At 63.2% G+C, this 56,575-nt stretch carries 50 protein-coding genes and 1 CRISPR repeat array (1 of these 51 cut by a window edge); of the genes, 15 read left to right on the top strand and 35 right to left on the bottom strand.

Annotated features, from left to right (window positions below; all coding sequences use genetic code 11):
- On the top strand, nt 1-599 hold the 3' portion of the coding sequence (malQ, locus tag BR00_RS11065; protein WP_496477658.1) for a 4-alpha-glucanotransferase. The gene continues 922 nt to the left of window position 1, outside the view; only the last 599 of its 1,521 coding nucleotides appear in the window; the start codon falls outside the window, past its left edge; the stop codon is at nt 597-599.
- A gap of 64 nt (nt 600-663) precedes the next feature.
- Here the strand turns inward: malQ and BR00_RS11060 are convergent, their stop codons facing one another.
- The 4 genes from BR00_RS11060 to BR00_RS11045 all read right to left on the bottom strand — a co-directional run bounded on the left by BR00_RS11060 (nt 664) and on the right by BR00_RS11045 (nt 4,054).
- Nucleotides 664-981 (bottom strand): TusE/DsrC/DsvC family sulfur relay protein, encoded by a 318-nt coding sequence (locus BR00_RS11060; RefSeq protein WP_281751691.1) that lies wholly within the window; start codon nt 979-981, stop codon nt 664-666.
- Between the two features lie 325 nt (nt 982-1,306).
- The gene (locus BR00_RS11055; protein WP_496477657.1) at nt 1,307-1,492 is read right to left on the bottom strand and encodes a hypothetical protein; all 186 of its coding nucleotides are present in this window, start codon (nt 1,490-1,492) and stop codon (nt 1,307-1,309) included.
- A gap of 79 nt (nt 1,493-1,571) precedes the next feature.
- The gene (locus BR00_RS11050) at nt 1,572-2,990 is read right to left on the bottom strand and encodes a phospholipase D-like domain-containing protein (protein ID WP_496477656.1); all 1,419 of its coding nucleotides are present in this window, start codon (nt 2,988-2,990) and stop codon (nt 1,572-1,574) included.
- Nucleotides 2,963-4,054: a PAS domain-containing protein gene (locus BR00_RS11045; protein ID WP_496477655.1), complete on the bottom strand. Its 1,092-nt coding sequence runs from the start codon at nt 4,052-4,054 to the stop codon at nt 2,963-2,965. Before BR00_RS11045 ends, BR00_RS11050 begins: the two co-directional genes overlap by 28 nt.
- Nucleotides 4,055-4,233: 179 nt before the next feature.
- On the opposite strand from BR00_RS11045, the gene sat reads away from it, so the two are divergent.
- The 7 genes from sat (at nt 4,234) to BR00_RS11010 (ending at nt 13,801) form a co-directional block, all read left to right on the top strand.
- On the top strand, nt 4,234-5,505 hold the full coding sequence (gene sat / locus BR00_RS11040; protein WP_496477654.1) for a sulfate adenylyltransferase: 1,272 nt from the start codon (nt 4,234-4,236) through the stop codon (nt 5,503-5,505).
- A gap of 161 nt (nt 5,506-5,666) precedes the next feature.
- Nucleotides 5,667-6,155: an adenylyl-sulfate reductase subunit beta gene (aprB, locus tag BR00_RS11035; RefSeq protein WP_496477653.1), complete on the top strand. Its 489-nt coding sequence runs from the start codon at nt 5,667-5,669 to the stop codon at nt 6,153-6,155.
- Between the two features lie 42 nt (nt 6,156-6,197).
- On the top strand, nt 6,198-8,183 hold the full coding sequence (gene aprA / locus BR00_RS11030; RefSeq protein ID WP_496477652.1) for an adenylyl-sulfate reductase subunit alpha: 1,986 nt from the start codon (nt 6,198-6,200) through the stop codon (nt 8,181-8,183).
- Between the two features lie 164 nt (nt 8,184-8,347).
- Nucleotides 8,348-9,589 carry a CoB--CoM heterodisulfide reductase iron-sulfur subunit A family protein gene (locus BR00_RS11025; protein WP_496477651.1) on the top strand — a complete coding sequence of 414 codons (1,242 nt, stop codon included), beginning with the start codon at nt 8,348-8,350 and terminating at the stop codon, nt 9,587-9,589.
- A gap of 3 nt (nt 9,590-9,592) precedes the next feature.
- Nucleotides 9,593-11,881, top strand: coding sequence for an FAD-dependent oxidoreductase (locus BR00_RS11020; protein WP_496477650.1), 2,289 nt, complete (start codon nt 9,593-9,595; stop codon nt 11,879-11,881).
- A gap of 9 nt (nt 11,882-11,890) precedes the next feature.
- Nucleotides 11,891-13,117, top strand: coding sequence for a quinone-interacting membrane-bound oxidoreductase complex subunit QmoC (gene qmoC, locus BR00_RS11015; protein WP_496477649.1), 1,227 nt, complete (start codon nt 11,891-11,893; stop codon nt 13,115-13,117).
- 18 nt (nt 13,118-13,135) lie between these two features.
- A complete protein-coding gene (locus BR00_RS11010) occupies nt 13,136-13,801 on the top strand; it encodes a hypothetical protein (RefSeq protein WP_496477648.1) in 666 nt (221 codons plus the stop codon).
- A 75-nt stretch (nt 13,802-13,876) separates the two neighbouring features.
- On the opposite strand, the gene BR00_RS11005 is transcribed toward BR00_RS11010, so the two are convergent.
- From BR00_RS11005 to BR00_RS10960, 10 genes are all read right to left on the bottom strand, one after another.
- Nucleotides 13,877-14,353 (bottom strand): FeS-binding protein, encoded by a 477-nt coding sequence (locus BR00_RS11005; RefSeq protein WP_496477647.1) that lies wholly within the window; start codon nt 14,351-14,353, stop codon nt 13,877-13,879.
- The gene (locus BR00_RS11000; protein ID WP_496477646.1) at nt 14,340-15,296 is read right to left on the bottom strand and encodes a 4Fe-4S dicluster domain-containing protein; all 957 of its coding nucleotides are present in this window, start codon (nt 15,294-15,296) and stop codon (nt 14,340-14,342) included. The genes BR00_RS11005 and BR00_RS11000 overlap by 14 nt, the downstream gene beginning before the upstream one ends.
- A gap of 62 nt (nt 15,297-15,358) precedes the next feature.
- On the bottom strand, nt 15,359-15,997 hold the full coding sequence (locus tag BR00_RS10995; RefSeq protein WP_496477645.1) for a cytochrome b/b6 domain-containing protein: 639 nt from the start codon (nt 15,995-15,997) through the stop codon (nt 15,359-15,361).
- Nucleotides 15,998-16,006: 9 nt separating this feature from the next.
- Nucleotides 16,007-17,602: a tetrathionate reductase family octaheme c-type cytochrome gene (locus tag BR00_RS10990; protein ID WP_496477644.1), complete on the bottom strand. Its 1,596-nt coding sequence runs from the start codon at nt 17,600-17,602 to the stop codon at nt 16,007-16,009.
- A gap of 89 nt (nt 17,603-17,691) precedes the next feature.
- Nucleotides 17,692-19,218, bottom strand: a complete 1,527-nt coding sequence (locus BR00_RS10985) for a methyl-accepting chemotaxis protein (RefSeq protein ID WP_496477643.1) — start codon at nt 19,216-19,218, stop codon at nt 17,692-17,694.
- A 117-nt stretch (nt 19,219-19,335) separates the two neighbouring features.
- The gene (locus BR00_RS10980) at nt 19,336-20,061 is read right to left on the bottom strand and encodes an ABC transporter ATP-binding protein (protein ID WP_496477642.1); all 726 of its coding nucleotides are present in this window, start codon (nt 20,059-20,061) and stop codon (nt 19,336-19,338) included.
- Nucleotides 20,042-20,827, bottom strand: a complete 786-nt coding sequence (locus BR00_RS10975; RefSeq protein WP_496477641.1) for an ABC transporter ATP-binding protein — start codon at nt 20,825-20,827, stop codon at nt 20,042-20,044. The genes BR00_RS10980 and BR00_RS10975 overlap by 20 nt, the downstream gene beginning before the upstream one ends.
- Complete coding sequence (locus BR00_RS10970) at nt 20,824-21,771, bottom strand: branched-chain amino acid ABC transporter permease (RefSeq protein WP_496477640.1); 948 nt, start codon at nt 21,769-21,771, stop codon at nt 20,824-20,826. The genes BR00_RS10975 and BR00_RS10970 overlap by 4 nt, the downstream gene beginning before the upstream one ends.
- Nucleotides 21,768-22,673: a branched-chain amino acid ABC transporter permease gene (locus BR00_RS10965; protein WP_496477639.1), complete on the bottom strand. Its 906-nt coding sequence runs from the start codon at nt 22,671-22,673 to the stop codon at nt 21,768-21,770. The genes BR00_RS10970 and BR00_RS10965 overlap by 4 nt, the downstream gene beginning before the upstream one ends.
- A gap of 54 nt (nt 22,674-22,727) precedes the next feature.
- Entirely contained in the window at nt 22,728-23,852 is a 1,125-nt protein-coding gene (locus BR00_RS10960; protein WP_496477638.1) for a branched-chain amino acid ABC transporter substrate-binding protein, read from the bottom strand.
- Between the two features lie 70 nt (nt 23,853-23,922).
- On the opposite strand from BR00_RS10960, the gene BR00_RS10955 reads away from it, so the two are divergent.
- Complete coding sequence (locus BR00_RS10955; RefSeq protein ID WP_496477637.1) at nt 23,923-24,246, top strand: hypothetical protein; 324 nt, start codon at nt 23,923-23,925, stop codon at nt 24,244-24,246.
- A gap of 82 nt (nt 24,247-24,328) precedes the next feature.
- Entirely contained in the window at nt 24,329-25,261 is a 933-nt protein-coding gene (locus tag BR00_RS10950) for a bile acid:sodium symporter family protein (protein WP_496477636.1), read from the top strand.
- A gap of 145 nt (nt 25,262-25,406) precedes the next feature.
- On the opposite strand, the gene pruA is transcribed toward BR00_RS10950, so the two are convergent.
- From pruA to ahbC, 7 genes are all read right to left on the bottom strand, one after another.
- Nucleotides 25,407-28,409 (bottom strand): L-glutamate gamma-semialdehyde dehydrogenase, encoded by a 3,003-nt coding sequence (gene pruA, locus BR00_RS10945; RefSeq protein WP_496477635.1) that lies wholly within the window; start codon nt 28,407-28,409, stop codon nt 25,407-25,409.
- A 1-nt stretch (nt 28,410) separates the two neighbouring features.
- Nucleotides 28,411-28,905, bottom strand: coding sequence for an Lrp/AsnC family transcriptional regulator (locus tag BR00_RS10940; protein WP_496477634.1), 495 nt, complete (start codon nt 28,903-28,905; stop codon nt 28,411-28,413).
- Nucleotides 28,906-29,052: 147 nt separating this feature from the next.
- Nucleotides 29,053-29,718: a ribulose-phosphate 3-epimerase gene (gene rpe / locus BR00_RS10935; RefSeq protein ID WP_496477633.1), complete on the bottom strand. Its 666-nt coding sequence runs from the start codon at nt 29,716-29,718 to the stop codon at nt 29,053-29,055.
- Nucleotides 29,715-30,170: a siroheme decarboxylase subunit alpha gene (ahbA, locus tag BR00_RS10930; protein WP_496477632.1), complete on the bottom strand. Its 456-nt coding sequence runs from the start codon at nt 30,168-30,170 to the stop codon at nt 29,715-29,717. The genes rpe and ahbA overlap by 4 nt, the downstream gene beginning before the upstream one ends.
- 10 nt (nt 30,171-30,180) lie before the next feature.
- Nucleotides 30,181-31,284, bottom strand: coding sequence for a heme b synthase (ahbD, locus tag BR00_RS10925; protein WP_496477631.1), 1,104 nt, complete (start codon nt 31,282-31,284; stop codon nt 30,181-30,183).
- Complete coding sequence (gene hemB, locus BR00_RS10920) at nt 31,281-32,258, bottom strand: porphobilinogen synthase (protein ID WP_496477630.1); 978 nt, start codon at nt 32,256-32,258, stop codon at nt 31,281-31,283. The genes ahbD and hemB overlap by 4 nt, the downstream gene beginning before the upstream one ends.
- 30 nt (nt 32,259-32,288) lie before the next feature.
- Nucleotides 32,289-33,482, bottom strand: coding sequence for a 12,18-didecarboxysiroheme deacetylase (gene ahbC / locus BR00_RS10915; protein ID WP_281751742.1), 1,194 nt, complete (start codon nt 33,480-33,482; stop codon nt 32,289-32,291).
- Nucleotides 33,483-33,708: 226 nt separating this feature from the next.
- On the opposite strand from ahbC, the gene BR00_RS10910 reads away from it, so the two are divergent.
- From BR00_RS10910 to trmFO, 3 genes are read left to right on the top strand one after another with little or no spacing between them, the layout of a single operon-like run.
- A complete protein-coding gene (locus BR00_RS10910; protein WP_496477629.1) occupies nt 33,709-34,749 on the top strand; it encodes a tetratricopeptide repeat protein in 1,041 nt (346 codons plus the stop codon).
- Nucleotide 34,750: 1 nt separating this feature from the next.
- A complete protein-coding gene (locus BR00_RS10905; RefSeq protein ID WP_281751747.1) occupies nt 34,751-34,960 on the top strand; it encodes a hypothetical protein in 210 nt (69 codons plus the stop codon).
- Nucleotides 34,961-34,970: 10 nt separating this feature from the next.
- Nucleotides 34,971-36,272: a methylenetetrahydrofolate--tRNA-(uracil(54)-C(5))-methyltransferase (FADH(2)-oxidizing) TrmFO gene (trmFO, locus tag BR00_RS10900; protein ID WP_496477628.1), complete on the top strand. Its 1,302-nt coding sequence runs from the start codon at nt 34,971-34,973 to the stop codon at nt 36,270-36,272.
- A 1-nt stretch (nt 36,273) separates the two neighbouring features.
- Here trmFO and plsY read toward each other — a convergent pair whose 3' ends face one another.
- From plsY to BR00_RS10885, 3 genes are all read right to left on the bottom strand, one after another.
- A complete protein-coding gene (plsY, locus tag BR00_RS10895; RefSeq protein WP_496477627.1) occupies nt 36,274-36,867 on the bottom strand; it encodes a glycerol-3-phosphate 1-O-acyltransferase PlsY in 594 nt (197 codons plus the stop codon).
- Nucleotides 36,868-36,954: 87 nt separating this feature from the next.
- Nucleotides 36,955-38,991, bottom strand: a complete 2,037-nt coding sequence (locus BR00_RS10890) for an RNB domain-containing ribonuclease (protein WP_496477626.1) — start codon at nt 38,989-38,991, stop codon at nt 36,955-36,957.
- Between the two features lie 8 nt (nt 38,992-38,999).
- Complete coding sequence (locus tag BR00_RS10885) at nt 39,000-40,274, bottom strand: IMP cyclohydrolase (protein WP_496477625.1); 1,275 nt, start codon at nt 40,272-40,274, stop codon at nt 39,000-39,002.
- Between the two features lie 266 nt (nt 40,275-40,540).
- Between BR00_RS10885 and BR00_RS10880 the strand changes: the two genes are divergently transcribed.
- Both BR00_RS10880 and BR00_RS10875 read left to right on the top strand, forming a co-directional pair.
- Nucleotides 40,541-41,779, top strand: coding sequence for a methyl-accepting chemotaxis protein (locus BR00_RS10880; protein ID WP_496477731.1), 1,239 nt, complete (start codon nt 40,541-40,543; stop codon nt 41,777-41,779).
- Nucleotides 41,780-41,781: 2 nt separating this feature from the next.
- Nucleotides 41,782-43,029, top strand: coding sequence for an EAL domain-containing protein (locus BR00_RS10875; RefSeq protein WP_496477624.1), 1,248 nt, complete (start codon nt 41,782-41,784; stop codon nt 43,027-43,029).
- Here BR00_RS10875 and BR00_RS10870 read toward each other — a convergent pair.
- The 11 genes from BR00_RS10870 to BR00_RS10820 form a co-directional block, all read right to left on the bottom strand.
- A complete protein-coding gene (locus BR00_RS10870) occupies nt 43,026-44,126 on the bottom strand; it encodes a putative CRISPR-associated protein (protein ID WP_496477623.1) in 1,101 nt (366 codons plus the stop codon). The two genes, BR00_RS10875 and BR00_RS10870, sit on opposite strands and share 4 nt — an antisense overlap.
- 9 nt (nt 44,127-44,135) lie before the next feature.
- Complete coding sequence (locus BR00_RS10865) at nt 44,136-44,720, bottom strand: hypothetical protein (RefSeq protein ID WP_496477622.1); 585 nt, start codon at nt 44,718-44,720, stop codon at nt 44,136-44,138.
- Nucleotides 44,717-46,600: a CRISPR-associated ring nuclease gene (locus BR00_RS10860; RefSeq protein ID WP_496477621.1), complete on the bottom strand. Its 1,884-nt coding sequence runs from the start codon at nt 46,598-46,600 to the stop codon at nt 44,717-44,719. Before BR00_RS10860 ends, BR00_RS10865 begins: the two co-directional genes overlap by 4 nt.
- An 11-nt stretch (nt 46,601-46,611) precedes the next feature.
- Nucleotides 46,612-48,606 (bottom strand): hypothetical protein, encoded by a 1,995-nt coding sequence (locus BR00_RS10855; RefSeq protein ID WP_496477620.1) that lies wholly within the window; start codon nt 48,604-48,606, stop codon nt 46,612-46,614.
- Nucleotides 48,596-49,582: a hypothetical protein gene (locus BR00_RS10850; protein ID WP_496477619.1), complete on the bottom strand. Its 987-nt coding sequence runs from the start codon at nt 49,580-49,582 to the stop codon at nt 48,596-48,598. The genes BR00_RS10855 and BR00_RS10850 overlap by 11 nt, the downstream gene beginning before the upstream one ends.
- Nucleotides 49,583-49,591: 9 nt before the next feature.
- Complete coding sequence (locus BR00_RS10845) at nt 49,592-50,536, bottom strand: hypothetical protein (RefSeq protein ID WP_496477618.1); 945 nt, start codon at nt 50,534-50,536, stop codon at nt 49,592-49,594.
- A gap of 229 nt (nt 50,537-50,765) precedes the next feature.
- Nucleotides 50,766-51,246: direct repeats of the CRISPR family, unit length 36 nt; unit sequence ATCTTAATCCCCTCGAATCGGGTCATGCATTCAGAG.
- A 128-nt stretch (nt 51,247-51,374) separates the two neighbouring features.
- Complete coding sequence (gene csx16, locus BR00_RS10840; protein WP_496477617.1) at nt 51,375-52,979, bottom strand: CRISPR-associated protein Csx16; 1,605 nt, start codon at nt 52,977-52,979, stop codon at nt 51,375-51,377.
- A 38-nt stretch (nt 52,980-53,017) separates the two neighbouring features.
- Entirely contained in the window at nt 53,018-53,296 is a 279-nt protein-coding gene (cas2, locus tag BR00_RS10835; protein ID WP_496477616.1) for a CRISPR-associated endonuclease Cas2, read from the bottom strand.
- Nucleotides 53,296-54,345 (bottom strand): CRISPR-associated endonuclease Cas1, encoded by a 1,050-nt coding sequence (gene cas1, locus BR00_RS10830; RefSeq protein WP_496477615.1) that lies wholly within the window; start codon nt 54,343-54,345, stop codon nt 53,296-53,298. Before cas1 ends, cas2 begins: the two co-directional genes overlap by 1 nt.
- Before the next feature lie 9 nt (nt 54,346-54,354).
- Nucleotides 54,355-55,941 (bottom strand): CRISPR-associated primase-polymerase type A1, encoded by a 1,587-nt coding sequence (locus tag BR00_RS10825; protein WP_496477614.1) that lies wholly within the window; start codon nt 55,939-55,941, stop codon nt 54,355-54,357.
- Between the two features lie 109 nt (nt 55,942-56,050).
- Nucleotides 56,051-56,575, bottom strand: a 525-nt coding sequence (locus BR00_RS10820; protein WP_496477613.1) for a PD-(D/E)XK nuclease domain-containing protein, incomplete at its 5' end; no start/stop codon positions are given.

Raw genomic sequence — 56,575 nt, 5'->3', positions numbered from 1 at the left:
AGGTGCCGGCCGGTGAGCCCACGGCGGAAAACGGGGTCTGGGTGCCGGGGCCTGGGCGTCGGCTCTTTGATACCGTGCAGGCGCAGGTGCCGGACCTCTGGCTCGTGGCCGAGGACTTGGGCGTGATCACGGAAGACGTGCGCGAGCTCATGGAGAGTCTCGGGCTTCCGGGGATGCGCGTGCTCCAGTTCGCTTTTGGCGGTGGAGCGGAGAATCCGTATCTGCCGCACCAGATCCCCGAGCATGCCGTGGCCTATACCGGGACGCACGACAACAATACCGTGCGGGGATGGTGGGAGCACGAGGCCGGGCCAGAGGCGCGGGCCCATGTGGAGGCCTATTGGGGCCGGTCGCTGCAGGCGGAGACGGTGAGCGATGCCCTTATTCGCCTTGCCTTGCTGAGTCGGGCGCGCTGGGCGGTGGTGCCTTTGCAGGACTATCTCGGCCTGGGGAGTGCGGCGCGTTTCAATACCCCTGGAATGGCGTACGGCAATTGGGCGTGGTGCGCTCCGGCCGATGCGTGCTCACCCCGCTTGGCTTCCCGTATGCGCGAACTTGCGCAGCTCTACGGCCGCGTCGTGGAGGCGAGGGGGGCCTGAAGACGTCCCAAAAACAAACGCCCTGGGAAGACCAGGGCGTTTGCGGAGCGTCAAGCCAGAGTGCTTATACGCAGCCAGTGGGCTTGGGCAGGCCGGCCATTTTGCAGGCGCCTTTGCCCGGGCCAGAGGGGAACAGCTCGTAGATCTGTTTCAGCTTGTATCCCGTGGACTTGGACAGGATCCGCACCATGGGGGCAATGCCGTTCTTTTTGTAGTAGTCCTGCAGGAAGTCGATGATTTCCTGGTGAGCAGGGGTGAGCTCAGAAATACCTTCGCTCTCCTTCACGTACTCCACCCACTCCGGGCACCAGTCCTCGAACTTGAGCAGGAAGCCGTCCTCGTCAATTTCAAACGTTTTCCCTTTGAATTCCACAGTTGCCATAGCGATCCTCCTTGATATGTTGCGGATGGTTCCTTTGGAAAAGGACGTACTCACATCTTCCCTAGAGGGAAGGATTTTTCTTGTCAATGACGCAAAATAGCTGCGTCGCGTTCTTGTGTTGCGATGGCTTTCGCATGCCAGTTAGTCGTGAAAGTCCCGAACAATGATTTGTTCCTTGCGGAGCTTGCACCATGAAGGCCGATCGGTTTCTTCGGTGAGGATGGGACGCATGGGAGGCGTGGCAATGACACACATGCGTTCATTTCCGTCCTGACGCCAAAAAGGGCACTCCATACATTTCGTGACCACGAGAATCATGGCTGCGCTAGACCTCTGCAGGCAGGGGAGTTTCTTGACAGTATTGGTCCCATTGGGCGCAGGCCATATCTTCGGTGGCCTGGAACTGCGCCTGGCAGCGGCTGCAAATCATGGTGCGTTCGGCGTTGTTGTCCGGATGATTTTCGAATTCCTGCACATGGCCGCATTGCGGGCACGCGATGGAAGGGGTCATATGCGCCTCGCCGGGAGAATGATTCCGAAGGATGAGCTCTCCTAGAAGTTTTCGGGTGGGGGTGTCAACCTGCGGGCGTTTAGAGGTAGGGGCCAAAAAGCCAGAAAAGCGCGTCACGCATGCGTACCGGAAGGGGGCGGGTGCGGATGTCTTCCATGGTGATCCGGTGGCAGCGGCTGCGGATGGTATCGAGCTGGCAATGGAGGCGGGTGCAGACTTCGGGGTCGAAGATCTCCAGCCCCAATTCGAAGTTGAGCGCCAGACTGCGGCAGTCCCAATTGGCCGAGCCCACGTGGGCGTAATCGTCGTCGATGAGAAAGAGTTTGGCGTGGCAGAAGGGATCCGGGACCAGGTGGCACTGGATTCCGCGCATGAGCAGTCCTTCCAGGACATGGGCCGTTGCCCAGGCGACGAAGGGGATGTTGCAATGTTCGGGGAGAAAGATTTCTACCTCGACACCGCGCAAGCGGGCGGCGTGCAGTGCTCCGAAGATCTCCCGCGGGGGCAGGAAATATGGCGTCATGATGCGGATGCGCTTGCGCGCTGCGCACAAGAGACCGGCCCAGAGCTCGAGGAGGACGTCCATGATTTGGTCCGGGCCGGATGCCACTGCCCGGCAGACGCTGTCTCCCACCATGTCGGGGGTGGCCGGGGGAAGGGTGAGCTGTTCCTGGGTGGCAAGGAACCAGTCCTGGACAAAGGCGTGTCCCAGCTGGCGTGCCGCTGGTCCTTGGATGCGGAAGTGGACGTCGGTGATGGCGAGATGCCCGTCACGGCGCACGTTGCGCTCGCTGATGTTCATGCCGCCGGTGAAGGCGGTATGTCCGTCCACGAAGAGGATCTTGCGGTGATTGCGCAGATTGAGGTGGATTTCCGGTGGCAAGATCCGCGGAGGGAGGAAGCGGATCGCCGGGACTCCATGGCGTTGAAAAATAGGGAGGATGGAGGGCCAGCCGTAGAGTTCCCCGACACCGTCCACGATGATCCGGACGTCAACCCCGCGGTGGTGGGCGTCGAGGAGGGACTGCGCAAAACGGCGCCCAACGGTGTCTGCGGCAAAAATGTAGGAGGCAAGATACACGCAGCGTTCGGCCTGATCGATGGCTGCGAGCATGGTGGGGTAGGCCTCGTCGCCGTCGTGCAGGATCTGGACGCAATTGCCGCCGGCCAGCGGCGTATCGAGGAGGGCAGAGCCGATGCGGGCCAGGCGTAAGCGGCGGGGATGGAGCGCGGAGTCGGGAAGTCCGGCGCCATCGGTATGCGCCGGATAGGGAAAGAGGCCATGGGCGCGCGCTTGGCGCATACGCTGGGCGCTACGGCGGATGCGGTTGATGCCAAAGAGCAGGTAGAGCAGTGGGCCGGCAAGGGGAAAGGTGAGGCATACGGCGATCCAGCCCAGGGCAGAGCGGGAGTCGCGCTTAGTCAGGAGGGCGTGCCCCGCGGAGGCAAGGCTCGGGAGGGCAAAGAGCGCTAGGCTGAGGATTTGGGTGGCGGACATGCTGCCTCGGATTTGAGGGAGTCGAAAATGGCGATGATGGCATGGTCCAGGTAGGGTTCTTCTTTGTAGGTCAAAAAGGCGGAGTTGAAGGCCCGGGTGACGGCGGTGATCTTGGCGCAGGCTGCTTCTAAATCTTGGCAATACGCACGGATGGCCTGACGCAGTGCGGCCGGATCGGCTGCGGATTCGATCTCTTCCAGGATGCCGTCTTTGGCCGCGAGGATCTGCATGAGGTGAGTGTTGAGGTAGTGGCACACACTGCCCGCTGTCTGGCGAAGGACTTGGTTCCGCTGGTTTTCCAACAGCTCGGTAATATTGGTTATGATGCCTTCGTAGCTGACGATGACCCCCTGCGGGTTGCGTTTGGCGCGGGCGGTGAGGTCGACTTCGATGATGCGGCCATCGCGGGTCTTCATGCGCACATGGCGGCCATGCACGGCCCCGTGCGCCTGGATTTCCGCAAGGATGCGCTCCCGCTCTGCGGGGTCCTCGTAAAAGTCTCGGATGTTGGCGCCCAGGGCCTCGTCGCGGCTGCAGAATCCCAGCATGCGGGCTCCGGCTTCGTTGATGTCGAGAAAAACCCCATCCGGACGCACCGAGTAGGCCATGTCATGGGTGGAGTGGAAGAAGTCGCGGTAGCGCGCTTCGCTGCTGGCGAGCGCGTCCATGGCTTGGCGTCGAGCCGTGACATCCCGCAGGACGTGGTCGATGCGCTGCCCCATCTGGTCTGGACAATACGCAGTATGCCCCTCGTCGTGCACCCATTTGGTCTGGCCCGCAGGGGTGACGATGCGGTACTCCATCTCATCGAATTCGTTGTCCATGACAGCGGCATAGTAGTGCCGTACGGCCTCCCGATCCTCCGGGTGGACGAGGGCGAACAGATTCTCGATGGAGGTGACGTCGCGCATGGGGATACCGAAAAGCGCTTCCACCGCAGGAGTGACGTACCGGAGTTCTCCTTGCGGGGAGAGGGAGATGATGACCTCGCTCATGGCGTGGAGAATGCTGCGTAAGCGTTCCCTGATCTGCGCAAATTGGGCCAGATCGATACGGTTGGGCATGCGACCTCCTGGGAGAGGTGTGTAGGCCGGGAGCGCGTCTGGGGTCAATGCTCGGTGTTTTGGGGAGGTTGATAAAAAAAATCACAAAAGGGTTGACATCCCCCGCCTCCGGGAGCAAAGGTCCCCCCAGCAGTATTTTGTGAAAATCGAAACAAATTATCCGAGGAGGTAATCGCGTTATGGCTCTCGTACCCCCCCATGGTGGAAAGGGATTGGTGTGCTGCCTGCTTCAGGGCGCCGAGCTTCAGGCCGAGCTGGAAAAGGCCAAGACCCTCAAGAAGATCGAGATCAGCCCCCGCGCCAAGGGCGACCTCATCATGATGGGCATTGGCGGCTTCAGCCCCCTGAATGGTTTCATGACCCGCGCGGACTGGAAGTCGGTGTGTGAGAACTTCACCCTGGCGGACGGCACCTTCTGGCCGGTGCCCGTGACCCTGGACACCGATGAAGAGGTGAAGGTCGGCGAGGAGATCGCCCTGTTCGATCCCAAAAAGGGCGTGTACATGGCCACCATGAAGGTGACCGAAGTGTACGAAATGACCGAGGCCGACAAGAAGTGGGAATGCGAGAAGGTCTACAAGGGCCAGGGTCCGGATTCTGCGGACGACAAGTTCTGGTCCGTGGCGCTGGAAGATCATCCTGGCGTGCAGATGGTCATGGCCCAGAAGAAGTACAACATCGCTGGCCCGGTGAAGGTCCTCTCCGAGGGCGACTACCGCGAGCGTTTCCCCGGCTGCTACATGACCCCGGCCGAGTCCCGCGCCATCTTCGAAGAGCGCGGATGGAGCCGTGTGGCCGCCCTGCAGCTGCGCAACCCCATGCACCGTTCCCACGAGTACCTGGCCAAGATCGCCGTGGAAGTGTGCGACGGCGTGTTCATCCACTCCTTGGTGGGCAATCTCAAGCCTGGTGACATCCCGGCGGAAGTGCGCATCAAGTGCATCGACACCCTCATCGACAAGTACTTCGTGAAGGCCAATGTGGTGCAGGGCGGCTATCCGCTGGATATGCGCTACGCCGGTCCCCGCGAAGGTCTGCTCCATGCCACCTTCCGCCAGAACTACGGCGTGAGCGACATGCTCATCGGCCGTGACCATGCCGGCGTGGGCGACTTCTACGGCATGTTCGAGGCCCAGGAGATCTTCGACCGCATTCCCAAGAATCTCGGCCCGGGCAAGGACCTCATCACCCAGCCCATGAAGATCGACTGGACCTTCTACTGCTACAAGTGCGACGGCATGGCCTCCCTACGTACCTGCCCGCACACCAAGGAAGACCGCGTCATCTTGTCGGGCACCAAGCTGCGCAAGGCCCTGTCCGAAGGCGCTCCGGTTCCGGATCACTTCGGCCGCGACGAAGTCCTCGCCATCTTGCGCGAGTACTACGAAGGGCTCACCGAGAAGGTGGAAATCAAGATGCAGCGCGCTGCCGATGGCAGCATCATGAAATAAGCATTGTGGTTTTTGGGGCTCGGGATCTTGTCCCGAGCCCGTGAGAATTCCCAGTGCCTTGACAGCAAGCGCGGAACGTTGGTAAAAGATTCACAAGCGCAACGCGCCTGCCTGTGTGGTTTGGGTTTCTTTTCCAAACAAATCTAGTGACTGGAGGAATTATGCCAACCTTTGTTGATCCGGCAAAGTGTGATGGGTGCAAGGGCGGTGAAAAGACGGCTTGCATGTACATCTGTCCCAACGATCTCATGATCTTGGATCCGGTGGAAATGCGTGCCTACAACCAGGAGCCTGCGGCCTGCTGGGAGTGCTACTCCTGCGTGAAAATTTGTCCTCAGGGCGCCATTACGGCCCGTCCGTACGCGGACTTCGCCCCCATGGGCGGCACCTCGATCCCGCTGCGGAGCGCCGAAGACATCATGTGGACGGTGCAGTTCCGTTCGGGTGAGGTCAAGCGCTTCAAGTTCCCCATCCGTACCACTCCTGAAGGCTCCATTGATCCCTACGCTGGCAAGCCCGAGCCCGGCAATCTGGATGACGAGCTGCTGTTCACCGAGACCGCGCTGAAGAAGCCCCAGACCGCTCTGGGCAAGAAGTTCGAGGTGGCCGAGGCCGATCTGAAGCAGGTCTTCAAGTCTGCCGTTGCCTAAGTTTGGGCCTATTGACCAACGTACGATATTCAGGAGGAACATATGCCTCAGATTCCTGTGAAAGATCCTGTAAAAGGTTTGCCCCTGGCCGAGCCGGAGCTCGTGGAACTGGAAACCGATGCCCTTATCGTGGGCGGTGGTATGGGCGCCTGCGGCGTGGCTTATGAGGCCTGCCGCTGGGCGGACAAGCACGGCGTGCGCGTGCTTCTGGTCGACAAGGCTTCCCTGGAGCGCTCCGGTGCGGTGGCGCAGGGCCTGTCCGCCATCAACACCTACCTTGGCGAAAACGAGCCCGATGACTACGTGCGCATGGTGCGCACTGACCTCATGGGCCTGGTGCGCGAAGACCTGATCTTCGACCTGGGCCGCCACGTGGATGATTCCGTTCATCTGTTCGAAGAGTGGGGCCTGCCCTGCTGGATCAAGAAGGACGGCAAGAACCTGGACGGCGCCGAGGCCAAGAAGCAGGGTCTTTCTCTGCGCAATGGCGATGCGCCGGTGCGCTCCGGCCGTTGGCAGATCATGATCAACGGTGAGTCCTACAAGTGCATCGTGGCCGAGGCCGCCAAGAAGGCCCTGGGCGAAGAGCGCTACATGGAGCGTATTTTCATCGTGAAGCTGCTCTTGGACGCCAAGGAGGAGAACCGCATCGCCGGCGCCGTGGGCTTCTCGGTGCGCGAGAACAAAGTGTATGTCATCAAGGCCAACGCCATCTGCTGCGCCTGCGGTGGTGCGGTGAACGTCTACCGTCCCCGCTCCACGGGTGAGGGTATGGGCCGCGCCTGGTACCCGGTGTGGAACGCTGGCTCCACCTACACCATGTGTGCGCAGGTGGGCGCTGAGATGACCATGATGGAAAACCGTTTCGTCCCGGCTCGCTTCAAGGACGGTTACGGTCCCGTGGGCGCTTGGTTCTTGCTCTTCAAGGCCAAAGCCACCAACGCCAAGGGTGAGGACTACTGCGTCACCAACCGCGCCATGCTCAAGCCCTACGAGGATCGTGGTTACGCCAAGGGTCAGGTCATCCCCACCTGTCTGCGCAACCACATGATGCTGCGCGAGATGCGTGAAGGCCGTGGCCCTATCTACATGGACACCGCCACTGCCCTGCAGACCACCTTCAAAGAGCTGACTCCCAAGGAGCAGAAGCACCTGGAGTCCGAAGCGTGGGAAGACTTCCTCGACATGTGCGTGGGCCAGGCCAACCTGTGGGCTTGTATGAACATCAAGCCCGAGGAGCGCGGCTCCGAGATCATGCCCACCGAGCCCTATCTGCTGGGTTCCCACTCCGGCTGCTGCGGCATCTGGGTGTCGGGTCCGGACGAGGAATGGGTGCCGGAAGAGTACAAGGTCCGTGCGGACAACGGCAAGGTGTACAACCGTATGACCACGGTCAACGGCCTGTTCACCTGCGCTGACGGCGTGGGCGCTTCTGGTCACAAGTTCTCCTCGGGTTCGCACGCCGAGGGTCGTATCGTGGGCAAGCAGATGGTGCGCTGGTGCGTGGACCACAAGGACTTCAAGCCCACCCTGCAGATCGATGCCGAAGCCCTGAAGAAAGAGATCTACCAGCCCTGGTACACCTACGAGCAGTACAAGGGTGCTTCCACGGATCCGGTGGTCAACCCCCACTACATCACTCCGCACAACTTCATGATGCGCCTCATCAAGGCCACCGATGAATACGGCGGCGGTGTGGCCACCCTGTACACCACTTCCGAGAAGCTGCTCGACACCGGTTTCGCCCTGCTCGACATGCTCGAGGAAGACTCCAAGAAGCTGGCTGCTCGCGATCTGCACGAGCTTTTGCGCTGCTGGGAACAGTACCACCGTCTGTGGACCGTGCGCCTGCACATGCAGCACATCCGCTTCCGTCAGGAAAGCCGTTACCCCGGCTTCTACTATCGTGCCGACTTCATGGGCCTCGATGACTCCAAGTGGAAGTGCTTCGTCAACTCCAAGTACGATCCGAAGACCGGTGAGACCACTGTCTTCAAGAGACACTACTACCAGATCATCCCTGACTAGTTCATGGGCCACGAAAGGCTGCGGGGCTCGCCCCGCAGCCTTTTCTTTCGCGGCAATAGAATGGTCTCTGTATGATCTGTAACGGATCTTGAAGGTTGTTATAGATCATGCTTGGGCCATTCTATTCATTTTATGGCCTTCAACGTTGTCCTGGGAGGAATGTAATGGCGAATACCAGCATACTTGTCATCGGTGGCGGGTTCGCGGGGATGACCGCCGCCCTGGAAGCCGCGGAGCTGGGCCACGAGGTCTATATCGTGGAAAAGTCTCCGTACTTGGGCGGACGGGTCATGCAGCTCAATAAGTATTTTCCCAAGCTTTGTCCGCCATCTTGTGGTCTGGAGATCCAGTACCAGCGCATCAAAAACAATCCGCTGGTCAAATTTTTCACGTTGGCCGAAGTGGCCAAGGTCGAGGGCTCCAAAGGCAACTACACGGTCACAGTGCGAGTGCGTCCGCGCCATACGGCCCCGAATAGTGTGGATTTGAGCGCCGTGGCCAAGGGGCTTTCCGGCGAAACCGCAAGTGAATTTGAGTTCGGCCTGGCCCGCCGCAAGGGCCTGTATCTGGACGTGCCCTTTGCGTTCCCGCAGCGGTACGTGGTGGATACGGCGTGTCTGACGGACGCGGACAAGAGTGCGTTGTCGGCGTGCCCGCATGTGGACTTGGCGGAAGAGGAGCGCCTCATCCCGCTCCAGGTGGGCGCCATTGTGGTGGCCACAGGTTGGCAGCCCTACGATGTCACCCGGCTCACCAACCTCGGTGCCGGCGCAGTGAAGAACTGCATTTCCAATATGCAGATGGAGCGTCTGGCGTCCCCCTACGGGCCGACCCAAGGCAAGATTCTGCGCCCATCCGACGGGCGCGCGCCGAAGAAGGTCGCGTTCGTGCAGTGCGCTGGCTCCCGGGATGAAAACCATCTGTCGTTTTGCTCGTACATCTGCTGTATGGCCTCGCTCAAACAGGCCCAGTACGTCCGCGAGCAGTATCCGGATGCGGATGTCACCGTGTTTTACATCGATTTGCGTACCCCTGGGCGTTATGAGTCCTTTGCCGAAAAAGTCTTGGCGGATCCCAAGATTCACGCGGTCAAAGGCAAGGTGGCTGCCGTGGCTCAGGACAAGGCGGGGGACGATGTCTGGGTGACGGTGGAAGACGCCGTGACCGGCGCCAAGTCGGTGGAGCGTTTTGATTTGGTGGTCTTGGCCACGGGCATGCAGCCGAGCCTTGCCGCCCAGAAACTGCCTCTGGACGTGACGGTGGACGAGGAAGGGTTCATTGTGAACGGTGAGGACCAAGGGATTTTCGTGGCTGGCTGCGCCAAACAGCCGTTGGATGTCATGAAGACGGCCCAGTCCGCCACGGCCGCAGCCATGAAGGCGATCCAGACGGTGAGAGGGAGGTAGACCATGGCTGAAAAAATTGGTGTGTATTTTGATGAAGCCTCGCTGGGGGGAGCCCTGGATCTCGCCGCCCTCATGGATGGCGTGCGTGCCAAGTGGGGCGCCACCTGTCCTGTGGTGAAGTCGCACCCGCAGCTTGCCTCGGACGAAGGGCGGGCCATGATCCAGGCCGACATCGACGCCGGGACCGTGGATGGCGTGTGTATTTGTGGCTCTTCTCCGCGCGTGGATTGGGACATCTATCGCTTCTCTGGCGTGCTCGTGGAGCGGGTGAACCTGCGGGAGCAATGCGTTTTGTGCTATCAGGATCCCAAAGGGCAGCCCGTGGTTCCGGGCGCCACTCCGGAGCTCCTGCAGAAGATGGCCACCGACTATGTGAACATGGGCGTGGTCAAGCTCCAGAAGGCGGCCCAGCCGGGCGGCGGCGAGATCGACGTGGTGCGCCGCGTGCTGGTGGTGGGCGGTGGCTTTGCCGGCATGACGGCGGCCTTGGACGTCGCTGCGTTGGGCTACGAAGTGCTCCTGGTGGAAAAGAAGGATCACCTCGGCGGCGCGGCGGCGGAGATGTACAAGACCATCCCCATGACCCCCCCGTACACGCAGGCACAGCCTACCGGCGTGGAGAAGAAGATCGCAGCGGTGCAGGCAAGTGAGCACATCACGGTGCTGCTTGGTGCCCAGCTCAAGGCCTTGGCCGGTGCGCCGGGACAGTACACGGCCACCATCGCCGTGGACGGGGAGGAGCGTGCCGAGGAAGTGGGCTCCGTGGTCTTGGCCACGGGCTGGACGCCGCTGGATGCGAGCTACCTCAAGCCGCTTGGATATGGCAGCCTCAAGAACGTGGTCACGGCTTGGGAATTCGAGGCCATGGCCAAAGCGGGCGCCATTGTGCGCAAGTCCGACGGTGCCAAGCCCCAAAAAGTGCTCTTCCTCTTGGGCTTTGGCGAGACCCTGACGCCGTTTGCGGAAAAAGAGCGTGCCGAAGCGGAGGCGGCGGCCAAGAAGGCTGAAAGCAAGGAAGAAAGTGACGCGCCCAAGACCAACTTCGTCAAGCAGGTCACCTATAAGCACCTGCCGTTCACTTCGGAGTTGACTTCGCTCACGGCCCTCAAGCAGGCGGGATATGTGCGGGAGCTTTTGCCCGAGAGCATCGCCATGATCGCCTATGAGCACATGATGGTGCCGGGAGTGAACGAGCTGTACTACAAGGCCGCGCAGAATGATCCGGGTATCATGATGACCAAGGGCATCGTGCGTGAAGTGCGCGATGGCGGCGATGGCGATGTGGTGGTGGTCTTGGAGGACACCCTTTTGGGCGCCAAGGTGGAGATCGAGGCCGACCTGGTAGTGGTTCCCACAGGCATGGTGCCCACCACGGCCTTGGAGCCGGTGCTCAACCTCAAATACCGTCAGGGTCCGGCCTTCCCGGATCTGGAGCTCTTCAGCGGCTACGCCGACTCCAACTATATCTGTTTCCCGTACGAGACGCGGCGCACAGGTATCTATACTGCCGGCGCAGTGCGGCAGCCCATGACCTTGGTCCTGACCGAGACCGACGCCGCCGGTGCGGCCCTCAAGGCGGTGCAGTGCCTGGAGTCCGCCAATCGCGGCATGGCGGTGCACCCGCGTTCGGGTGACCTGTCCTTCCCCAAGTTCAACCTCCTGCGCTGCACCCAGTGTAAGCGCTGCACCGAAGAGTGCCCCTTCGGAGCCCTGGACGAGGACGAAAAGGGCAATCCCATGCCCAATACCTCCCGCTGTCGGCGTTGCGGCACCTGCATGGGTGCATGTCCCGAGCGCGTCATCTCCTTCGACAACTACAATATCGACCAGATCGGCTCCATGATCAAACAGGTGGAAGTGCCGGACGACATCGAGGTCGGCGGTCCGCGTTTCCTCATCCTGGCCTGCGAGAACGACGCCTACCCGGCCCTGGATATCGCTGCCCTGCAGGGGAAATCCTGGAGTCCGTACGTCCGCATCATCCCGGTGCGCTGTCTTGGTTCGGTCAACACCATCTGGATCGCGGACGCCATGTCCAAAGGCACCGACGGCTGCCTGCTTCTCGGCTGCAAGTACGGCGAGGACTATCAATGCCACTTCGTCAAGGGTTCGGAGCTGTGTAACCGCCGTATGGCCAACATCGGTGAGACCCTGGGCAAGTTGGGCATCGAGACCGAGCGCGTGCAGCAGCTTCAGGTGGCCATTGACGACTACGCCATCGTCCCCGAACTGATTGATAAGTTCGTGAAAGATATCATGAAGCTCGGTCCCAACCCGTTCAAGGGCTACTAGGAGGCTTGCATGTCCAAAACGGTACGCATCGAACCCAATGTGCAATTCGTCAAGGAATTGCAGGAGGTGGGAGGCGATGACCTCAAGAAGTGCTACCAGTGCGCCACGTGCTCGGTAGCCTGCCCCATGTCTCCTGCAGACAATCCCTACCCGCGCAAGGAGATGGTCTGGGCGCAGTGGGGGCTCAAAGACAAGCTCTTGAACGACATCGACATCTGGCTGTGCCACAACTGCGGCACCTGCTCGGATCTGTGTCCCCGTGGGGCCAAACCCGGTGACCTGCTCGCTGCCCTGCGCAACATGACCTACCGCAAGCTGGTGCCGCCGGCCATCATCGGGGAGTGGATGAGCTCGCCCAAGCATCTGCCGATCCTGGCAGGCATCCCGGCGGTCATCTTCGGCATCGTCTGGATGATCCGCGCCGCCATGGTGGGGAGCTTCTTCCCGGTGACGGAGGAAGGTAAGATCGTGTACGGGAACCTCTTCCCCGGCGATTTCACCATCGATCCCATCTTCGGCCTTACCGCCCTCTTCGTGGTCATTTGCTTTGCCGTGGGGGTCCGGAACCTCATCGAGGGGTTCAAAGGCACGGTGACGGATACCTTTGTCATCGGCTATAAAAAGCCCACCATCAAAGAGGCCATCATCGATGCCATCAAGTATGAGGTGCTCCAGCATACGCGCTTCAAGGATTGCATCGACGAGCCTGCGGATGAGGAGCGGGTCAAAGGCCATTTGCTCTTGTTCTACGGCTTTGTGGCCTGCTTCATCGTCACCTCCATCGTGGCCGTGGCCCATTGGGGCGGCAAGATCATTCCCTTCCTGGCACCCATTGGGCATACCCCCATGCCTTTGTGGAGCCCGGTGAAGATCCTGGCCAATGTGGGCGCAGTGCTGCTTTTGACCGGTCTCACCTTGCTTACCCGCCGTCGTCTCAACCTCGAGCGTCGCAAGAGCCGCTCCAATTACTATGATTGGTATCTCTTGGGGGTGATCTGGGCCGTGACGCTGACGGGTATTGGTTCGGAGGTGTTCCGCTTGGCCGCCGTGGCCCCGCTCGCCTTCTTCACCTACTACCTGCATCTGGTGAGCATCTTCATGCTCATTGCCTATCTGCCGTGGTCCAAGTTGGGCCACTTGGTGTACCGGACCACCGCGCTCATTTATGCGCGGTATGTGGGCCGTCTGCCCATTGGCGAAAAACTCATCGAGGACGAGAAAGTCTTTGTCATTTAATCAAGAGGAGGACGCATCATGTCGGAAGCCCGGAAGATTTTTCCCATGGAGACCTTTGTGGCCTACATCAAAGGTGAGGCCAATGATCAGGTGAACGAAATGCTGAGCTACCTCGTGCAGCGGGAGCTCGCTGACGAGTTCGCTCCGTTTGCCGCGGCCCTGGCCAAGGCGTGGATTTATGAGCAGCATCCGGAGCTCACCAAGATGTCCAAGGGCCAGATGGTGGAGCTCGGCCAGTCGGTGTCGGTGGCGCCCATGCCGGTGCGCGCCAAGGCCGAAGTGGACGCGGTGTTCGAGAAGCTGGAAGGCTTCGCCGCCAAGATCGCTGCTGCGGAGGCCAAGATTGCGGACCTGGAGTCCACGGTAGCCGCCAAGGACGCCGAGATCGCCAAGTTGCAGGCCAAGGTGAAGGAGTACGAGAGCGAGAAGCAGGGCGAGGCCGAGAAGCTGTTCGTCACCACTGAGGCGCGGGTTGCCGAGTTCACCGCCAAGCTGGAAGAGCTCCTCAAGCAGGTGGAAGAAGTGAAGAAGACCGGTGTGGTCGTGGCCGGCGTGGCGGGGGCGGCTGCTGCGGCTCCGGCTGCAGGCGGCGAGGCCGCGGGCGCTCCGGCCCAGGCCGAGGCTGGTTCGGACTTCGGCTTCTCCGGCGGTGCCTCGGATCCCTTCTCCGACACCAATTGGTAAAAAATGGGCTCCCTACCAACCGGCGCGGGAGCCTTGGAAAAAATCCGCACCCTTTTCCGAGGGTGCGGATTTTTTTTATTCCCTGTTTCGCCGAGCCAACAGTGCCACCGGCGCGAGGACAAAGGGCAGGGCGAGGTGGATCCAGTCCAGAAGCATCGTGGTCGTCGGCGAGAAAAAGAACCCCGGGGTGTTCTTGGCCACCCGGGCGAGTCCCGTGGCCGCGATGCCGAGCCAGAGGACGGCCTTGAGCACAGCGGCCCGGCGGGGCCGCCATCCGCGACGCCATGCCGCGATGCCCAGGGTAGCTCGGTAGCTCAACCAGAAGAGCAGCAGTGCGGCGAGCGCGTAGTGCATGCGGTGGGTGGCGTAAAAGTCCGCAGTCCAGGCAAAGCCCGGTACGTCCGCCAGGTAGTAGCGCTTGAAAATGGGCATCTGGGCAAGACCCGTGAAAAGGAGGCCGAAAATCACGGCCGCCACCAGGCGCCGTTGCCACGGGGGCGGCGTGGGCACGGCGGCCTGCGGCGCGGCCCCGCCGGGATTACTTGTCTTCATGGGAATTCTCCTTGGTGGCGCGCAGGATATGCAGGGCGCCTGCGGCAATCCCGGCCAGGGGGGCGGCAAGGATGGCGCGCGTCAGGCGTTCTTCCTCATGGAACGGGTCGGGCACGGCCTTCAAGTGGGGCCGTCCCGGTCCGGTGGCGATGGCGGCATTGAGCACGTCAAAGGGCACTGGAGAGACATAGATGGTATTGGTGCCGCCGTTTTCATGCTCGCCGTAGAGGAATCCATTCATGGACTCGGCCAATTGGTGCGCTTTTTCCACAATGGCCTGTCGGGGGCCGATGGTTTGCACGTCGTATGGGCAGGCCTCGATACAGGCCGGGAGCGCGCCTTCGGCAATGCGGTTCCAGCAGCGGTCGCATTTGTACATGACCCCGTTGCCGGCGTAGGAAGGAAGCAGGTCGAGGTAGAGTCCCACGCCGGTCTGGCGCTCCGGGATATGCCAGGGGCACACCGCTTTGCACTTGGAGCCGCCGAGGCAGATCTGATCGTTGATGCGCACGATGCCGTTGGTCTGCTTGAAGGCCGCGCCCCACGGGCACAGATTGGCGCAGGGGGGATTGGTGCAGTGCAGGCACCTGCGGGGGATGTGGATTTCAAAGGGCTGATCGTTATAGGTTCCGGTCGCGGTTTGGATGAAAAGCCAATTGTACGGCGTGAGCCGGTCGTCCACCAGGCGCCGCTCGGGCCAATCCGCTACCTGCACCCGTCCTTGGGGGTACATCTTCGGGAATGGTTTGGTGGGACGGGGATATTTGGCTTGATTGGCCTCCCGGCAGGCCTCCACGCAGGAGCCGCATCCCACGCACCGAGAGAGGTCGAGCATGGTGGCGAGTTCTTCTCCTGCTGCTGCGGCCTCGCTGGTCCCGGGGAGCACCGAGAGCGCAGCGCTCGCCCCCAGCCACTGAAAAAATGTCCGTCGGGAAATGCCCATAGAGTCCTCCAGAAAAAAATCAGGGCCACGGATAGCCATGGCCCTGGGGGTGTCAAGGATGCCTAGCGTCGGGCAGCCCGTTCCCAATCCGCGACTTCGTGTTCGTCCACCTCTTCCCAGCCGCTGATCATGGCCGCGATGTGGCTGGTGAGGGTGTGGCCGGTGGTGGTCATGTAGATGTGGATGATGACAAAGGCGAGGATGCCGAAGGCACAGGCCAGGTGGATGAGGGCAATGGTTCGCAAGCCGAGGAAGGTGAGCCCCCACACGGCCCAGTCGTTATAGAGATAGTAAAGAAGGCCGGTACCCATCTGCAGGGTGAGCAGTACTGCGGTGAGCGCCAGGTAGGTCAGCCGTTGCAGGGGGTTGTGTTTGGCTTCTTTGGTCTTCTGCACAGGGTGGGGTTTTCCCTGGAAGATACCGGAGGTGTAGTAACGCACCACTTCCCAGAGCTTTTTGCTGGTGGGAATGTACTGCTTCCATTCTCCGGTGGTGAAGACCCAGAAGATGATGAAGGCAAAGAGCACCACCCAGCCAAATCCAAAGGCGTTGTGAATCCGTACCACAGTATGGAAGCCGAGCAGGCTGTAGGTTCCATGGACTTCGAATCCGGTCAGGAGCAGGACGAAAATGATGATGGCCTGCAGCCAATGCCAGAAGCGTTCGAAGCGCGTGTAAAGATAGATTTTGGTTTTCGCCATGGGATCCTCCTAGCGCTTGAGAGAGGCGATGAAGCGGCCAAGACCGTGGAGTGCGACGCCGATCACCGAGATGACCACCAGTGCCCAACCGCCGGTATCCAAGGCCTGCACTCGGTCGCGGGCGGGCATGTACACCCCCTGGATATGGCGGAGGCGGCCTTGGGCGCTATGGCATTCGGTGCACGCAAGTACCTGCTCTTTGGGGGCGACCATGTGGGTGATGGGGAAGACGTATTCGGTATCCACGAAATCGTACTGTCCGCTGTAGGGGAGCCCGTTGTACTCCTGGCCAACAGCGATGGCCTTGCCCCAGTCGAAGTCCGCCCAATATGCTCCGGAGCCTTTGGGGCCAAAGAGTTTGGGAATGACCATGGTTTTGTTGACCTTGTCGTACGGAGTCCGGCCGGTGTGAATTTTGAAAGGGAAGATGCGGGATTTCGGGTCATTGGGACTGCCTTCCGGCCAGCTCAGGCGGACGGGCTTCGTGGGGTCGATGATGTCCTTGGCGGTCGTGCCTTGAATGGAGCCGTTGTACCAAGCATAATAGGGAGTGACGTTTTTGCGCCACACGAAGCTCCCTTTTTTGGGATCGTAGTCGGCCTTGCCGAATGCGTCCTTGTGGATGGGACGCTCCTTGTCGCCGGCCTGGGACCAATCCCAATGCATTTTGGTGGGAAGCGCCCGGGCAAAGGTGGGGATGTGGCAGCTTTGACAGGCTACCTTGTCCGTATGGTCGTTGGCCTTGGCATGGGCCTTGTGCGGCGTGTGTCCGTGGCAGGATTCGCAGCTGATCTTGGCGGCAAGGTCATCCTCGAGCAGACTTTTGCGCTCCGTAAAGGCCGGGGTGGCATACACCCGGCCTGCGATATGGTGGGCGCGGGTGGAATGACAGCGGCTGCAGCTAAAGTTTTGGCCGTCGATGCCCATGTGGACGTCAAGGGCCTTGTTGGGATTGGTCATGGAGGAATCGAGGTCGCCGTGTTTCACGCCGTCTCCGCCACCGCCGTAGAAGTGGCAGGTGCCGCAATTGCGGCGGGTGGGTTTCCCCACGGATTGGGCAACTTTGGTGTAGTCCGGCGGTAGGATCTCCTTACCCCCAAAGGGCGTCGGTTCGGTGGCGGGATAGCCGCCTTTGGTGGGGAACTTGACGTAGGTCCCGGTCTGTTCGTGGCAGACGAGGCAATCGATGGCCTCCACATTGGAGAAATCGAAGTTTTTGTTCATCCAGCCGTAACCGGCGTGGCAGGAGGTGCATCGCGGCTCGTTCGAACCCACGGCGATGCAGAAGTTGTTGACGGTCAAGCGGCCTTTGCCGGTGATGCCTCGGGGGTCCGCGGGATCGGCCCATGTCCAGTGGATTGTTTTATGAAATTGGATCCCGGCCTGGTTGTGGCAGGAGAGGCAGGCGCGGGTGACCTCCTCAGGCTTCGTGAACGGCTGTTTGAGGATGGGGTGTTGGGAGTGGTCCGCGGTGATCCAGGCTTTGGGATCCTCCCTGACGGCTTGGCGGGCCAGGATGCGGCCTGGGGCCTGCTCATCCGTTTCCGTCCCCCAGGCAGAAGCGGTCCATGCCAGGGTGAGAATGAGGGTGACGAGACGGAGCATCGCTACCTCCTTGTGCAAGATAAGACAGGATGATCTTTCCTGTATCTGTCGGACGCAGCAAGGCAAGCTTTGGAGCGATTTGGTCCGTTTTAGGCGGTGCGGGAGATTTCGTGCATGCGGGCAATGATGGTGTGGATGCGGGCCGCCAGCTCTGCAAGGCTGGTGACTGCTTTGGCGGATTCCTCCATGGCCGTGGCGCTTTGTTGCGCCGAATCCGCAAGATTGCGGCCGATGGTGTCGAGTTCCGCGCTGGCCTCGGCTTGCTGGGCGGCCGCTGTGGCGATGTCTCTCAGATGGTCGGCTATATTGGCGACTTGAGTGGCCAATTCGGCAAGCATGGTCTGGCTGTGGGCCACGAGCTCGGAGCCGTGGGTGATGGCGGTAGCGGCTTCGTCGGTGGCTTTTTGGTTGGCGAGCACCCCTTGCTGCACCGTAGCGATGGAGCTGCGCACCTCGTTGGTGGCCTGGACGGTTTTTTCCGCCAGTTTGCGCACCTCGTCCGCCACGACGGCAAACCCTCGGCCGGCGTCTCCAGCGCGGGCTGCTTCGATGGCCGCGTTGAGGGCCAGCAGATTGGTTTGATCCGCGATGTCTTCGATGACTTGGATGATGGAGCCGATGGTCATGGCCTGCTGCGCCAGGGCGTGCATGCCCTGACGCAAGGCGTTTGCCTGGTCCAGGACGCCGTCCATGGCGTGTTGGGCTTCGTTCAGGGTCGAGGCACAGTCTCGGGCCTTGCTCTCGGCGGCGGCCCCCAGGTCTTGGGCTGTTCGGGTATTGGCGCCGATGGCCCGGGCCGAGCCGGCCAGTTGCTGGGTGGATGTGGCCATGGCTTCGCTATGCTGCTGCTGGCTGCGGGCCACGGCCGAGGCCTCTTCGACCTGGGCGGAAAGCTCTTCGGCGGCCGAAGCCAGGGTGGCGCCCACCTCGGTGGAGGCTGCGATGAGTTCGGTAAGGGCGGCGTGCTGCTCACGCAAACGCTGCGAGGCCCTTTTGGCCTCGGTCATATCGAGATAGATGCACATGCCGCCGAGCAGGGTGCCGGCGCTGTCGTAAAGAGGATAGACATTGGCCAGCACATGGCGCTTGCCGCCCTTATGGCCGTGGATGGTGACCTCCAGGTTGCGGAAGACTTCTCCGCTGGCCATGGCCTTGCCCACGGCGGTGGAGCGGCTCGGGTCGTTGTAGAAGATTGCCGCGAGCGTTCGGCCTAGCTGGGCCTCGGGTGGGGTCTCGATTTCGAGCATCTCCATGGTAGCGGCATTGGTGGCCACGGCTCGTTCTTTGGGGTCCACCAGAAGGAACGGCATGGGCAGGCCCTGGACGATCCCTTGGCGGAGCCCAGTCTCCGTGCGCAAGCAGTGTTCCACCTGACCCAAGGCGTTGGCCAGTTGCGGGGAAATCCGCAGCCCTTGAGGCATGGTGCGCTCGCGGACCAGAGTATCCAGCGCCGCGGCAAGGGCACGGTGCTGACGGTGTTCGGTCCATGCGGCTTCCAGGGCCATCAGCAGGGCGGCAAACATACCAACCAGGGCGGGTTGGGGTGCGGATCCGATTTCGGCGGCAAGTATGCTCAAGGTGAGGATGGCGGTCATGCCAAGAAGACGTGCGCGCATCGTTTCCCTCCTTGATGACGATACCTGCCTACCCCCAAGCGACGTGTCCGGGCAAGCTTCGAGGTGGTTTGGGGGGCTGCATGGGGGGCGGAGGCCCCCCGCGGGGATGCGCAGCGTTTAGCGTGCGGCGTGGCCGCCGCCGAGGTAGGCCTTTTGTACGTCTTCGTTGGCCAGGAGATTGGCCGCGGTATCCGAGAGGACCACGCGCCCCACTTCGAGGACGTAGCCGCGGTGGGCGAGTTTCAGCGCCGCGCGGGCGTTTTGTTCCACCAAGATGACGGTCACGCCGCTGCGGTTGATCTCCCGGATGGTGGCAAAGATGGATTGCACCAAAATGGGGGCCAGGCCGAGGCTCGGCTCATCCAAGAGCAGGAGTTTGGGCTCCGCCATGAGCGCCCGGCCGATGGCCAGCATTTGCTGCTCCCCGCCGGAAAGGGTGCCGGCCAATTGGTGCCGACGCTCCTCCAGGCGGGGAAAGAGCCGGTAGATCCACTCCTGGGTGGCGGCCACCCGCTTGGCGTCCGTGGCCGTGAAGGCCCCGAGCATCAGGTTTTCCTCCACCGAGAGGGTGGCGAACACGCGGCGGCCTTCCGGGCTTTGGGTGATGCCGTGACGTACGATGGCGTGAGCGGGCAGGGAGTGGAGCGGGATATCCCGCAGCCAGATGTGTCCTTCGGCCACGGGGACCAGGCCGCAGATGGCGTTGAGGGTCGTGGTCTTTCCCGCGCCGTTGGCGCCGAGGATGGTGACGATTTCTCCCTCGTCCACGTGGAGACTGATGCCGTGCAGGGCCTCCACGTTGCCGTAGCGCACGCGCAGATTTTCAATTTGCAGCAGGGCCATCTTCATCGTCCTCCACACCCAGATAGGCTTCGATCACGCGGGGATGGTTTTGGATTTCCGCCGGGGTGCCGGTGGCGATCTGCGCCCCGTGCTCCAAAACGATCAGTTTTTGGCATACCCGCATCACCAGGCTCATATCGTGTTCGATGAGCAGGATGGTGATGCCGCGCTCTTGGATGGCGTAGATGAGGCGCACCAGGTCTTGCGTCTCCTGGTCGTTCATGCCGCCCGCAGGTTCGTCAAGGATGATGAGCTGCGGGTCTGTGGCCAGGGCGCGGGCGATTTCCAGCAGGCGTTGGTTGCCGTAGGAGAGATTGCCGGCCAGGTTGTCGTGTTCGCGAGAGAGCCCCACGAAGCGCAGCTCTTCCATGGCCCGGGCCAGGGCTTCGTCCTCCTCGCGACGTTGCGTCGGGGTACGCAGCATGGCCCCGAAGACTCCGGCGCGCATGCGGCAATGGCGCCCGGCGAGGACGTTTTCGAGCACGCTCATGTTCTGGAAGAGCCGGATGGTCTGAAAGGTGCGGGCAATGCCGGCCTGGACGATGGCGTGGATGGGCTTGCCCACCAGTTCGTGGCCGCGGAAACGGACGGATCCGGAGTCCGGAACGTAGTTGCCGGTGATGAGGTTGAAGACCGTGGTCTTGCCCGCGCCATTGGGGCCGATGAGCCCGACGATGGCGCCGTCGTCCACGTCGAAGGAGACATCGCTCACCGCCATGAGTCCGCCAAAACTCTTGGTAAGGTTTTCCACCTGGAGCAGGCTCATGATTGTCCCTCCACCAGTGCTGCGGCCTTGGGGTACTGTGGGGGCCGGGGCGGCAGGAGGCCGCCGTTGCGGAAAATCATCATGGCCACCATGGCCGCGCCGAAGACCAGCATGCGGTACTGGGCGAAGTCCCGGAAGAGTTCGGGCAAGCCCACCAGCAGGAAGGCGCCCACGAGGACCCCCCAAATATTCCCGGAGCCACCAAGGATCACGATGGTGAAGAGGACGACGGATTCCCAAAAAGTAAACGACTCTGGAGAGATGATCGTCATTTTCGCGGCAAAGATGGTTCCGGTCATCCCGGCCCACACCGCGCCGATGACAAAAGCCGCCAGCTTGTATCCCGCCACATCGATGCCGCTTCCCGCAGCGGCGGTTTCATCTTCCTTGATGTAGCGCAGGGCCCGGCCGAAGCGGGAGAGCTCCAGCCGGCGGAAGAGAAAGATGCTGACGCCTGTCAGTATCCAGATGAGGTAGAAAAAATGCATGGGCTTGGTGAGTTTGAAGCCCAGGAGCATGGGCCGGGCAATGCCGAAGATGCCGTTGGCCCCGCCGGTGATGCCAAAAATATTGTTGATGAGGGCGATGCGTACGATCTCCACTACGCCGATGGTGACGATGAGCAGGTAGTCTCCCCGCAGGTGGATGATGGGCCGGGCCACCAGGGCGGCGAAGATGCCTGCCAAAAGCCCGGCTACCGGCATGGTCCAGAGCACCGGCACGCCGTACACCGTGTTGAGGATGGCGGTGGTATAGGCGCCGACGGCGTAGAACGCGGCGTGCCCCATGTGGAAGAGGCCGGCCAGGCCCAAGATGACATTGAGGCTCAAGGCCAGGATGGCGTAGAGCCCGACGTTGTTGAGCACGTCGGTCCAATAGGTGTCGAGAATCAGAGGGCATACGGCCAGCAGGGCGGCCACGGCCCACGGTACGATGCGGTTCATACTTTCTCCGCGACCCGTTCGCCCAGGATGCCTGTGGGCCGAACGATGAGAATGAGGATGAGCACGCAAAAGGCGATGGCGTCCTTCCAGGCAATGGAAATATATGCCGCGCCCAAGGCCTCGATAACGCCGAGGAGGAGTCCTCCGAGCATGGCGCCGGGGATATTGCCGATGCCGCCGAGAATGGCTGCAGTAAAGGCCTTGAGGCCATAAATCCAGCCCATGGTGAAGTTGATCTGGCCGTAGTAGAGCCCGACCATGAGTCCTGCCGCGCCGCCGAGTGCCGGACCGATACAGAACACCAGCATGATGACCCGGTCCACGTTGATGCCCATGAGGCGTGCGGCCCCCTGATCAATGGCTGCTGCCCGGATGGCGGTGCCGATTTTGGTCTTGTGGATGAAGACATAGAGCCCGGCCATGAGCGCCAGAGAGGCGGCGAAGAGCAAGATACGGATGAGCGGGATCTCGAGGCCAAAAAAGGGGACCGTCGTTTTAGGAAGAATATCGTGGGGATAGACTTGGAATCTGGCCCCGTACACCAGCATGACGGCGTTTTGGAAAAAGATGGAGGCCCCCAGGGCCGAGACCACGGCGGACAGGCGCGGGGAGTGGCGTAGCGGCTTGTAGGCCACGCGTTCGAGGAGCACGCCGATGACGGCCACCAGCCCCATGACCAGGAGTACCAGAACGCCCATCCCGGCCACGGGTCCGAGTTTGTCGAAGAGCCCGAGGCTCGTGAGCAGCGTCAGGCCCAGGTACGCGCCAATGGTGAAGAGGTCGCCATGGGCGAAGTTGATGAGTTTGAGCACCCCGTACACCATGGTGTAGCCGAGGGCCACCAGGGCATAGATGCCGCCGACGGCAAGCCCGTTGGTGAGCTGTTGGATGAATTCTTCCATGCAAGTATCCTTGCGCAAGCGAGGAGGGCCGTGGGGCCCTCCTCCTTTGGTGCGTTAGGGCAGAAGTTTGAAGGCCCCGGTCTCGTCCACTTGGTAGATGCGGTAGAGATCGCCCACGCGGTCGCCCTTGGCATTGAAGGAAATGGGACCGGTGAGGCCCGGGAAGTCTTTGAGCTTGGTCTTGAGGTAGGCGGCGATGTCTTCACCCTTGGTGGAGCCGCCCTTGGCGATGGCTTCCGCCAGCACGCGGTAGGCGTCGCCGGCCAGCACCGCCCACACCGAGCCCGGCTGGCTGCCGTAGGCCTGCTGGTAAGCGGTCAGGAAGGCCTTGGCTTCAGGGGTGTCCAGGTCTGCGGGCACAGGCGGAGAGAGGAAAAGGAATCCGGCCGCGGCCTTGGCACCAGCGATCTTCACCAGGTCGGGGTTGTTGGTGGCATCCCCGCCCATCATGGGCACGTCCCAGCCCATCTCCATCTTTTGTTTGAGGAGCAAGCCGGCTTCAGGGTAGTAGCCGGTAAAGAACACGAAGTCCGGGCCAGCGCCCTTCATCTTGGTGAGGATGGCGTTGTAGTCCCGCTCCCCCGGGGTGAGGGCATCGAAGAAGACGATCTTGGCGCCCTGGGCTTCCAGGAGCGACTTGGTCTCGTCGGCCAAACCCTTGGCGTAGGAGGTGTTGTCGTGGAGGATGGCGATCTTCTTGGCGCCTTTGGCAAGGATGGTCTTGGCCGCCACTTTGCCCTGCTCGTCATCGCGGGGGCTGGTGCGCAAGAAGAGCGGCAAACCCTTTTCCGTGAGGCGGATGGCGGTGGAGCCGGTGGCCACTTGCACGATGCCTGCTTCGTTGTAGATGCCCTGCGTGGCTTCGGTCACCGAGGACCCGTAGGTGCCGATGACGGCCACGACGTCTTGACTGATTAGCTTGTTGGCGGCCAAGGCTGCCTGGCGCGGGTCACCGCCGTCGTCTTCGGTGATGATCTCCACTTCCATGCCACCGATACCACCCGCCTTGTTGGTCTCTTTGGCCAAGAGCTCGACGATCTGCTTCATGTCCTGACCTTCACTGGCCCAAGAGCCGGTGAGCGGACACATGAGGCCAATGCGGACGGTTTTGGCCATGGCCGGTGCGCCGATGCACAGAAGCAGCGCGAGGCAGCCACACAGAGTGCGAAAACGTTTCATGCGGACCTCCTTGGGGTTGGGGAAATGTGTTTCTGCCATATATGCAGCCGGAGTATTCCGGAGACACCCAATGATCCTGTTTTCCGCAAAAGTCCCTAGAGGATCTGGAGGAAAAAATCAATTTGTTTCCCAAAAAGGGAAACTTGTTCGCAGAAGCTTTTGTTTGCCCGTATATTTCAAGGCAATAGAGAATCTATTTGTGAATATTATTCTTGTTTTGCTTGGGTTTGCCCTGGCCTTTATGAACGGCGTTCAGGAATGTCGAGGGGTGGACGCGGAGGAAATGTTGGGAGAGGAGTTCGGACGGCGCCGCCGCGGCACGGCCTTTTTCAGACGCTGGTGTGAAGACGTTTTTTCAAAATTGAAAATACGTTCGCAATCGCGGTGCGGGTGACGCCGGAGATGGGCGGACATCCTCGTCCGGGCCCACGGGGCATAGGGGCTTTCATTTTCCCCCAACGATTTTGGAGTATCCGATGCTGATGGCCATGGCCCGCTGGGTGCAGCGGCATTTTTTGATCTTGGCATGCGCGTGTGCATTCTTGGCCTTGGGCTTTCCTGCGCTTTTCGCCTGGATTCGGCCCTACATCTCTTTGGGCCTCGGGCTCATCATGTTTGGGATGGGGCTGACTTTGGAATTCGCCGACTTTGTCCGGGTGGGGCGCATGTGGCCCCGCGCGGGTCTGGGGGTGGTGCTCCAGTACACCGTCATGCCGTTGCTGGCCTGGGGGCTGTGTTGGGCGCTGCACCTCCCTGACGAGGTCGCCGTGGGGGTCCTTTTGGTGGGGTGCTGTCCTTCCGGAACGGCGTCCAATGTGATCACGTTTTTTGCCCGTGCAGATGTGCCCCTTTCGGTGGTCATGACCTTGGTGACGACGTTGGTGGCCCCAGTGGTGACGCCCGCGTTGGTGGAGCTTTTCGTGGGCCAACGCGTGGCCGTGGACTTTTGGGCCATGGTGCGCTCGGTGTTCTGGATCGTGGTCTTTCCCCTCGTGGATGGTCTGGTTTTGCGGCGGCTTTTGCGGGAACGCCTGCGGCCGGTGCTGGAGGTCTTCCCGGCGCTTTCGGTGCTGGCCATCACCGGTATCATCGCCTGCGTCGTGGCCTTGAATCAGAAGACGATACTCGATTTCCCCGTCTTGGTGATGCTGGCGGTCATGCTCCATAACGGGGCGGGGTTTGCCATAGGGTTTTGGGGTGCGCGGGTGACGGGCGCCCGCATGTCCACGGCGCGGACCATCGCCATCGAGGTGGGGATGCAGAACTCGGGCCTGGCCGTCGCGCTGGCAGGCACGTTCTTCACCCCCGCCGCAGCCTTGGCCGGGGCGCTCTTTAGCCTGTGGCAGAACCTGATGGGCATGGCCTTGGCCCGAGTTTGGGCGCGTGATGGCGGGCAGGAGCGCGGGTGACGCCCGCATGGGGGTGCTGCTCGAGCAGCGCTTTCGGGGCGCACGCGCGGTGTTGTGAGGTGTGGTCTGGTGGGGTTGGCGGCGTGCAGTCCCCCTTTCTGGCCGCGGCGGCCACGGCCAGAAAGGGGGATCATGGGGGCGGCGGTTAGACCCAGTCGTCGTCTTCCATGGTCGGGGCGAAGCCGCGGCGCATGGTGTTTTCGCAGACGGTGCGCGGGTCGAGGAATTGGATGAGGTAGTCGGGCCCGCCGGCCTTGGAGCCTACGCCGGACATCTTGTAGCCGCCAAAGGGGTGCCGTTCCACCAGGGCGCCGGTGGAGCCGCGGTTGAGGTAGAGGTTGCCTACGTTGAACTCCCGGCTGGCGCGCTCCAAATGCCGGGGACTGCGGGAGAACACCGCGCCGGTCAAAGCAAAGCGGGTGCTGTTGGCCCACTCCAGGGCCTGGTTGAAGTCCTTCACCTTCATGACGGCGAGTACCGGGCCGAAGATCTCTTCCTGGGCCAATCGGTGCTCCGGAGTGATACCTTCCACGATGGTCAGCGGCACGTAGTAGCCGTGGTTGGGGACCTCCTGGCACAAGAGCACGCGGCCTTCCTGGCGGGCCAACTCCACGTATTTGAGGATGGTGCTCTGGGCGCGCTCATCCACCACCGGGCCCATGAAGTAGGCGGGGTCTTCCGCCGGGCCGATGGCCAGCGCCCGAGCGCCTTCCACCAGACGCTCCACGAAGCGGGCGTAGATGGACTCCACCACGATGACCCGCGAGCAGGCGGAGCACTTTTGCCCCTGGAAGCCGAAGGCCGAATAGAGCACTTCGCGCACCGCCTCGTCCAGGTCGGCGTCGTCATCGATGATGATGGCGTTTTTGCCGCCCATTTCGGCGATGACCCGTTTCACCTGGCTTTGGCCCGGATGCACGCGGGCGGCCTTTTCGATGATGTGCAGCCCCACTTCCATGGAGCCGGTGAAGGCGATGAGGGAGATGGCTGGGTGCTCCACCAGGTAGTCGCCCATGACCGAGCTGCGGCCGGGCACGTAGTTGAACACTCCGTCAGGGATGCCGGCTTCACGGTAGATGCGGCACAAGGTGGCGCCCACCACGGAGGAAGGGCCGGCCGGCTTGTAGAGCACGGGGTTGCCCGCCACCATGGCGGCGGAGGTCATGCCGCAGCTGATGGCCAGGGGGAAGTTCCACGGGGCGATGACCGCGGCGATGCCTTTGGGCTGGTACATGAGCTGGCTGAACTCCCCCGGGGCCCGGCCCATGCGCCGCGGTTTGCCCAGGCGCAGCATCTCGCGGCCGTAGTATTCCAAAAAGTCGATGGCTTCGGCCACGTCGGCATAGGCCTGATCCCATTGCTTGCCCACTTCCAGGATCTGCCAGGCCGACAGCCGGTAAATGTCCTTGCGGGCGATGTCCGCGGCCTTGAAGAGATAGCCGGCCCGGTCTTCGGGGGAGAGCTCCCGCCACAGGGGGAAGGCCTTTTGCGCCGCTTCCAGGGCCTGGTCGATGTGTTCGCGCCCTGCCTGACACACGGAGCCGATGACTTCGTCCGGGTTAGCAGGGTTCACGGAAGGAATGCGGTCGTCGGTGAACACCTCGCGGCCGCCGATCCACAAGGGATAGGTGCGCCCCAATTCCTGGCGCACGCTGGCGATGGCCTGCTGGAAGGCTTGGCGCACGTCGGCGCGGGTGAAGTCGGCCATGGGTTCGTTGGCAAACGGTGGGATCGGTGCCGCCGAAGGGGCGGCCGTCCGGGCGGCGCGGCGGGCGCGTTCCCGGTCCAAGGTGATGAGCGGGTTTTCCAGCAGCCGTTCGATCTCTGCAGCTTCAGCGAAGGATTGGCGCAGGAAAGACTCGTTGGCGGTATTTTCCAGCAGCCGGCGCACCAGGTAGGCCATGCCGGGGAGGAGATCGCCGTACGGGGCGTAGAGCCGCACGCGGCGGGCCACATGGAGCAGGCCTTTGCGTACCGGCTCGGCCATGCCGTAGAGCACCTGGAATTCGTAGCGGCTCTCGGGCACCTTGAGCTCGGCGGCCATTTCCATGACTGCGGCGATGGTGCGGATATTGTGGGATGCGCAGGCGAAGTGGCAGATGTCGTGGTTTTCCAGGATGACCCGGGCCTGGCGCTCGAAGGCGGCGTCGGACTCGGCCTTGATGGTCCATACGGGAATTTCCCAGCCGTTTTGCTTGGCGATAACCGTTTCGTAGTCCCAGTAGGCGCCTTTGACCAAGCGGATGCCGATGGGGAGTTTCTTCTCCCGCGCCCAGGCCAGAAGTTCGGCCAGGTCGCGGTCGGTGTCCTTGAGGTAGGCCTGCAGCACCACGGCCAGTCCGGGATAGTCGCGGAATTCCTCGCTGGAGCGCAGGCGGCGGAAGAGCTCCAGGGTGATGTCCTTGAACTTGTACTGCTCCATGTCGATGCACATCCAGCCGCCGAGCTCGCGCACCTTGCGGTAGATGGGGATGAGCCGCTTGAGGATGCCCTGCACCGAGCCCTCGAAGTCTTTGGGGGAAGCCTGGGAAAAGAGGGCCGAGGGCTTCACCGAGACATTGAGCATGGGCGTCGTGCCCCAATCGAGGCCCCCGCCGCCGCCTAGGCCCGTCCATTTGGGGAGCTCGCCGCGCAGGGCGTCGAGGAGCTCTAGGTAGCTTTTCATGTACGCCTCGGCCTCGGCCTCGCTCACCGTGGCCTCGCCAAGGATGTCCACCGTAAAGGCAAACCCGTCTTTGCGCAGCTTGCGCAAGGTCTTGATGGCGTCCTGGGTATTTTCACCGATGATGAACTGCTTGGCCATGGATTCGATATTGGCGCGGATGGTCTTGGCCACGAGGCCGGCCGCCAGCTTGCCGCCCAGGCCGCCCATGGCGCCGGCGCCCCATTTGAGGACCTTGGGGATGTCCTGGCCTTCGCCGGAAAAGTACTCTTCGATGTGCCGAGACAGCGATTCGGACGTGTTGAGGTAGGGCAGTACATCCACAAATCGGAACAGCTGCACCTTGAACTGTTCGTTCTGCATGGCCCAGTCCATGACCTTCCCCGTCCACCACCCTTTGTTGAAGATGGACGGCGCCTCGCCGGCGATGCTGGCAAAGAACTCTTTGCCGCGGTTCATGATGCGCACATCGAGATTGGATTGCATACTAGCCTCCGTTTTTGGAATTTTTCCGGCCGCCCTTCACCGGGATGTGATCCAGGCAAAGGGATTGGGTTTCTTTGATCGTTTCGAGGACCAATGTCGTGCGGCTGTCCTGGACGCCGGGAATCGCTCCGAGCTTTTTCATGAGCGCCACTTGATCTTCGGTATCCCGTACCCGGGCCTTGATGAGGTAGTTGTACTCGCCGGCGGTCCAATGGACTTCCAGCACCTCGGGGATGGCGGCCAAGGCGTGTCCGATGGCCGAAGACCCTACGGGCTCGTTGGTCTTGATGAGCACGAAGGTGCTCAAGGTGAGCCCAAGGCGATGGGGGTCGAGGCGGACACTGGCACCGGTGATGATACCGCGGGACTCCAGCTTGCGCACTCGTTCCAGGGCCCCGGAAGGGGCCATGCCGATGCGCCGCGCCAGCTCGGCGTTGGTAATTTTGGCGTTTTCTTGAAGAAGATTCAATATTTGAACATCAATTTCGTCGAGCATGCTTGGTTTCCTCGTTTTTTGCGCTTTTAATTCGATGGCTTTTGGGAGTCAACGGTGGCCGTTGGAAAACGGCGGTCGATGCGAAAAGCGCCCCTGGCCCGAAGACGGTGGGCGAGGGGCGCTTGAGGGGGCGTCGGTGCAGGCGGGCTAGCCAGCGGCGTCCATGGCCGTACGAAAGGCGGCCAGGCGCTGATCGTAGGGCGGGTGGCCGAAGAAGGCGGAGCCGGACACGAGCACCGTAGCCCCGAGACGTACGAGTTCTCCGGCGTTGTCCACCGTGACGCCGCCGTCCACCTGCAGGTGGATGGGTTTGCCGGTGTCGCGGATGCGCGCTGCGGTATGGGCGATCTTGGGGAGGGCGAGGGGCAGAAAATGCTGTCCGCCAAAGCCGGGGTTGACGCTCATGATGAGCACCATGTCCAGGTTGTCGAGGACGTAGTCCAGGGCCGTCAGCGGTGTCGCGGGGTTGAGGGCGAGTCCGGCCTGCATGCCCGCGTCGTGGATGGCCTGGATGGTGCGCTCCAGGTGCACGCAGGTCTCGGCGTGCACGCACAGCAGATCGGCCCCGGCGTCGGCAAAGGCAGTGATATAGCGGTCGGGGTGTTCGATCATGAGGTGGACGTCGAAGAACAGGCGGCTTCGGGCACGCAGTTTGGCCACTACGGGCGGGCCGAAGGTGATGTTGGGCACGAACTGGCCGTCCATGATGTCCCAATGCACCCAGGAAAGCCCGGCTGCCTCCAGGGCGGCCAGCTCCTCGGCTAGGCGGCCGAAGTCTGCGGACAAAAGCGAGGGAGACAGGACGGGGGTCATGCGTCGTCTCCCATTTTGAAGTCCACCTGGATTTTGTACATCTTGGAGGCCGGCAGGTTGAGGATGGGGATGCCGGTGGCCTGGGTGATGCCTGCCAAGGTGGCGGCCACGTCCTCCGGCGACGGGCCGATGAGGGTGAACCACACGTTGTAGCGGTGGGCACGCAGGTAGTTGTGGGTGACCCCTGGGTGGCGGTTGACCTCGGCGACGAAGGCTTCGAGCTGGTCTTCCGGTACGCACGCCGCGCACAAGGTGGAATGCCAGCCGAGCTTGCGGGACTGGAAGTTGGCGCCGATGCGGCGGATGACCCCGCGGGCCGTGAGCGCCCGCACCCGGGCCAAGGTCTCGGCCTCGGTAAGGCCGAGACGCTCGCCGAGCACGGCGTACGGCCGGGGTTCCAAAGGAAAGTCCGTTTGAATGATGTCGAGGAGTTGGCGGTCGATGGCGTCCATGGGAGATGTCCTAGGAGGATTGGCGTTGCAGGCGGGCCGGGGTGTACGAGCACAGCGGCTCTTCGGCCATGTGGTTGCCGCGCATGGTATGGGCGCGGGCCCTGCAGCCGCCGCAGACCTTGTGGTATTCACATACCCCACACTTGCCTTGGTATTGGGACTGGTCCCGGAAGGCGCGGAAGACGGCGCTGTTACGCCAAATCTCCGGAAACGGCGTGGCGCGCACATCCCCGCAAGCAAGTTCGAGGTAGCCGCAGGGTTGGACGATGCCCGTGTGGGAGATGAAGCAGAAGCCAATGCCACCCAGGCAGCCGCGGGTATGGGCGTCCAGGCCAAAGTTTTCCGGCGTCACCGGGATGCCCTCTTCTTTGGCGCGCTGGCGCAGGATCCGGTAGTAATGGGGGGCGCAGGTGGCCTTGAGGCTCATGGTCGTGGTCTTGCGGAAGTCGTAGAACCAATGGAGCACCCGTTCGTATTCCGTGGCGCTGATGATCTCTTCCTCCATGGAGGCGGCCCGGCCGGTGGGCACGAGGAGGAAGATATGCCAGGCCGCGGCCCCGAGCTTTTCGCAGAGTTCGAAGATGCGCGGAAAGCTCTCCATGTTGGAGCGGGTGACCGTGGTGTTGATCTGAAAGGGAATCCCCGCCTGACGCAGATATTCGATGCCGCGCAGGGCGCCGGCAAAGGCGCCGGGCACGCCGCGGAAGGCGTCGTGGGAGGCGGCGTCCGGGCCGTCGATGGAGATGGAGCAGCGCTGCACGCCGGCGGCCTTCATGCGCTGGGCGGTTTCGGCGGTGATGAGGGTCCCGTTGGGCGACATGACCGGCCGCAGTCCCAAGGCCGCGGCATGGGCCACGAGATCGTAGACATCGGGACGCAGCATGGGGTCGCCGCCGGTGAAGATGATGATGGGGCTTCCCACTTGGGGGAAGGTGTCGATGAGGGCCACGGCCTCTGCTGTGGAGAGCTCGTTGGGATACGGCTCCAGATGGGCCTCGGCCCGGCAATGCTTGCAGGCCAGATTGCAGGAGCGGGTCACCTCCCAGGCGATGAGCCGGCAGGCAGGGGCCTCTGCGCTCAAGGCATGGGCAGCGGCATGCGGATGATGGGTCATGAGATGAGTCCTTGCTGGATGAGGTCCGCCGCGAAGTATGTGAGGATGAGGTCCGCGCCGGCGCGCTTGATGGCGGTGAGACTTTCCAGGGCCACGGCGGTCTCGTCCATCCACCCCAGTTGTCCGGCGGCCTTGATCTGGCTGTATTCCCCGCTCACCTGGTAGGCGGCCAGCGGCAGGTCCGTGACCTCCCGCAGGGTGCGCAGCACGTCCAGATACGGCAGGGCGGGTTTCACCATGAGCATGTCCGCGCCTTCGGCCTCGTCGGCCAGGGCCTCGCGCAGGGCCTCGCGGCCGTTGGCCGGGTCCATCTGGTAGGTCTTGCGGTCGCCGAACTTGGGGGCGCTTTCCGCCGCCTCCCGGAAGGGGCCGTAGAAGGCCGAGGCGTATTTCACGGCGTAGGAGAGCACGGGAATGTGGGCGAAGCCTTCCTGGTCCAAGGCCGCCCGGATGGCCGCCACCCGACCGTCCATCATGTCCGAGGGCGCGATGATGTCCGCACCGGCCTTGGCTTGGCTGACGGCGGTGCGCGCCAGAAGCTCCAAGGTGGGGTCGTTGGCCACCTCGCCGCTGGGGAGCACGATGCCGCAATGGCCGTGGGAGGTGTACTCGCACAGGCAGGTGTCGGCCACGACGACGAGCTCGGGCCAGCGCTCCTTGATGCGGCGGGTGGCCTCTTGGACGATGCCGTCCGGCGCGTAGGCCCCGGAGGCCCGTTCGTCCTTGGTCTGGGGGATGCCAAAGAGGATGACCGCAGCCAGGCCGGCGGATACCGCCGGCTCCATGTGGGCGATGAGCCGATTCAGGCCCAATTGGTACTGGCCGGGCATGGAGGCGATGGGTGTTTCGGCCTCGGGGTTGGACTCGACCACGAAGTAGGGTTGGATGAGATCCAGGCGCGTCAGCCGCGTTTCCCGCACCAAATCCCGCAAGGCGGCAGTACGGCGCAGACGGCGGCCTCGGAAAAAGGTCATGGCAGGCTCCTTGGTGTGGGGGCGGGCCGCCTAGAGCGGCTCGCCGGTGATTTCGTCGTCCGTGAGGTAGCAGGCCGGGTCCGGTGCCCAGAAATCGCCGGTGGCGGCCTCGGCCCGGGCGCGGAAGTTGCCGCCGCAGATGTTGAGGAACCGGCAGCGGGCGCAGCGGCCCGTCACATGGGGGCGTTTGTCCTTGAGCTTCTGGAGGAGCTCGATGGACGGGTCGTCCCAGATGGCGGAGAAGGGCCGTTTAAGGACATTGCCAAAGGTGATGTGGCGCAAAAACTGGTCCGCGTGCACCGAGCCGTCCCAGGAGATGCAGGCAATGCCCCGGCCCGAGGAGTTGCCCTCATTCATTTTGAGCAACTCCAGCACTTCGGCCGCCCGCTGGGGGTTTTCCCGCAGCAGTCGGAAATAGACGTAGGGGCCGTCGGCGTGGTTGTCCACGGTGAGCACTTCTTTAGGCTTGCCGCGCTCATGCAGATCGCGGGTGCGGTCCATGATGAGGTCCACCACGGCGCGGGTTTCGGCGTGGTCCAAGTCTTCGTTCATGAGCTCGGAGCCGCGGCCGGCATACACCAGATGGTAGAAGCAGATGCGCGGGATCTCCATCTGCTCGATGAGGTCGAAGAGGTGTGGAATTTCGCCGGCATTGCGTTTGTTGATGGTAAAGCGCAGGCCCACCTTGAGGCCTTCGGCCTGGCAGTTTTCCACGCCCTTGAGGGCCTGGCGGTACGATCCGGTGACGCCGCGGAAGCGGTCGTGGATGGTCTCGGCGCCGTCCAGGGAGATGCCCACGTAGGAGAGCCCCACGTCTTTGAGCTCGCGGGCCTTGGACTTGGTGATGAGGGTGCCGTTGGTGGAGATTACCGCGCGCATGCCGCGGGCAGTGGCGTACTTGGCGAGTTCCACCAGATCTTCGCGCACCAAGGGCTCGCCGCCGGAAAAAAGCAGCACCGGCGCGCCGTAGGCGGCCAGGTCTTCGATCATGGCCTTGGCCTGTTCGGTATCGATGGGGTCTTGATGGCCTTTGGGATCGACGGCGTGGGCGTAGCAATGCACGCATTTGAGGTTGCAGCGCTGGGTCATGTTCCAGACCACAACCGGCTTTTTATCCTTGGAAAATTGGAGCAGATGCGAGGGGAGCGACCCGGAATGGCGGCCATAGCGCAAGGCGTCCGAAGGCTCCACCGTGCCGCAATAGAGTTTGGAGATACCGATCATTGTTCCTTCCTCGAAAGTTCGGGGCCGCACGAGGCCCTCTGTGGCGGGATGCCGTGGCAGGTTGCCTGAAGCCGTCTTGTTGTCAAGGAGCGCGCCGGGGTGAGGTGTTGATTCGGATGGAACCCTCGCGTAGGGCTTGCTACAGGTGCATACAGGTGCCAAGGGGCGCGTCAGAGGTGCTCGTTTGGGGGCGTTTTCGTGGCCTTGGGCTATGGGGAGAGAACATATGATCGTTATCGTGACCGCCATCGATGCATACGCCCAGGAAGATCGACGTTTTCTCGTGGCCATGGGGCAGGCCGAGATCGTACGTTTTTCCTCCGGCGCGGCGGCAGTGGATTTCGCCGCCCACAACGAGGTCGCCTTGGCCTTGGTGGATTCGGAAGTAGGAGACATGCCGCTTGCGGCCTGCATCGCGGCCCTGCGTACCAGCCGGCCCGGGGAGATACGGCCCGTGGTGGCCATCTCCGCTCGTCGGGAGGAAGACTTTGTTTTGGGGCTCATCTCGGCCGGATGCTCCGGACTGGTGGTGCGGCCCTTTGATCCCCAGGCATTGGAGCGGCACGTGGCGCAGGGCTTGCGCATGTCCGCCAAAGGAGCTGCCCTGCAGGCCACAGTGGATCAGGCTCAGGGGCTCATGGCCGAAGGCCGGTTTGAAGACGCCATCGGTGTGCTTTCCCTCACCGTGGGGGAGGACGAAGACATGGCGGAGGTCCTGTTCTTCAAGGGCTGCAAATTTCTCATGGAAAAACGCTGGTCCGACGCCATTGCCGCGTTCAACCAGGCCTTGGAGCAAAACCAGGCCTTCATCAAAGCGTATGAAGGCCTGGCTGCGGCGTATAAAGGCAAGGGCGATATGGAGCGCTACCAGCATTACTTGCAAAAGGCGGCGGAAGAATACGCGAAAATCAACAAGTTCAACAAGGTGAAAGAGATTTTCGTGGAGATCCTTCGCCATGATGTCAACGCACCCAATCCCTACAATACGATGGGCATTCGTCTGCGGCAAAACAGGCAGTACAAAGAGGCGTTGCAGGCATATATGCGGGCGTTGGAATTGAGCCCCCAGGATGAAAATATCTATTACAACATGGCAAAAGCATACTTGTGTGAAAGAAATACCGAAAAAGCGTTGGAATGCTTACGGCAATGTCTCTCCCTCGCCGCGGATCACGCCGAGGCCCTCAAGCTCTTGAACCGCCTGACTGGAGAAAAATCATCGGAAGACTCCGGGGCTTCTCCCATTCGCCTGTCTTTGGGAGGCTGATATGGCGGAACTTCGGGCCTGTCCTTTGTGCGGCAAACTCGTGGATATCGATACGGAGCGACATAATCTTTTTCATTGCCGCAATTTTTTGCTTTCTTCCTACTATGCGGAGCGCAATCCCATCCGGCGGAAACGGCTCGCGGAACGTGTGGAAGCCATCAATGCCCGGCTGGGACTGCGCAGCATGAATCTCGTGGATACGGACGAATAAGGAGGCGCGTGTGCGCTATGTGGTTGTCGGCGCCGGCCTTGCGGGATGCGAGGCGGCGTTTGCTTTAGCTGAGGCAGGCCAGGACGTGCTTCTCGTGGAGATGAAGCCGGGCCGGTTTTCCCCGGCGCATACCCAGCCCGGGTTTGCGGAGCTGGTGTGCTCCAACTCGCTGCGTTCGGCGGAGATGACCTCGGGCGTGGGGTTGCTGCAGGCCGAGATGCGGGACTTGGGGAGTCTGATCATGGCCGCGGCCGATGCCACGCAGGTGCCGGCAGGCAAAGCCTTGGCCGTGGACCGGGAGCGGTTTTCGGCATGGATTACCGAGCGCCTGAGTACGCATCCGCGCATCACCGTGGCGCGTCGGGAGGTCACTGCCGTTCCCGACCCGGAGCAATGGGGGGCGCAGGCCGTGATCATCGCCGCCGGGCCGTTGGTGAGCGACGCCTTGGCCGCGGATCTGGCCCGCGTGGTGGGGGGCGAGCATCTCGCCTTCTACGACGCCATCGCCCCCATCGTGGCCACGGACTCGGTGGATATGTCGGTGGCCTATTGGGGCTCGCGCTACGATCCCGAGGGGCGCGACTATCTCAACCTCCCCTTGGACGAAGCGGCGTACTTTCGTTTCGTGCACGCCTTGCGGGAAGGACGCACCGTACCGGCGCGAAATTTCGAGGACGAACGCCATTTCGAGGGCTGCCTGCCCATCGAGGTCATGGCCGCGCGTGGGGACCTCACCCTGGCTTTCGGCCCCATGAAGCCCGTGGGCCTGCCGGACCCGCGCACCGGCACGGAGCCCTTTGCCGTGGTGCAATTGCGGCCGGAGAACCGGGAGAAAACCGCGTGCAACATGGTGGGGTTCCAGACCAAGCTCACCTATCCGGAGCAGCGCCGGATCTTTTCCATGCTCCCGGGCCTTGCCGAGGCCGAGTTCTTGCGTCTCGGCAGCATGCATCGCAATACCTACGTCAATGGGCCGCAGGTGCTCACCCCGTTTTTGGAGCTCAAAGCCCGGCCCGGGGTCTATGTGGCAGGCCAGCTCTCCGGGGTGGAAGGGTACGTGGAATCCGCGGCCACCGGGCTGTGGCTCGGGCTTTTTCTGGCGGGGCGCCTTCCGGGGCTGCCGCCCACACAGACGGCCCTGGGCGCCCTTCTGGGGCATGTGCGCACGCCTTCGGCCTCGTTTCAGCCTTCCAATATCCACTTCGGCCTCATGCCCGCCCTGGCGGGCAAGCATAAAAAACGCGCACGCAAGGCGCTCTATGCCCAGCGTGCGCGCGAGGTGTTCGCCGCGTGGTTGGCGGCCAGTGCGTAATCTACGCTTCTGGCTTGGCGCATTTCCAGGGGGTTTCGGTTCCGGCGAGCAAGCGATCGATGTTGTCTTTGTGTTTCCAGAAGATCAGGGCCGAGGCCGCCAGGGTGGGCACCAGTACGCTCCAGGATCCGGAAACTAGGAGCATGACCGGCAGGGCCGTGGCCATGGCCAAGGAGGCGAGAGACACGTAGCCGTAGAGGTGCAGGGCCAGGAAGAAGACCAAGACGCTCAGCACCGTCGCTCCCGGGGCCAGGGCCAAAAACGCGCCCACGAAGGTGGCCACCCCTTTGCCGCCTTTGCCGTGGAGAAAGACCGAGAACATGTGCCCGCAGATGGTGGTAAGCGCCGAAAGGGCCAGGAAGAATCCGGAATCGCTGACCGCTTGGGCCAAAAGCACGGCCACGAAGCCCTTGGCGATATCGAGGATGAGGGTCCAGAGCCCTGCGCCTTTGCCGCAGACCCGGGCCACGTTGGTGGCGCCGATATTGCCGCTGCCTTCGGTGCGCGGGTCTTTGCCACAGCGCTGCGCGATGATGAGTCCAAAGGGGACTGCGCCGAGAAGATAGCCGATGATGAGCACGAACAGCTTGGCCATAGGAGCCTCCTTTTTCCAGAAATTGGGATGTGAGCGCCCCTACCACAAGGAGGGGCGGGTCTCAAATGGAATTCGTCCCCGGCGCCCCTACACTTCGAAGGCCTCCAGGATGCGGGCCTCGCCGCAGAGTGGGTCCACGCGGCCGAGGCGTAAGTGAAACCGCTGTCCCACCCGCAGCTTGTCGCCGAAGACCTTGCGCGGCGCTTTGAGGAAGAGGGCGAGGTCCGGCAGGGCCACGGTGGCCAGGGGAGCGCCCGCATCCACAAGCACTGCCGGGAAGTGGCGGGTTTTGGCGCGCTGCCGCAAGTATTCGAACTTCCAGTATCTGGGCCGGGCGCGCTGCACCTGGCCCACCATTTCCGCCCGCAGGCAGAGGCTGGGGAGCAGGGCTTCCAGGTCGGCATGGGAAAAGGGCGGCGGCGCGCCGTGCAGCGCGGCGAGGATTTGTCCCATGTTGATCAGATCCACGTAGCGCCGCAGGGGTGAGGTGAAGGTGGCGTAGACCTTGGCCGCGATGGTGGCGTGGCGGCGGGGGACGCATTCCAGAAGCGACGGCCCCATGCGGCCAAGGACGTGGTAGATGTCCTGGGGTTCGCTCCAGACGCCGGCGCACTCCGGGGGAAGGCCGATGTTCTGGGTGCGGAAAAGGAGCGGGATATTCTGCTCCACCGCCAAGGCCGCCAGGGCGGTATTGGCGAGGATCATGAATTCCGACACCATGGCTTGGGCACTCGGCGTGCTGGCCGGGGTGTGGACGCGGACCTCGGGCTGGTCGCCGTGCAAAGAAATGGACGGGTCCGGCTGCTCGGTGATGACCGCGCCTTCCTGGATGCGGCGTTGGCGTAAGGCCTGGGCCGCGGCGAGGGCTGCCTTGAGCATGGGGATCTTGCCGTCGTGCAGCGCCTTTTCCACGGCCTCATAGGTGGTGTTGGCCGCGATCCGGACTCGGGCCAGGCGCGGGGAGCATTGGGTGATCTCCCCGGCGGCGTTCACGCGGCATTCCACCACCAGCGCCGGCCGCGGGCCGTCCGCCCGCAGGCTCAACGTTTCGGTGCCCAGGGCTTCGGGGAGCATGTGGCTCACCCCTTCGGGCAGATACAGGGAGGAGAAGCGGTGGCGCACCGCAAGGTCCAAAGGGCCGTGCCAGGCCCAAGCCAAGGCTGGGCAGGCCAGGACCATCTGCACGCGCCATCCGTCGCCTTCGGCCTCGGCCCAAAAACCGTCGTCGATATCCTGGGTGGAGGCTGCGTCCACGGTGATGAAGGGCGTGGCGACCTGGGGAAGGTCCGCCTCGGCGTGCGCGGCGCGCAGGCGTTCCACTTCTTCGGCAAAGGGTGCCGCCCAGGTGGGCTCCCAGTCATATTCTGCCCGGGCAAGATGCACGTTGTAATGCCGCGGCACGATTCCCCAGGCTTGGGCTAAGAGGAGCGCCAGCCATGGGTCTTCGGGTAGGCCCTGGGCCATGGTCTTCCACATGGCTTCGCTGTCCCGGTCGTCGGGGGCGGTGAGCCGGGCCATGAGCAGCTCGCGCAGCTTGGCCTCCTGTTCCGCGTCTGCTTGCGGCAGGGGCGTGGCCTTGCCTTGGACGCGGTCCCAGAGGGCGCGCAGGAAATCCTGTCCAAAGCCCACCAGGCGGCGGCGCTCTTCGGCGCGGCGCAGCTCTTCTTGGCGGCGCAGGACCACGTCTTCGGGAAAGATTTCGAACTGCGGCGGGTTGAAGCGGAAATGGGTCTTGGTCTGCAGGAGCTTGCGGCCTAGGGCGGCCAGGTGGTCGGGGGTGGGATCCGTGAAGACGAGACCGCCGAGCCAGAGGATGTCCGCCTGGGCAAGCTCCCCTTGGGCGAGCTCCCAGATCTCCAGGGTGTCGATGGATTCCGCCAGATTGTCCCGGCGGCTGTGATGGGTGCGCAGGGCTTCGAGCATCTCGCTTCGCGACGCGCCGGCGGCCTGCACCGGGCCGGTCCACGGCAGGATGCGGGAGACCGGCAGCTTGGCCTCCCGCTGGGCGATGGTGAAGACGCGGGTCTTGCCGGAGACGGCCTCCAGCACCCAGGCGATGACGGGCTGGTTGTCTTGGAGGAACTCCACGATGCAGCCCGGCTGCACGGCAGGCAGATGCTTCATGCTCCCGCCTAGTGCTTGAAGGAGCGCTGGCCGGTGAAGACCATGGCCACTTGCGGCGTGGCTTCGTTGACCGCGGCGATGACCTCGGCGTCCCGCAGGGAGCCGCCGGGCTGGGCGATGGCGGTCACCCCGTGCTCGATGGCCAGATCCACGCCGTCGCGGAAGGGGAAGAAGCCGTCGGAGACGAGCACGGAGCCCGGCAGCCCGCCGCGGGCGGCGCGGGTGCGGGCCTCGATGTCCTCCAGGGCGCGGGCCAGCCCCGCGTCGGTCTTGGCCGCCCGCCGCAAGTCGTAGATGGAGCGTCCGGTCTCTTCTCGGGCCAGGCCGTCGGCGTACTTGGTGAAGGCCTTGTAGATGGTGAGATCCACACACCCCACCCGGTCCTGCTCGCCGGTGCCGATGGCCACGGTGGCGCCGTCACGGGCGAAGATGACGGAGTTGGACGTCACCCCGGCTTCCACGGCCCAGGCAAAGAGCAGGTCTTCGGCCTCCTTGGGCGTGGGACGGCGCGCCATGACCGTGACTCCGTCCTGGGTGGCCTCGGCAGGAAGAAAGTCCTCGGTGCTGCGGATGCGGTTTTGGAAGGAGGTCTGGATGATGAGCCCGCCGTCCGTGAGGCTTTTGATGTCCAAAAACGGGGCGGTGAGGAGCTCCTCCAGGTGCGCAAGGCCCGGCAGGCGCAGTACGCGCAGGTTCTTCTTGGTGGCGAGGACCTCCAGGGCCGCAGGAGTGTACTCCGGGGCCGCGACGATCTCGAAGTAGCTCGCGACCAGAAACTGGGCGCAGTCTTCGGTGAGCGGCCGGTTGACCACCACCGCTCCGCCGAAGGCGGCGATGCGGTCCGCGGCGTAGGCCCGGGTGAGGGCGGTACGCAACCCTTCGTCGGACCAGGCCGCCCCGCAGGGGTTGGTGTGCTTGAGGATGACCGCCGCCGGCTTGGCGTGGAGGTATTGGAGGATGTTGATGCCGTTGTCCACGTCCGTGAGGTTGATCTTGCCCGGGTGCTTGCCCGACTGCAGCAGCTCCGCCTCGGTCATGGCGGAGAGCAGGCCGGGCACGCGTGTGGTGAGCGGCACTCCTGCGGCGTTGAGGCCACCGTCCTCCACGGCGTACAGGGCCGCGGGTTGATCCGGGTTCTCACCGTAGCGCAGCCCCCGGCGCTCGCCGTCGATGCTCCAGAGGCGTTTGCGCAGGGAGAGGGTTTCCTCCCCCAGGGTCAGCTGCAAGGTCTCGGGAAAGGGATCCCCGAGGATGGTGCGGTACATGGCTTTGAGATCGCTCACAGGTGTCCTCCACTCTGAAAATCAAGAAAGCGCGCAGCTACCACAAGGGCGCACAAAGGGCAAACAAGCCGAAGACGCAAGATTCGAATCCCCGGCGGGGGCGTGGGGGCGCGCACAACGGTCGTCCGTCCCCTGCCGGGCCGTGGCATACAATGTGCTTTGGCCTCTTTTCGGAACAGGAGGCAAATATGCATTTTTTCTATTTTTGGAGAAAACCTCAGCAGGCAGAATCCTGCAGTGGAGGCGGAGATCAGGACCACAGTTTGATGGCCGTCGTGCAGGCCGCCATGGAGGTACAGTCGGCGGCGTCGCCGCTCGATGCAGTGGGGGGCCGGGTACGGGGGGGCATGGAGGATTTCGTGGAGCGGCTGGCCGTGGTGGAAGGGCATGTGAGCGCCGTGGCCGAGCGCGCCGAGGGCGTGGATCTGCATGCGCAGCGTCAATCGCATGTGGCGCAGCAGGCGGCGGGCATCATGGCCTCGTTGACGGATCGGGTGCGGACTGCGGAGGAGCGGCTCAAGGCGCTCGAAGGCGCTCTGGCGGAGCTTCTGGTCCGCACCCGGGAAGTGGAGGAGCGCACCCAGGGTATTCATGCTATTGCTAGTACCATCCAAAACATCGCCCGCACCACCAATATGCTCGCTCTCAACGCGACCATCGAGGCGGCCCATGCCGGTGATGCGGGGCGGGGTTTTGCGGTGATCGCGGCGGAGGTGCGCTCCCTGGCGCGCCAGACAATGGAGTCGACCAGCCGGGTGGAACGGCAAAATGACGAAATTGAAAATCACGTGGCATCCATGGTGACTGCCGTGGCCCAAGTGGAGCGCTTGGCCCAGCAGGTGCGCAGCGCCATGGCCGCGTGCCTGGAGGATGTTCAGGGGGCGCGGCCGTGCGTGGAAGAAGGCGGAAGCCGTGCCTTGGAGATCTGCGATGAGGCGCGGGAAGTGGTCCAATCGGTGGAATCCGTGCAGGAAGAGTTGCGGGCTCTGCACGCCGGTGCGCTCGGGCAAAAAGAAGAGGCCGTGGCATTGGCGCGCTTGGCCCGGCAGCTGCGCGAGCAGGCAGACGCCCAGTTGCTGGCTGTGGGGCGGATCCGCTTTGGTCTCCATGAGCGGGGTCGGCAGGCGGTGGAGGAACTGGCCCGGGACCCGGCGGTGCGCTCCATGCATCCCCCGCAGGTGGAGGGGGCCTTGAGGCGCGCCCTTGAGCTTGGCCTGTTTGAGTTGCTCTACGTCACCGATCTGCAGGGGCGCCAAGTGGTGCGCAATGTGGGGACCGTCACTGCGGCCTATGGAGATACGGGCCTTGGCAAGGATTGGTCCCACCGGCCGTGGTTCCGCGTCCCCAGTCAAAGCGGGCAGACCTACATTTCCGACTTTTACCGGTCTGCCGCCACGGAAAACTACTGCCTCACCGTGTCGACGCCCATTGTTGACGCCCAGGGCAAGGTGGTGGGGATCCTGGGCGCAGACCTGGACCTCGGCCGCTTGGTTTCAGGGGTGTAGCCATGGTGGATGTGCGCGCTCTTGTGGCAGCCCGGCGGGTAGTGGTGCATTTTCAGCCCATCGTCAGTCTCCGGCGCAGGCAGGTCATCGGCTATGAGGCCCTGGCTCGGGGGGTTGGCGAGCATGGGGCTATCCCCCCTTTGGCGCTTTTCGAGGCCGCTCGGCAGCAAGGCTTGGCCCTGGAACTGGACCGCCTGTGCCGCGAAACCGCGCTGCGGACCTTTGTCGCCTCGTCCCTGGGGTCGGCCATGCTCTTCCTCAATGTGGACCCTACGGCTCTTACTGCGACTGTGGTGGGCTCCCAATGGATTCGCCGCATGGCCGAGGAGGTCGGCATTCACCCCTCCTCTGTGGTCATCGAAATTGCTGAGAAGCAAGTGACGGATGCCCAACTGCTGTACGATTTTGCCAAGCAATATCGGCAACAGGGATTCCTTATCGCCTTGGACGACTTCGGCGCCGCCCACTCCAACCTGGACCGTCTGGCCCAGGTGGCCCCGGATATCATCAAGATCGACCGCGGGTTGGTGCAAGGTGCCCATCAGTCTTCTGCCCGCCGCCTGCTGCTTCATTCGTTGGCGGACCTGTGTCGTCGCCAAGGCGCTCTGGGGCTTGCGGAGGGAGTGGAAAACGCTGCGGAGGCATTGGCTTTGGCCGCTGCGGGCTTCGACCTCTTTCAGGGGTATTTTTTCGGCCGGCCAGCGGAGGCGTCGGCGGCATCGGCTGTTGCCGCGGCCCAGACTGCCCACGCCATGGCAACGGAGTTCGAGAAGTACCGCAGGCGTTGTATCGTGACCGCCAAACGTCGTTCCCGAGAAATGCTGCAGCGGGTGCAGGAAATGGTGCACGTGCTTCGGCAACGCGATCCCTCCGAGTTCGGAGTGGTGCTCGAAGAGATCGTCCGGCTTTCCAACGATGTGGACTGTATTTTCGTGACCGACGTCCGTGGTATCCAGATAAGCACCACCGTGTGTCAGAATCGCGATCATGGAAACGGGAGTATGCTTTTCCAAAAAGCTCCCCCAGGCACCGATCATGGAATCAAAGACTATATCGCTGTTCCAAGAAGATTACATAAAGAATGGTATATATCCAGCCGTTATGTGTCCTATGCAACTCGGTCCATATGCCGTACCGTTTCCTATGCATTTCAGGCAAGAGACGGACGAAACTATTTTTTGTGTGTTGACTTTATAGAAGAGGATTTCGATCAACTCTTTCCGGTTGGAGACAATGGCTATGATCTCTAGTGGAGGCCAAGACCGAGACGATCAAGCACGATACTTTCTTCTTCATAGTGGAAGAAGATACGTTTGGCTCCTTTATCGGCCCAGGCATCGCATTCGTGGGTGGAGCCTTTTTCTGGTTGGCGGAGCTTTTTGACATCGAGCCGGTTGAGGTTGATGCCAGGGCCGCAATGCAATCGGGTCAGATCCAAGATGCGTTCGTTGATATGCGCCTTCTCCGCGGCGCTGCATTTGTCGGTGGAGGAGAGAAAATCTGGTCCGAATTGGATCTTGGGATCCACAGATTCCCAGATGCGCTCCTGGAAAAGTCGCTTTCGCCCTTCGTTCCAGATGAGTTCGCCCCAGATGGAGAAGGTCACCATGCCGTTCAGTTCCATGAGCAGCGTTTCCGGGACCTGACGTGCGTCTTCGCTGCGCACCGGAAGGCCGGCCTCCAGGCGGCGGAATATCCGTTGGTGTTCGCGGACAATGGTAAGGACGTCGGGCTCGGCGAGGGGAAGTTTGGGCAACCGTAGCAGCTCGGAGGTGTTCTCGAAGATATAGATGCTCTCATCGGCGTAGATCATTCCCAGGGCCTGCATGAAGCCTTGGACACTCTTGAAGCCTCCGGTGAGATTGAACACGACGCGGTAGCCTCGCTGGCGGTAGGATTGGATCTCGTGCGCGCAGAGACGGACGATTTCGCTCATGGCCAATCGGAACTCCGCCAGGTCGCTCGTGCGCAGGTCCGTGATGCGCTGCACGCGGGCGCTGTGGCCATGGCGCTGGAGCGCCGCGGCGATGGCCGTGGCGGCTTCCTCACCAAGGAAGGTGTCGGTGGCCAAGAGCAGATGCTGGATGTCCCTTTGCGCCTTGAGATCCCCATGGAAGAAGCGGACGATGGCATTGAGCTCGGCGCTGAGGCGGCACATTTCCGTGACGCTTGCCTCCTCCAGGCGTTTTTGCGCGGTTGCGACACAGGCGCGGAGCGCTGCGCGCGTCTCTGGATCCAATGCATCGGCGCTAGGGACATTGGCGTGGGCGTGAATACGTTGGCGCGCCTCGGGATTGGTGTTCATCAGCAGGCTGGTGCCGCAGGTGGAAACCATGAGTGTGGGCATACGGCGTCCTCAAGGCAGAAGGTCAAGGGCAAGGGCGGACCAGAGCTCCAGGGGCAGGCTGCGGAGTTCTTGGGGCGGCAGCCATTGGAGTCCTGCGAGTTCGGCTGCTGGGGCTGCGCCGCGGATGTCCACGTGGTGGAGGAAGACCGCACCGATGTGCACCGCCCCCACGGCGGTGCGGCTTTCGTGCACGAGTCCGCAAAAGCGGCTGTCGCCGTGGCCAGCAGCCGGGAATTCTTCCTGGATTTCCCGCAAGAGTCCGGCGATGAGGGTGGTTTTCCAGCAAAAGGGACGGCGCGCATCCTGCGGGTTCACGTGTCCGCCCACGCCAATGGACCAGAGGCCGTGGAGTCGGGATTCGCTGCCGTGGCGAGGATAGGCGGCGATGCGACCAGCGGAATTTTGGAGGATAGCGTAGGGGATCCATTGCTTCCAGGAAGGATCATTCTCGGCCTCGGTCCGAGGCACCCAATGGGGCGGGATGGGGGCCAAATGATGCAGCCAGGCGTCCATATCCATGGCAATGGCCCCGGCTTGGGGCAGCCAGTCTTGGGGGAGAGCCGCGGTCGGGGTGCACAGGACGCTTTCGGTCATGGGGTGCTCCACTGGGGATTGAGGTGGTGGCTGATTTTTTCGAGTAGCCCTTGGCGTTCGTTGTGACCGATGAATGCCGCCTCCAGGCTGTGGCGCAGGGTCGCAAGCAGTTCCATGCGGGTGATGCCGGGGCAGAGTCTGGCGGTGAAGATCCAGTTGTCGGTGAGGTTCGCCTGGCTGATGCCAATGTTGTCGGTGTTGATGGTCACCGCCACGCCTTTGCGTAAATACTCGCGAAGGGGGTAGGTCATACGGTCGGTGGCAGGGACGTCCAGGCATGCAAAGCATTCCTGTTGGGGCACGAGGTTGGGCGCCGGGTGGCGGATCTGGTAGTTGGCGTAAGGGCAGAGTTCCACCGCGATACGGCGGCTCACGACGGAGTTGAGCAGCGTGTCGTCGTCGCTCATGAGCCGCAGACCATGCCCCAGGCGCCGGGCATTGAGATCGAACACTGCCCGCCAGATGGCTTCCGCGTCGTCGTTCTCCCCGGCGTGTACCGTAAGGGCCAGGCCACAGCGGTGCACGGCGGTGAACTCCTCGCGGAAGAGATGGGGACGGGTTTCGCGGTCTTCGTAGCCCGCCAGATCCACACCCACCACCCGGCAACCTTCCTGCCATCTTTCGGCGGCGGTCACCGCCAGGCTGATGTGCCGGGCCATGTGGGTGCGGAAATTCCCGCTTTGCCTGCGGGTGGCGATGAGGATGAGGTTTACGTGACACCGATCATCCTGCATGCATGCCTGGAAGATATTGCGGATGTCGGTGAGTACCTCCCAGGGGCTGCGCTCGTCGGTGGCGTAGTTGGCGGGAGAGCAGCGCACCTCGGCATAGACGATGCCGTCTTCAGCCAGGGTCTCGTAGAGCAGTTGGCAGTGCCGTTGAAGACAACCGGGGTCGCGCAGTAATCGGGTGCCGGTGGCGTCCCCCAGGCGGGTGTACTCGGCGAGGGTGATGGGTTCCGGGGGTACCGGCCAGCCGGGCGGAAACTCCGGGACGGGTTGGGTGGGCAGTTTTTCTGGGAAGCAGGCGGCCTGGCGCACTGCCTCGAGGTCCGTGCCGTGGGTGGCGAATCCTCCCAGATGGCAGTGGAGGTCGATCTTGGGGAGGGATCGCACCCACGTGCGGTCATTTTCTCCATCAAGGGGCTCTTCGAGCCATTGGAGCTCCTGGGGCGACCAACTGGCCAGTATCGGAAACGGCAGGCGTGCAAGGCGCTCGAAGTGGTGGCTCACGTGGATGCTCCGCCGGCGCATTGCAGCGACGTATTCTCGGAGAGACGAACCAGGGGTCGGGTACGCCTTGAATTCGCCGACGGCGTCACCTTTTTCCAACACCAGTGGGTAGTCCGCGCTTCGCAGCCGCTGCACCTGGGGCCATCCCGTCTGGCCACCGAGGCAGATCCAATGCACGCCATGTCGGCGCAAGGCCTCTTCCACCTCCTCGGCGGTACTGGGCTCGCGCTTTCGGCCTGCCTCGGCGCCGAACATGGGAGTGGCCAGGACGTGGAAGACTTCCTGCGCTCCAAAGAGTTCGGCGGCCTGCTGCATGGCTGCGGACATGGTCTTGAAGCCGCCGGCAAGGCATACCCATCGTTCTGTCCGGGGAAGCGGGTGCATGCGGTGCAGGAGCCAGCGCAGGAGCACTTCTTCGAACCGCTCGTGATCGTTGGGAGTGCCCAAGTCCGAGAAGTCTGCCACTCGGGTGATGGAGTAATCCATCTTTTGAGCCTGGAAGAATTGGTGCAGCATGGTTGTTTCGATGCGCTTGGAGGCGCTGGCGATGACGTGGACCGCATCGAGGCGCTGGTGCTGGAGCATGAGACCGACGGCCTCAAGAACCACGGCGGGTGCGGTCCCCACGGTGATGAAGAGTTGCGCCATGGGCGGGCTCCTCAGTGATAGGTGTAGGGGAAAAATCGGGCTGGCTGGCGGGCGACCAGGTCCAGGACCGCTGGGGCGTGACGGTCCAAAAGCGGCGCGAAATGCGGCGGGTGCAGCAGCTCGCTGCGCACCGGAGCCAAGGCCTGCGCCACCGGTTCTTCAGGGACGCAAACCCCGAGGCTTTGGAGCAATGCCAAGGGGAGCAGCGCCATGACCTGCACCGTGGGGCCCATGCGGGCGCACCATCGGGCGCTTTTTTCCGCAAGTGCTCGGGCGGCCTGGGGATCTTCGTGCGCCAGATGCCGGGCCAGATTCATGGCCACGAGCTGCCAGGGGTGGCGCGCCTCGCCGTCCTGGTCCACGCGCTTGCGGATGGCGGTGGTGACGCCAGGCTCAAGGGGCAGGCGGGCGTCGCCGGACACCCGCAGCAGGGCGTGGAGTTCGTAGGCATTGAGGGCCGCGATTGTGCCGCGGCGCCGGATCAGGGCGTTCAGCTCCGCGGCGGCTTGCGCGTGCTCGCCGGCGCTCGTCCAGGCCATGATGGCGTAGAGCCGGTCGCGCTCGATGTCGTCCCACCTGCCGGTGCGGGGGGCGCAGAAGGCCTCCTCGGCCTTGCGCAGCAGGGCGATGCACTGTGGGAGGTATGCAGGGCCGAGAAAGCCGTAGTGCTGCCCCAGGGTGCCGTAGTATTGGCCGAGGATGATGCAGGGACGTGGCCCGAAGCGCCGGCGGCGGCGCTCCCAGGTGGCCTCCAGCTCTTCCAGGGCTTCGCGTTCGTGGGCGCTGAGGGGCAGCGCGAGCGGAAAGTCGTAGCGGTTGTGGCGCTCGCCGATGGCCTTGATGACGGCGTGGAGCACAATGCTTTGTGGGCCGTCTTCCTGGTAGGGTACGGCAGACTCGTGCTGCCGGGCGATGGTCTTCCAGGTGGAAAAAGCCGTGACATCGCCGCGGTGGTTGGCCCGTTCCATTTGGAGCATGGCGAGCTTCCAGGCGGCCTGGGGTTGATGGTCGGCCACGGTGGCGTTCATGCACGCGAGAAGGGCTTCTTGAAGATTTTCCGGAAGCTTGGGGAGGGCGTCCACCAGCCGGTGCAGGTCTGGAGCGCGGCAGAGGGCGCGGGTGATCTCGTGGCGCTGGTGCCGCACCCAGGGGGCAAGGACCCCGGGGAGCGTGGCGAGCTCTGCGGCCAGAGCGCCGGATTCCGGCTGGGAGGGGGCGTTTTCCAGCAGACGCCGGATCACGAGGAGTTTGGCGGCGGCCTCAGGGCTGCGGGCCCAGCGCAGAATGGCCCAGGCCTCGTCCAGGGTGGTCACGGCCACGGCGTGGGAGCATGGCGGCGCGGCGCAGCCTTGGGGGTAGAGGAAAAGGCGTCCAGGGCATTGGGTCTTGGTGGCGACCTCGGCCACGGGCAGGACATGGCCTTGGGGGTCGAGGCCGCCGGTGGCGATGACGTCTTCGGGAAGGGCGAGGTCGTCGAGGGCGGCCAGGGCGGCCAAGGCGCACGGCAGGGCCAACGACGCCCCCACCAGCCGTTCGTGGGGTGCCAGGGGCAGGAGGCATGGGGTGCGGCCGCGGCGCTGCGCCACCACCTGGGTCACGGTGGCGGCGGCGTGGCGGGCGGCGCTATCAGACCACAGGGCGGCGGTCTTTGCCTCGGGCAACGGGCCAAAGCCTACCAGCACATGGGCCACCACCGCCCCTTCTGGTCCAGCGGTGGGCACCAGGGCCAGCCGCCAGGGGGCGTGCTCCAGGACGTCCAAGGGCACGTCCCACAGGTCGCGCGCCAGGGCGGCGATGTGGGGGCGCGCCCACGCGGGGCGGTGCTGGGGCCAGAGGAGGTGGCAGGCCACAAGCAGCCGGGAAAACGCCGGGGGCGCGGCGGCGAGGATGCGATCGAGGGTTGGCCCCTGGGCGTGTCTGCCCCAGATGCCAGGATGAGGCGGGATGGCAAAAGATGCCACCCCGTCGGCGAGGTCGAAGTCCAGGGAATCCAGATTACCGGGCATGGGATGCGGAGTCGTCCACGAGCAGGAGCAGCGGTCGGCCCATGAGGAAGGATTCGGTCCCGTGGCCGGGAAAATCGGCGCGGAACATCCCGGTGTGGGGGTCCAGACGGCAGACCCCTTCTCGCATGTGGAGCTTGTGCTGCCACCAGGCGTAGAGCGTGCCCTTGCGCGCTGCAGGATCCAGGACGCCGGTGATGCGGATGGTGTCGCCATCGAGTCGGCGCTGGTATTGGGTGGCTAAGAAACCGTGGCACGGCATTTCCTGCGCCTGGCCCAAAAGGACGCGGGTGTAGGGGATGTGCTCCGGGGTGTCGGCCGCGGCCACGGCGGTCAGTTCCGGGGGCAGCGTGGCGGTGGCCAGGGCGCGCCAGGGGTCGAGGTCTTCAGGCTGTGCGATGCCTGGGTGAAAGCGCAGTACCCGGCGGCGGGTGGACTCGGCGGCGCTGGCGTCCAGGTCGCGGCTGCGCAGGACCATGAACTGGGCCACGTCTGCTTCCAGGAGCCGGAAGGCGGCGATCCCCGAGTCTTCAGGCACGCAATACTCTCCTTGGGCGGCCTCGCGCACGGCGTGCAGGTGCCCTGGAGAGACGTCTCCCAGGTGCTGCTCCAGCGTCTGGACGGGGAGGATGGCGGTATTCCAGGCCTCGGCCAGACCCTGCCCTGGGGCGAGGGGCACGTCTCCTGGTCCGGCCAACTCCGGGGTGTCGAAGAGCTGCGCCCCCCACAGGTGCGCCCCGGGGAGCACCTCCAGCACCAGCACAAGGGGCGGGTGGATGTAGCGGCCCGGATGCAGCCAGCCCCCCAAGCGCTGGGCAAGGCTCCAGATCTGGCCGGCTGCGGGTTGGGGGCGCTCGCCGGGGACGATCTCTGGCCAATGGACGCTCAGGGCCTTGCGCGGCCACGGCCACGGCGTTCCTGTGGGCGGCAGGGTGCGTTCGGTGAGCATCAAGCGCCACGCGGCGCGGAGCAGAGACATAGCGGCCTCCTATGGTTGGCGGCAGTCCACCTGCTGGCACAAAACGTCCCAGAGGCGCTCACGAAAGGCCTCGAAGAGGTTGGGGTCCAAGTCCGCCTCGCCAAGCCCGGCATGGGGTTCGAGCACCTGCCGCAAGGTGAGATAGGCGCGCTTCTTGATGGCCGAGATGCCGCATGCGGCCGCATACCCCAATGCCCGGGCGGCGTCTTCCATGCGCCAGCCGCAGTGTTCCAGATAGCACAAGACCAAGGCGGCCTTGGGTTCCAAACTTTGGGCCGCAGCCGTGACAATGGCCTCGAGGCGGCCGCGCGTGATGGCGGCTTCGTAGTCGGTGGCCTCTCCCAAGCGTTGCAAAAGACTGGGGCTGTCTTCCTCGGCGTCCGAACCTTCTTCCAAGGAGATCTCGTTGCGGTCGTAGATGCTTGTGTCATAGTGCTGGCGCAGGAAGGCGCAAAACTCCCGCAGATGGATGCTCGGGGCATATCCCAAGAATGCTTTTGCCTGATGGAAAAAGTGGAGCGCCACTTCGAGAATGTCTTTTGAGTTGCGAATATCTTTGTTTGCAAGCAATTGGGGTTGGAAGTTGCGTCCTCGAAGTTCCTTGTACGCCGGCAGTGGCTGGCCTTGAGGATCTCCGTAAGCGGCATAACTGCCGCGCAGATGATACCCTGCCTCGGGAAATTGCTTCAAGGATTGCCGCACCCGTTGGTAGAGCAGGTCCCGTTTTTGTTCTTGGAAGAATTTTTTCTGGAGGTAGTCTATCTTGGCACTGATGGCGTCGATGTTTTGGATCGCCACCAAGTGATGGAAGTGGAGATCGTTGGCCAGTCGCTCCTGGAGAAAGATCCAGAGGTCATGGAGATGGTCGAGATCGTCCCCATCGAGGGCCTGGCGTAAAAGATCCAGAAAATCCTCACTGCGAAGCCATTGGTGGATGGTTGCGTTGGCCGTCATGGAAGGGGGTAGGGTTGGTGGTGGAGGATCGGGCGCAGGCCGCGTTGTGGACGCTGCGCCATGCCTGTGCCTCCATAGCGCACGGCCGCAGTGATTTCAATGCACTTGCCGGGCCGTGGCTGGCGGTGTGCATGCGGCGATCTAGGCCAACCGCAATGCGCAGCCATGCAGCATTCCCCCCAGCCGCACGGCTCCTTGGTTCTGATTGTTTCCTGTGAAACAGCTTGGGCCTGCAGTCCCCTCGAATCGGGTCATGCATTCAGAGGAAAGGGAGACTTTGGTCTCCCTTATTTTCTACATATCATCTTAATCCCCTCGAATCGGGTCATGCATTCAGAGGGGCGCAACGGAGCTCCCGGAAGGAGCGCGGATTGAATCTTAATCCCCTCGAATCGGGTCATGCATTCAGAGCGTAACGCTGACGGCAACGAAGTCCAGCGCATCGTGCGATCTTAATCCCCTCGAATCGGGTCATGCATTCAGAGCCAAGTTGGTCAGTGGACCGAAATGGCGCTTTACCGGATCTTAATCCCCTCGAATCGGGTCATGCATTCAGAGATCAAGACAGATACTCCTGCAAGGTCTGCGCCTCAGAATCTTAATCCCCTCGAATCGGGTCATGCATTCAGAGAAACCAAGGATGCCTTGCGGTTGTGTCTCCTTGGCATCACCAAATCTTAATCCCCTCGAATCGGGTCATGCATTCAGAGTGCGGATGGAGGGAGCCCATGTGGGGAGCGGCTTGGCGCTGGTGCGTTCACGAATCCTCCGATTTTTCGGTCCTCGGGAAAGGCTGTGCGATGTTTTTTAGTCAAAATTGTTCTTGTTTTCAAGGGGGTCAATCACTCATGGATCGGTTTTTGTCTGGGTCTGTCTTTTCCGTGGGTTGGGTGGCTGAAACCGACGGAGTGGTCAGGTCCGTGGGTGGGATGGTTTCGCGCTTTCGAACCTCGAACTCTTGCAGGCAGGCACCGTAGTGCTCCATATCTTCGAGGGACAATTCTTCTCCCCGGGCCTCTGGTGGGAGGTCCAGGGACAGGAAGAAGAACCGCGCTCCACGCTGGCATACTTGGGCGGCCAGGTGGATGGGCAGGGTGCCGATGACGGTGTCTCCGGGCTGAATCTGTTCCGGGTCGAGGTGATCCACCATGCGGGAGATGCTGATCCCTTGGCGCTTTGCCCATTCCTTGGCCCCGGGATGCCGGGAGACGAACCACACGCTGCCGGTGGACGTTGGAGGCTCGATGCGGCCAGAGGCGGCGAAGCGCTGCACTTCGGCCTCGAGGCGGGGGCGGACCCTGTCTTTGGGCAGGGGGCGTTTCTTCATGCCGCCGTGCTGGATGTCGTTACGCACTTCGGCCACAGGACCGGCGATATCCCGTATCTCGGCAAAGACGGCGTCCCAATGGCGGCGTTGGGCTTCGTCGAAGCCGGGCTGGGTAGGGCAGGTGGCTTCGGGCGGGGCCAGGCGGCAGGTCCAGCCTTCGCGCAGGACCACCGCCGCCTCGGCCAGACGGCCCCAATCAAGGTAGATCTGGGCCAAGGCCGCGAGGGCGTTGTGGCCGGCATCCGATGCCAGGTGGTTTTCCGTGAGGGACAGGGGGCGCAGCATCGCTTCCAAGCGGTTCATGGGTTCCTGGAGCACGGGGAGGCGCTCTTCCAACTGGGGCCGGACGTTGGCGATGGCCTCCAGCAGGCCGGTGACCAAGGAGGTTCTGCCAGGGGCAGGCGGGAGGAGGAGCTCGCCGATGCGGATGCCGTCCAGGGCCTGGCAGACGCTGCGCAGGGCGGTTGCCAAGCCGAGCAGTTGGGGCGGATCGCCCTGTCTGCCGGAAAGTCCCCAGGCTTTGCCCCAGGCGCGGCCGGTGCTCTCGGCGAGATCGGCCAGGGCGGTGCCATGGCCGGTGGCGAGAAAGGTGGCGATGGCGGTGCTCCAGTCTGCGGTCTCCACGAAGGCGGTCAGGTCCCAGATGGGGGCCTCGTTGTGCTCGCCCTTGGCCTCGTAGGCGCCGTAGAGGACCTGGATGGGCTGGGACTCTCCCAGGGCGCGGTAGAGGTGCAGGGCCGCGCCGGCAAAGAACGGTTGGGAGCGAAAGCCGTGGGTGATGTCCACCACCAGCGGGGCGGTGGTCGCGGTCATGGTATCGAGCAGGGTGCGGAAGTTGGCCTGCAGCTCCTGCGGGGTTGCGCCGTTGGTGATGGGGACGATTTGGGGCTGGTCGAGCCCTGCCTCGGCAAAGGCGGCGGCGATGCCGGCCCCGTGGGTTTCCATGGCCTTGGCCGTGGCGAAGATGGTGGTGCGTCCTGGGCCAAGGAGCTTGCGGATGGCCAGGGCGGCGTAGCGAGTCTCGACCCCTGGGACTTCGGGGTGGAAGCGATAGGTGACAGGCTGGTAGTTTCCCGTGCCGAGAAAGGAGATGAGGTGGGGGGTGGATTCGTGCATGGTTCCTCCGGAGGATCAAGGCAAGGCGCCCAATTCCGCTACAGGTAGGCGCTGGAGCGCGGGCGCGGCGGCTCGCCGATCCCCAGGCCTTCGAAATCCGTAAGACAGCTGCGGCAGAGGCGGTAGCAGCGCACGCTGTCGCTGGTATGGTCCAAGAGGCGTTCGAGCTTGTCAAGGAGCCGCAGGAGTTGGCGCTCGCTTATGTGTTCGCATTCATACACGGACTTTTGCACCCGTCGGCCGTAGCCGTCCAGGAGTTTGGCGGCCTTGGTGCGGGCGCGGTCCTCGGCGATGTCGTAGCAGATGACGTAGAACATCAGCGGACAAGCTCCCAAGGGAAAGGGCGGTACTCAGGGGCTTCGCCGGTGAGGTGGGCGGCGAAGCGGCGCACCTGCCGCAGGATGAGTTCCCGCAGCGTGGTGTGGTCGTCGGCCATGGGGTCCCGGGTGCGGGTGGTCATCCAGGTGTCGTAGCTCTCCATGAGGGCGCGGATGGTGCCTGGCTTCATGGACACCGGGCGTTTTTCCGTGAGTTCGTCTTCGTGGGCGAAGGCCTCGGGGGCGGAGCGCAGGATGAAGCCTTCGGGGCTGACGGCGCGGCGGTTCACCAGCCCGAGGACGAGGCGGTCGGCCACGAAGGTGCGCCATTCTTCGACCAGGTCGCAGGCCAAGGATGGCCGGCCGTAGGCCACTTCGTGCAGGGCGCCCAGGTAGGGGTCGAGGCCCACGCGGGAGATGGCGGAGAGCACTTCGGCCGTGAGCACGGTGGAGACGTAGGAGATCAGGGCATTGATGGGGTCCCGAGGGGGGCGGCGGGTGCGGCCGGTGAAGGTGAAGGCGGGGTTGCGCACAAGCAGGCCGAAGACCCCGAAATAGATGCGGCTGCCGTGGCCTTCGGCGCCGCGTACCAGTTCCAAGGATGGCTGCGCCGGGAGTCCGCGCTCCAGGGCGCGGATGGCCGCGCCTGCGGCGAGCAGGCGTTCATCGCCATATTGCTGGCCGCGCAACAGGAGAAACCGGGCCTGGGCGCGAAGCTTGCCGGCCACGATGCTGCGGGCGATCTGGGCTGCCCTGGCCGGGTTGGAGAGCACGAGGTATTGGGCCCGGCGGCGCTCCACGTGCTTGTGCTCGTCAAGGACCAGTCGGGCCTCGAAGCGGCCGGTGGGCGACAACAGTACGGTTTCTACCCGGTGCTGCACCAAGGCCTTGAGCACGGCCCCAGACAGGGAGCCATAGCCCATCACGGTGAGGGTTTTGAGGCCATCGAAGGCCACGCGCTCTACGGTACGGCCGTGGCGCACCACGGCCAGGTTGTCGTCTTCCTTGCGCAGGTAGGCCCCAGGTTCCAGCACATAGACGCGTTCCACGAGGCGCTCCTAGTGGGCTGGCAAAAATCGGTGCACCAGATCCATGGCGCGGCGGAGTTCCCGCAGCGCGTCCTGGAGATTGGTGATGCGCTCCGAGACCTCGGCCTGTTCGAGGCGCCAGCCGGGGACGAACACCAAGGGGTGGAGGTAGCGCACCGGGCCGGGAGCGGGGCAGAGGTCCCGGGTGCTTTCCAGCAGGGCGTGGATCTTGCGGCAGCCCAGCGGAGTTCCCCGCAGACGGGAGATTTTGTAGTCCACCAGGTGCGGGTTGTAGTTTTCTTGGTCCCCCAACAGGGCGTGGAGGACCTGACGGCGCTTGGGCAAAAAACCGATGGTGCCCAAGAGGACGCGCTCTTCGCGCAGGGACAGGGTGCGTCTTTGCCGGCACAGGGCGACGATGCCGGCCACGAGCGGGCAGGCCTGGGTCAGGGTGTGGAGGTTGGGAAAGTCCTCCGCCCACGCCGTGGCCGCCGGATGGGGGAGCACCGGGGCCGCAGGCGGCAGGCTCTCCAGCACGGATGCCGCATTGAGGACAACGCCTTGCAGCCGCTCCAGTTGCCGCACCATGTCCTCCCGGGTGCCGGGCAAAAGGCGGGAGGGCTTGCCCGAGAGGCGGTGGATGCCCAGGGGGAGTTTGACGAGGTTCCCCAGCCCCTTGCCGGACAGGGTGTCTTGCTTGGGGAAGACCTCCAAATGGAAGGCGGTGAGGTCCGGCTGCAGGCGGGCCGTCAGTCGCCCCAGGGCGGTGCGGACGGCAGCAGGGTCCACGGGTTCGGCGAAGGGGAACCAGAAATGATAGCCTTTGCCGCCGCTGAATTCCGTGATGCAATGGAGCTTCTGCTCCGCGGCAAGCCCAGGGAGGCGCCCGAGGAGGTAGGCGAGCTCTCGGCGCACGGTGTGGCGTTCGCGGCCATCGAGGCGCGCGCCCCGCAGCTCCTTGCGCAGGTCCGCATCGATGACGCCCAGATAGGTGCGGCCGCTTTGGGTCAGGAGATAGATGCCGTAGGTGCGCAGTCCCGCCAGGTGCTCGCGCACAGCCGCCGGCGTCAGCGGTTCGCGCACCGGCACGTAGCCGCTTTTGCCGGTGGCCTTGTCCACCCACTGCCGGGCGAAGCAGTCTTCGCGGCCGCGGAAGATGTGCATGTAGTGGCGGATGAGTTCTTCCATGTGCGCCTGGCGCGTAAACGGGGCTTCGGGCACCGCGGGTTCTTGAGGCTCCGGACTGGGGTTGGGTGCGGGGGATACGATCCCCAGGTGCTGGGGGGCCAGTTGTTGGCAGAGGGCGCGCAGGCGCATGAGCCCTGGCGTATCGCCGAGGGTCTCAAGGAGGGCGTGGTGTTCCTGCCAGCCGAGGGGGTCGTGCGGGAAGCGCTGGTGGAGGGTTTCCAAGGCTGCGTGCGCTGCGTCGCGGTCTTGGGCCATTTGCGCGCAGCGGGCCCAGCGCAGCAGCTGCGAGGCATCCAGTTCCTCGAGCAGTTCCCGCTCGGACAGAAGCTGCCGGAGGGCCTCTGGATCTGCGCCGGTGAGGGCAAGGTGCTCCAGGCGAGCGAGGATGAGACCAAAATCCACGGGGCGTGGTTGGGGCGTGGCGGCCATGGCGGCTCCTTGAAGAAGGTGTGTCCCTTTCTCCAAGGAGTACGGGAGCGGCGGCTGAGATTTTGCGCCTCTCCCGCGATGCTTGCCCGGGGCCTGCGGGTCGGCGTCGCTAGGCCCCTACCTCCCACCCCACGATTTGGCGTTGGGCGGCGCTGAATTCCACTCCCACTTCCAGGACCCGCACCCCTGGGGCGCGGTATTTGGCGGCGTAGTTTTTGGTTTGGATCTGGGTAAGGGCGGTGCCGGTGGGGGTGTCCTGGTGGATGACCTTGAACTCGAAGATCCACACCGTGTCGTGGTGCCGCACCGTCAGGTCGCAGCGGCCAAAGCTGCTTACGTCTTCAGCGATGATGGAGAGCCCGAGCGAGGCCAGGTGGCTGTAGAACACACTGGCGAAATAGCCTTCGTACTGGGCGATGGGGCTGGTGTCGTACCAGCTATGGGGGATGCCGGCAAAGAGGCGCTCGAAGTGTTGGCGCACCGCCTGGGTGTCTGCTGCGGCAAAGGCGCGGCGAAGGGGGAGGGCGTGGCGCATGACCTCAGCGTCGTTGGGGATCCAGGCGGCCAAGAGGGAGCGGTTGAGGGCCATGCGTACTTCCAGGTTGGGCACGCGCAAGGTGTAGGCCGTGAGCAC

The organism is Thermodesulfomicrobium thermophilum DSM 16697, from assembly GCF_059568695.1.
Note: the sequence above shows the minus strand (reverse complement) of the source record. Positions and strands in the feature narration are given on the sequence as shown.

Excerpts from the sequence above, each read along its gene's own strand:
- BR00_RS11060 (WP_281751691.1), bottom strand. The coding sequence starts at position 981 with ATGGCAACTGTGGAATTCAAAGGGAAAACGTTTGAAATTGACGAGGAC.
- BR00_RS11055 (WP_496477657.1), bottom strand. The coding sequence starts at position 1,492 with ATGACCCCTTCCATCGCGTGCCCGCAATGCGGCCATGTGCAGGAATTC.
- BR00_RS11050 (WP_496477656.1), bottom strand. The coding sequence starts at position 2,990 with ATGTCCGCCACCCAAATCCTCAGCCTAGCGCTCTTTGCCCTCCCGAGC.
- BR00_RS11045 (WP_496477655.1), bottom strand. The coding sequence starts at position 4,054 with ATGCCCAACCGTATCGATCTGGCCCAATTTGCGCAGATCAGGGAACGC.
- sat (WP_496477654.1), top strand. The coding sequence starts at position 4,234 with ATGGCTCTCGTACCCCCCCATGGTGGAAAGGGATTGGTGTGCTGCCTG.
- aprB (WP_496477653.1), top strand. The coding sequence starts at position 5,667 with ATGCCAACCTTTGTTGATCCGGCAAAGTGTGATGGGTGCAAGGGCGGT.
- aprA (WP_496477652.1), top strand. The coding sequence starts at position 6,198 with ATGCCTCAGATTCCTGTGAAAGATCCTGTAAAAGGTTTGCCCCTGGCC.
- BR00_RS11025 (WP_496477651.1), top strand. The coding sequence starts at position 8,348 with ATGGCGAATACCAGCATACTTGTCATCGGTGGCGGGTTCGCGGGGATG.
- BR00_RS11020 (WP_496477650.1), top strand. The coding sequence starts at position 9,593 with ATGGCTGAAAAAATTGGTGTGTATTTTGATGAAGCCTCGCTGGGGGGA.
- qmoC (WP_496477649.1), top strand. The coding sequence starts at position 11,891 with ATGTCCAAAACGGTACGCATCGAACCCAATGTGCAATTCGTCAAGGAA.
- BR00_RS11010 (WP_496477648.1), top strand. The coding sequence starts at position 13,136 with ATGTCGGAAGCCCGGAAGATTTTTCCCATGGAGACCTTTGTGGCCTAC.
- BR00_RS11005 (WP_496477647.1), bottom strand. The coding sequence starts at position 14,353 with ATGAAGACAAGTAATCCCGGCGGGGCCGCGCCGCAGGCCGCCGTGCCC.
- BR00_RS11000 (WP_496477646.1), bottom strand. The coding sequence starts at position 15,296 with ATGGGCATTTCCCGACGGACATTTTTTCAGTGGCTGGGGGCGAGCGCT.
- BR00_RS10995 (WP_496477645.1), bottom strand. The coding sequence starts at position 15,997 with ATGGCGAAAACCAAAATCTATCTTTACACGCGCTTCGAACGCTTCTGG.
- BR00_RS10990 (WP_496477644.1), bottom strand. The coding sequence starts at position 17,602 with ATGCTCCGTCTCGTCACCCTCATTCTCACCCTGGCATGGACCGCTTCT.
- BR00_RS10985 (WP_496477643.1), bottom strand. The coding sequence starts at position 19,218 with ATGCGCGCACGTCTTCTTGGCATGACCGCCATCCTCACCTTGAGCATA.
- BR00_RS10980 (WP_496477642.1), bottom strand. The coding sequence starts at position 20,061 with ATGGCCCTGCTGCAAATTGAAAATCTGCGCGTGCGCTACGGCAACGTG.
- BR00_RS10975 (WP_496477641.1), bottom strand. The coding sequence starts at position 20,827 with ATGAGCCTGCTCCAGGTGGAAAACCTTACCAAGAGTTTTGGCGGACTC.
- BR00_RS10970 (WP_496477640.1), bottom strand. The coding sequence starts at position 21,771 with ATGAACCGCATCGTACCGTGGGCCGTGGCCGCCCTGCTGGCCGTATGC.
- BR00_RS10965 (WP_496477639.1), bottom strand. The coding sequence starts at position 22,673 with ATGGAAGAATTCATCCAACAGCTCACCAACGGGCTTGCCGTCGGCGGC.
- BR00_RS10960 (WP_496477638.1), bottom strand. The coding sequence starts at position 23,852 with ATGAAACGTTTTCGCACTCTGTGTGGCTGCCTCGCGCTGCTTCTGTGC.
- BR00_RS10955 (WP_496477637.1), top strand. The coding sequence starts at position 23,923 with ATGATCCTGTTTTCCGCAAAAGTCCCTAGAGGATCTGGAGGAAAAAAT.
- BR00_RS10950 (WP_496477636.1), top strand. The coding sequence starts at position 24,329 with ATGCTGATGGCCATGGCCCGCTGGGTGCAGCGGCATTTTTTGATCTTG.
- pruA (WP_496477635.1), bottom strand. The coding sequence starts at position 28,409 with ATGCAATCCAATCTCGATGTGCGCATCATGAACCGCGGCAAAGAGTTC.
- BR00_RS10940 (WP_496477634.1), bottom strand. The coding sequence starts at position 28,905 with ATGCTCGACGAAATTGATGTTCAAATATTGAATCTTCTTCAAGAAAAC.
- rpe (WP_496477633.1), bottom strand. The coding sequence starts at position 29,718 with ATGACCCCCGTCCTGTCTCCCTCGCTTTTGTCCGCAGACTTCGGCCGC.
- ahbA (WP_496477632.1), bottom strand. The coding sequence starts at position 30,170 with ATGGACGCCATCGACCGCCAACTCCTCGACATCATTCAAACGGACTTT.
- ahbD (WP_496477631.1), bottom strand. The coding sequence starts at position 31,284 with ATGACCCATCATCCGCATGCCGCTGCCCATGCCTTGAGCGCAGAGGCC.
- hemB (WP_496477630.1), bottom strand. The coding sequence starts at position 32,258 with ATGACCTTTTTCCGAGGCCGCCGTCTGCGCCGTACTGCCGCCTTGCGG.
- ahbC (WP_281751742.1), bottom strand. The coding sequence starts at position 33,482 with ATGATCGGTATCTCCAAACTCTATTGCGGCACGGTGGAGCCTTCGGAC.
- BR00_RS10910 (WP_496477629.1), top strand. The coding sequence starts at position 33,709 with ATGATCGTTATCGTGACCGCCATCGATGCATACGCCCAGGAAGATCGA.
- BR00_RS10905 (WP_281751747.1), top strand. The coding sequence starts at position 34,751 with ATGGCGGAACTTCGGGCCTGTCCTTTGTGCGGCAAACTCGTGGATATC.
- plsY (WP_496477627.1), bottom strand. The coding sequence starts at position 36,867 with ATGGCCAAGCTGTTCGTGCTCATCATCGGCTATCTTCTCGGCGCAGTC.
- BR00_RS10890 (WP_496477626.1), bottom strand. The coding sequence starts at position 38,991 with ATGAAGCATCTGCCTGCCGTGCAGCCGGGCTGCATCGTGGAGTTCCTC.
- BR00_RS10880 (WP_496477731.1), top strand. The coding sequence starts at position 40,541 with ATGGCCGTCGTGCAGGCCGCCATGGAGGTACAGTCGGCGGCGTCGCCG.
- BR00_RS10875 (WP_496477624.1), top strand. The coding sequence starts at position 41,782 with ATGGTGGATGTGCGCGCTCTTGTGGCAGCCCGGCGGGTAGTGGTGCAT.
- BR00_RS10870 (WP_496477623.1), bottom strand. The coding sequence starts at position 44,126 with ATGCCCACACTCATGGTTTCCACCTGCGGCACCAGCCTGCTGATGAAC.
- BR00_RS10865 (WP_496477622.1), bottom strand. The coding sequence starts at position 44,720 with ATGACCGAAAGCGTCCTGTGCACCCCGACCGCGGCTCTCCCCCAAGAC.
- BR00_RS10860 (WP_496477621.1), bottom strand. The coding sequence starts at position 46,600 with ATGGCGCAACTCTTCATCACCGTGGGGACCGCACCCGCCGTGGTTCTT.
- BR00_RS10855 (WP_496477620.1), bottom strand. The coding sequence starts at position 48,606 with ATGCCCGGTAATCTGGATTCCCTGGACTTCGACCTCGCCGACGGGGTG.
- BR00_RS10850 (WP_496477619.1), bottom strand. The coding sequence starts at position 49,582 with ATGTCTCTGCTCCGCGCCGCGTGGCGCTTGATGCTCACCGAACGCACC.
- BR00_RS10845 (WP_496477618.1), bottom strand. The coding sequence starts at position 50,536 with ATGACGGCCAACGCAACCATCCACCAATGGCTTCGCAGTGAGGATTTT.
- csx16 (WP_496477617.1), bottom strand. The coding sequence starts at position 52,979 with ATGCACGAATCCACCCCCCACCTCATCTCCTTTCTCGGCACGGGAAAC.
- cas2 (WP_496477616.1), bottom strand. The coding sequence starts at position 53,296 with ATGTTCTACGTCATCTGCTACGACATCGCCGAGGACCGCGCCCGCACC.
- BR00_RS10825 (WP_496477614.1), bottom strand. The coding sequence starts at position 55,941 with ATGGCCGCCACGCCCCAACCACGCCCCGTGGATTTTGGTCTCATCCTC.